Annotated in this window: 37 protein-coding genes (1 of these 37 running past the window's edge); 26 read left to right on the top strand and 11 right to left on the bottom strand. The window is 64.3% G+C overall.

Translation table 11 applies throughout. The annotated features are described in order from the left end of the window. The 4 genes from YH64_RS09855 to YH64_RS09840 form a co-directional block, all read right to left on the bottom strand. A partial coding sequence (locus tag YH64_RS09855) for an efflux RND transporter periplasmic adaptor subunit (protein ID WP_143215315.1) occupies positions 1 to 1181 on the bottom strand: 1181 nt, incomplete at its 3' end. A 22-nt stretch (positions 1182 to 1203) separates the two neighbouring features. Next, a complete protein-coding gene (locus YH64_RS09850; RefSeq protein ID WP_046803729.1) occupies positions 1204 to 2649 on the bottom strand; it encodes an efflux transporter outer membrane subunit in 1446 nt (481 codons plus the stop codon). A gap of 106 nt (positions 2650 to 2755) precedes the next feature. Then, complete coding sequence (locus YH64_RS09845) at positions 2756 to 3262, bottom strand: MarR family winged helix-turn-helix transcriptional regulator (protein WP_082134389.1); 507 nt, start codon at positions 3260 to 3262, stop codon at positions 2756 to 2758. A 31-nt stretch (positions 3263 to 3293) separates the two neighbouring features. Beyond that, the gene (locus YH64_RS09840) at positions 3294 to 4181 is read right to left on the bottom strand and encodes a DMT family transporter (protein WP_046803727.1); all 888 of its coding nucleotides are present in this window, start codon (positions 4179 to 4181) and stop codon (positions 3294 to 3296) included. A gap of 72 nt (positions 4182 to 4253) precedes the next feature. Between YH64_RS09840 and YH64_RS09835 the strand changes: the two genes are divergently transcribed. The 10 genes from YH64_RS09835 (at position 4254) to YH64_RS09790 (ending at position 12741) form a co-directional block, all read left to right on the top strand. Then, positions 4254 to 5237, top strand: coding sequence for a DMT family transporter (locus YH64_RS09835; RefSeq protein ID WP_046803726.1), 984 nt, complete (start codon positions 4254 to 4256; stop codon positions 5235 to 5237). 51 nt (positions 5238 to 5288) lie between these two features. Then, the gene (locus YH64_RS09830; protein WP_046803725.1) at positions 5289 to 6278 is read left to right on the top strand and encodes a quinone oxidoreductase; all 990 of its coding nucleotides are present in this window, start codon (positions 5289 to 5291) and stop codon (positions 6276 to 6278) included. A 208-nt stretch (positions 6279 to 6486) separates the two neighbouring features. After that, positions 6487 to 7998, top strand: a complete 1512-nt coding sequence (gene styD / locus YH64_RS09825; RefSeq protein ID WP_046803724.1) for a phenylacetaldehyde dehydrogenase StyD — start codon at positions 6487 to 6489, stop codon at positions 7996 to 7998. 8 nt (positions 7999 to 8006) lie between these two features. Then, positions 8007 to 8201, top strand: coding sequence for a hypothetical protein (locus YH64_RS09820; RefSeq protein ID WP_046803723.1), 195 nt, complete (start codon positions 8007 to 8009; stop codon positions 8199 to 8201). 16 nt (positions 8202 to 8217) lie between these two features. Next, a complete protein-coding gene (locus YH64_RS09815) occupies positions 8218 to 9411 on the top strand; it encodes an amine dehydrogenase large subunit (RefSeq protein ID WP_046803722.1) in 1194 nt (397 codons plus the stop codon). After that, positions 9408 to 9959 (top strand): MauE/DoxX family redox-associated membrane protein, encoded by a 552-nt coding sequence (locus YH64_RS09810; protein WP_046803721.1) that lies wholly within the window; start codon positions 9408 to 9410, stop codon positions 9957 to 9959. The genes YH64_RS09815 and YH64_RS09810 overlap by 4 nt, the downstream gene beginning before the upstream one ends. Positions 9960 to 9970: 11 nt before the next feature. Beyond that, positions 9971 to 10609 (top strand): methylamine dehydrogenase accessory protein MauD, encoded by a 639-nt coding sequence (mauD, locus tag YH64_RS09805; protein ID WP_046803720.1) that lies wholly within the window; start codon positions 9971 to 9973, stop codon positions 10607 to 10609. Beyond that, the gene (locus YH64_RS09800) at positions 10593 to 11126 is read left to right on the top strand and encodes a methylamine dehydrogenase light chain (protein WP_046803719.1); all 534 of its coding nucleotides are present in this window, start codon (positions 10593 to 10595) and stop codon (positions 11124 to 11126) included. The genes mauD and YH64_RS09800 overlap by 17 nt, the downstream gene beginning before the upstream one ends. A gap of 35 nt (positions 11127 to 11161) precedes the next feature. After that, the gene (locus YH64_RS09795) at positions 11162 to 11635 is read left to right on the top strand and encodes a cytochrome c (protein ID WP_255444265.1); all 474 of its coding nucleotides are present in this window, start codon (positions 11162 to 11164) and stop codon (positions 11633 to 11635) included. A gap of 152 nt (positions 11636 to 11787) precedes the next feature. Further along, positions 11788 to 12741, top strand: a complete 954-nt coding sequence (locus YH64_RS09790; protein WP_046803717.1) for a helix-turn-helix domain-containing protein — start codon at positions 11788 to 11790, stop codon at positions 12739 to 12741. A gap of 55 nt (positions 12742 to 12796) precedes the next feature. On the opposite strand, the gene YH64_RS09785 is transcribed toward YH64_RS09790, so the two are convergent. Continuing rightward, positions 12797 to 13471 (bottom strand): epoxyqueuosine reductase QueH, encoded by a 675-nt coding sequence (locus YH64_RS09785; RefSeq protein ID WP_006218530.1) that lies wholly within the window; start codon positions 13469 to 13471, stop codon positions 12797 to 12799. Between the two features lie 108 nt (positions 13472 to 13579). Beyond that, a complete protein-coding gene (gene glnE / locus YH64_RS09780; protein ID WP_046803716.1) occupies positions 13580 to 16387 on the bottom strand; it encodes a bifunctional [glutamate--ammonia ligase]-adenylyl-L-tyrosine phosphorylase/[glutamate--ammonia-ligase] adenylyltransferase in 2808 nt (935 codons plus the stop codon). Positions 16388 to 16495: 108 nt separating this feature from the next. Between glnE and YH64_RS09775 the strand changes: the two genes are divergently transcribed. Further along, positions 16496 to 20209 (top strand): YhdP family protein, encoded by a 3714-nt coding sequence (locus tag YH64_RS09775; RefSeq protein ID WP_304503170.1) that lies wholly within the window; start codon positions 16496 to 16498, stop codon positions 20207 to 20209. A 110-nt stretch (positions 20210 to 20319) separates the two neighbouring features. Here the strand turns inward: YH64_RS09775 and rho are convergent, their stop codons facing one another. Further along, the gene (gene rho / locus YH64_RS09770) at positions 20320 to 21579 is read right to left on the bottom strand and encodes a transcription termination factor Rho (RefSeq protein WP_006218533.1); all 1260 of its coding nucleotides are present in this window, start codon (positions 21577 to 21579) and stop codon (positions 20320 to 20322) included. A 116-nt stretch (positions 21580 to 21695) separates the two neighbouring features. Beyond that, a complete protein-coding gene (gene trxA / locus YH64_RS09765; protein ID WP_006218534.1) occupies positions 21696 to 22022 on the bottom strand; it encodes a thioredoxin TrxA in 327 nt (108 codons plus the stop codon). Between the two features lie 328 nt (positions 22023 to 22350). Here trxA and parE point away from each other — a divergent pair, with 328 nt between their 5' ends. From parE to YH64_RS09745, 4 genes are read left to right on the top strand one after another with little or no spacing between them, the layout of a single operon-like run. Further along, positions 22351 to 24312, top strand: coding sequence for a DNA topoisomerase IV subunit B (gene parE / locus YH64_RS09760; RefSeq protein WP_046803714.1), 1962 nt, complete (start codon positions 22351 to 22353; stop codon positions 24310 to 24312). Continuing rightward, on the top strand, positions 24312 to 24920 hold the full coding sequence (locus YH64_RS09755; protein WP_046803713.1) for a YcxB family protein: 609 nt from the start codon (positions 24312 to 24314) through the stop codon (positions 24918 to 24920). Before parE ends, YH64_RS09755 begins: the two co-directional genes overlap by 1 nt. 45 nt (positions 24921 to 24965) lie before the next feature. Continuing rightward, entirely contained in the window at positions 24966 to 27296 is a 2331-nt protein-coding gene (gene parC, locus YH64_RS09750) for a DNA topoisomerase IV subunit A (RefSeq protein WP_046803712.1), read from the top strand. Positions 27297 to 27325: 29 nt separating this feature from the next. Further along, positions 27326 to 28537, top strand: coding sequence for a DUF418 domain-containing protein (locus YH64_RS09745; protein WP_046803759.1), 1212 nt, complete (start codon positions 27326 to 27328; stop codon positions 28535 to 28537). Between the two features lie 13 nt (positions 28538 to 28550). Here YH64_RS09745 and YH64_RS09740 read toward each other — a convergent pair whose 3' ends face one another. Both YH64_RS09740 and YH64_RS09735 read right to left on the bottom strand, forming a co-directional pair. After that, positions 28551 to 29897: an aspartate aminotransferase family protein gene (locus YH64_RS09740; RefSeq protein ID WP_046803758.1), complete on the bottom strand. Its 1347-nt coding sequence runs from the start codon at positions 29895 to 29897 to the stop codon at positions 28551 to 28553. A gap of 32 nt (positions 29898 to 29929) precedes the next feature. Then, on the bottom strand, positions 29930 to 30871 hold the full coding sequence (locus YH64_RS09735) for a MurR/RpiR family transcriptional regulator (protein WP_046803711.1): 942 nt from the start codon (positions 30869 to 30871) through the stop codon (positions 29930 to 29932). Positions 30872 to 31159: 288 nt separating this feature from the next. Between YH64_RS09735 and YH64_RS09730 the strand changes: the two genes are divergently transcribed. The 6 genes from YH64_RS09730 to YH64_RS09705 all read left to right on the top strand — a co-directional run bounded on the left by YH64_RS09730 (position 31160) and on the right by YH64_RS09705 (position 36094). Beyond that, a complete protein-coding gene (locus tag YH64_RS09730; protein WP_046803710.1) occupies positions 31160 to 31711 on the top strand; it encodes a MarR family winged helix-turn-helix transcriptional regulator in 552 nt (183 codons plus the stop codon). Beyond that, positions 31708 to 32268: a diaminobutyrate acetyltransferase gene (gene ectA, locus YH64_RS09725; RefSeq protein ID WP_046803709.1), complete on the top strand. Its 561-nt coding sequence runs from the start codon at positions 31708 to 31710 to the stop codon at positions 32266 to 32268. Before YH64_RS09730 ends, ectA begins: the two co-directional genes overlap by 4 nt. Positions 32269 to 32396: 128 nt before the next feature. Further along, on the top strand, positions 32397 to 33704 hold the full coding sequence (ectB, locus tag YH64_RS09720; RefSeq protein WP_046803708.1) for a diaminobutyrate--2-oxoglutarate transaminase: 1308 nt from the start codon (positions 32397 to 32399) through the stop codon (positions 33702 to 33704). Continuing rightward, on the top strand, positions 33701 to 34105 hold the full coding sequence (locus YH64_RS09715; protein ID WP_006218546.1) for an ectoine synthase: 405 nt from the start codon (positions 33701 to 33703) through the stop codon (positions 34103 to 34105). Before ectB ends, YH64_RS09715 begins: the two co-directional genes overlap by 4 nt. 15 nt (positions 34106 to 34120) lie before the next feature. Then, complete coding sequence (gene thpD, locus YH64_RS09710) at positions 34121 to 35047, top strand: ectoine hydroxylase (RefSeq protein ID WP_046803707.1); 927 nt, start codon at positions 34121 to 34123, stop codon at positions 35045 to 35047. A gap of 174 nt (positions 35048 to 35221) precedes the next feature. Further along, positions 35222 to 36094 (top strand): MOSC domain-containing protein, encoded by an 873-nt coding sequence (locus YH64_RS09705; RefSeq protein WP_046803757.1) that lies wholly within the window; start codon positions 35222 to 35224, stop codon positions 36092 to 36094. A gap of 52 nt (positions 36095 to 36146) precedes the next feature. On the opposite strand, the gene sugE is transcribed toward YH64_RS09705, so the two are convergent. Further along, positions 36147 to 36464 (bottom strand): quaternary ammonium compound efflux SMR transporter SugE, encoded by a 318-nt coding sequence (gene sugE / locus YH64_RS09700; protein ID WP_046803706.1) that lies wholly within the window; start codon positions 36462 to 36464, stop codon positions 36147 to 36149. Positions 36465 to 36676: 212 nt separating this feature from the next. Here sugE and panD point away from each other — a divergent pair, with 212 nt between their 5' ends. From panD to YH64_RS09675, 5 genes are all read left to right on the top strand, one after another. After that, positions 36677 to 37045: an aspartate 1-decarboxylase gene (gene panD / locus YH64_RS09695; protein WP_039883066.1), complete on the top strand. Its 369-nt coding sequence runs from the start codon at positions 36677 to 36679 to the stop codon at positions 37043 to 37045. Positions 37046 to 37115: 70 nt separating this feature from the next. Then, the gene (locus YH64_RS09690; protein WP_046803756.1) at positions 37116 to 38162 is read left to right on the top strand and encodes a CDP-6-deoxy-delta-3,4-glucoseen reductase; all 1047 of its coding nucleotides are present in this window, start codon (positions 37116 to 37118) and stop codon (positions 38160 to 38162) included. Positions 38163 to 38339: 177 nt separating this feature from the next. After that, positions 38340 to 39596 carry a D-amino acid dehydrogenase gene (locus tag YH64_RS09685; protein WP_046803705.1) on the top strand — a complete coding sequence of 419 codons (1257 nt, stop codon included), beginning with the start codon at positions 38340 to 38342 and terminating at the stop codon, positions 39594 to 39596. Positions 39597 to 39600: 4 nt separating this feature from the next. After that, positions 39601 to 40941, top strand: coding sequence for an extracellular solute-binding protein (locus YH64_RS09680; protein ID WP_046803704.1), 1341 nt, complete (start codon positions 39601 to 39603; stop codon positions 40939 to 40941). A 215-nt stretch (positions 40942 to 41156) separates the two neighbouring features. Further along, positions 41157 to 41817: the 5' portion of a TcpQ domain-containing protein gene (locus tag YH64_RS09675; protein ID WP_052945961.1), read on the top strand. Its footprint extends 302 nt past the window's final position; 661 of the gene's 963 nt are visible here — the first part of the coding sequence; it begins with the start codon at positions 41157 to 41159; its stop codon lies off the right edge, out of view.

Genomic DNA, 41817 nt, shown 5'->3' with positions numbered 1-41817 from the left:
TTGTCGTCGATGATTTTCTTGATCATGGCGTCGACGTCGTCGTGCGCGGGTTCGAAGGCGCGCGTGGACCAGGCGGGCTCATTGCGCACGGCTTGCGTCAGCGCTTCGCCGTCTTGTTGGCCGACGTCCACTTCCACGTCCATCGACAGGCCGACGCGCAACGGGTGCGTCTTCAGGTCTTCGGGGTCGAGCAGGATGCGCACGGGCACGCGCTGCACGACCTTGATCCAGTTGCCCGTGGCGTTCTGCGCGGGCAAGAGCGCGAAGGCGCTGCCGGTGCCGGCATCCAGGCCGGCGACCTTGCCGTGATAAACGACCGAGCTGCCGTAAAGGTCGGCCACCATCTTGACCGGCTGGCCGATGCGCATCTTGCGCAGCTGGCCTTCCTTGAAGTTGGCTTCCACCCAGACCTGGTCCAGCGGCACCACGGTCATCAGCGCGGTGCCCGGGGCCACGCGCTGGCCCACTTGCGCGCTGCGGCGGGCAATGACGCCACCCACCGGCGCGGGCAGCACCGTACGCGACTGGGCCAGCCACGCGTTGCGCAAGCCCGCGGCGGCTTGCAGCACGTCGGGGTGATTGGCAACGGTCGTGCCTTGCGTCAGCGCCTGGTTGGTGGCCAGCTTGGCGCGCGATGCGGCCAGCGCGGCGCGGGCCTGTGCCAGACCGGACTGCGCCGACTTCAGCGCGGCTTCGGCGTGCAGGATTTCTTCACCGCTGACGCCGCCCGACTTGGCCAGTTGCTGGCGGCGGGTGACGTCGCTTTGCGCGCGGGTCAGCTCGGCCTGGGCGCGCAGGATGTCGGCATTGCGCAGATCGACGTCGGCGGCCAGCGCATCGTTCTGCACGTAGTAGGTGCGAACCTGGCGCACCATCTGCGCCAGCTTGGCCTGCGCCTGTTGCAGGGCCACGTCGGTGTCGGCCGGGTCCAGGCGCACCAGCGGCTGGCCGGCGGCGACGGTTTCGGTATCGTCGGCCTCGATGGCGATCACGGTGCCCGGCACTTGCGGCGTAATCTGCACCAGGTTGCCGTGCACGTAGGCGTCGTCGGTGCTTTCAAAGTGGGCGCCAAACAGGAACCACCAGATGGCGTAGGCGATGGCGATAAGAATGAAGACGCCGGAGGCCAGCAGCAAGAGGCGTTTGCGGGCGGGATTGGCGGTGGGGGTGGCAGCGTTCATGACGTCTGAATCCGAGGATCGTTCAATGAATGGGGTTCGTGGCCGGGGCGGCCTGCGCGGCTTGCGCGGTGTCCGTGGGGACGGGCGGGGTGTAGCCGCCGCCCAGCGCATTGGCAAGATTGGCGTCAAGCTGGTAGGCGCGGATACGCAGATCGGTATCCATGCGCGCCTGCGTCAGCACGCCGGTTTGCGCGATCAGCACGGTGATGTAGTTGCCCAGCCCCGCCTTGTAGCGGTTAACGGCCAGGTCGTACGCGGCCTCGATGGCCTCGCGGGCCTGGCGCTGTTGGGTGCGTTCCTGTTCCAGCAGGCGCAGCCCGTCCAGCGCGTCGGCCACTTGATGCACGGCGTCCAGCACGGCCTGGTTGTAGTCGGACACGGCAAGGTCCGCGTCGGCGCGGCGGCCGGCCAGGTTGGCGTTCAATTCGCCACCGTGGAAGATCGGCAACGTGACGGCCGGGCCGAAGCCGGCAGTGCGGGCGGCAGCGCCAAGCAGGTTGCCCGTGCCCAATGCCTGGAAGCCGGCGAATGCCGTCAAGTTGACGTTGGGATAGAACTCGGCCTTGGCGGTATCGATGGCGCTGCGCGCGGCTTCGGCGCGCCAGCGCGAGGCCACGACGTCGGGCCGGTGGCCCAGCAGGTCCAGCGGGATGGCGGTGGGCACGACGCCCGCGGGGGCGGTCAGGTCCACCGCAACTAGCGACTGCCCGCGCTGCGGGCCCGCGCCGGCCAGCGCCGCAACCTGGTTGCGCAGCTGCGCCAGCGTGGTTTCCGTCTGGGTCAGTTCGACCTTGCCGGCTGCCAACGAGGACTCAGCCTGTTTCACTTCCACCTGCGTGTCCAGCCCGGCGCTATAACGGCCCTGGGTCAGGGACAAGACGTCAGCGCGCTGCGCGATCACGCGCTTGAGCACGTCGCGTTGGGCAAAGGCGTTTTGCAGATTCAGGTAGGCGCGCACGGTGGCGCTGGCGAGCATGTTGCGCGCGGCCTGGGCGTCGGCGGTGGCGGCTTCGCGCTCGGACACGGCCGACTTCAGGCGCGAACGGTTCTTGCCCCAGAAATCCAGTTCATAACTGAAATCGAGCGCCAGCCGGTTGTCGCTGACGACGGTGCCGCCCAGCGGGGCCGGGTAGATGTAGTCGGCCGACAGGTGTTCGCGATTCAGGGAGTAGTTGGCGTCCACGCGGGGCATCAGCGGGGCGCGGGCAGAGCTGACGGCGGCGTTGGCCTTGGCCAGTCGCGCTTGGGCAGCGCTCATTGAGGGGCTGTTGGCCAGCGCTTCGTCCATCAGGGCGTTGAGCTGGCGGTCGCCGTAGCGTTGCCACCATTGCGTGTTGGGCCAGGCCGTGTCGTGAGCCGTCAGCCCCAGTTTGGCCGCATCCAGCGCTACAACGGGTTCGGGCCCGGGTTCCATCAGTGCGCAGCCGCTAAGTGCCAGCACCAATACGGTAGAAAGAAGGCGTTTCATCCTGACTGTTTGCTGAAAGTGATTGATTAATCTGTATTTGCCTAGGCAAACATTATGCCAAATAAAAACCCCGGTTCCGGGGCCAAGCAATGGGGGACTGGCGGCGTCACCGTTCCGGCGCCGTGCCCGAGGCCGAGCCGTTGGCGATCATGCGACGCAGGAAATGCATCAGCTGCGTTACTTCATCGGCCGAAAAACCGCGCAGGTGATGATTGAGCGAACGGGCGATGTTGGGCGCGATTTCGCGGGCCTTGGCTTCGCCCAGTTCCGTCAATTCAATCTTCACGACACGGCGGTCCTGCTGGCTGCGGTTACGCCGCAGCAGGCCTTTTGCCTCTAAGCGGTCAAGCGCGCGGGTCATGGCGCCGGTGTCCATGTCGTTCAGGCGGGCCAGTTCGGCCGGGGTGTCGGCGCGCCCCAGAAAGACCATGGCCAGCGGACGCCATTGCATCGCGGTCAGGTCAAGCGGGGCCATTTCCTGGTCCAGCATTCGGGTCAGCGAGTGATAGACCAGCTTGATGAGGTAGCCGGCGTTCTCTTCCCCCATGCAGCGGTGATCGCTGCGGTAATGGACGGGGGAATCGGCGGCGGGCGGGGCAGTTTCGGCATTCATGGGCCGAATTTTACTGCCTAGTCAGTTATTGTCAAGGCTGTGAATTCGCCGCGTTATGGGCCTCGGGCGCGCCCTTGCGCAGGCCCGACCAGACGATTGCGGCGACGATCAGGGCCGCGCCCGCCATCATGCGCGGCGTGGGTTCCTGGCTGAACAGCGCCCATGCAAAGGCAATGGCATAGACCGGTTCCAGCGCAATCACCAGCCCGGCCGTGCGTGCGTTAAGCCGCGTCAGGCTGGAGACAAACAGGTAGTGCGACAGCCCCGTGCAGAACACGCCCAGCAAGGCCAGCCAGAACCAGTCCACCGCCGGCAGCGCCGGCAGCTGGCCCACCGCAAACGGCACCATCACCAACGCCACGACGACGTTTTGCCAGCAGGCCACCTGCATCGGGTCCATGCCGGACGCAGAGCGGCGGTTGCTCAGGGCAAGCAGTGCAAACGTCAGGCCGGACAACAAGCCCCAGGCCAGGCCGATGGTGCCCTGGTCCGCCAGGTCGAAAGACGGGGTGACCAGGATGAGCCCGGCCGTGACCAGACCCAGCAACATCCATTCGCCGGCGCGGATGCGTTCGCGAAAGAGCAGGCCTTCGAATAGCGTGATGAAGGCCGGGAAGCTGGCGAAGCCCAGCGTGGCAATGGCGATGCCCCCAACCTTGACCGAAATGAAGAACGTGACCCAGTGCGCGGCCAGCAGCGCGCCGGCCAGCACCAGCACGAATAGTTGCGCGGGCGTCAGCACACCCAGCAGCGGCTTGCCGCGCAGCCGGGCAAAGACCCCCAGCGAAATCACCGCGAAGAGGGCGCGGCCCAGCGTGATGACGGCGGCGCCGGCTTGTATCAACTCCCCGAAAACGCCGGTCAGGCCGAAAAGCACGGCGGCAATATGGATATTCGTTAGAGCGCGTTGTCGGGTCATGCCTGGGGTGTCGATGCCAAAAAGCGATGTTGGGGCGTGCAAATCGGCTTGCACTGAATCTAAAATCATCGCATGAATCGTATTGCCAAGCTTTTGCCGCTTTATAGCCCGTCCGGTCGCGTGGCCGGAATCCTCATGGCGATGCTTGGCGCGGTGCTGTTTTCCGCGAAGGCGATTGTCGTCAAGTTCACCTATCGCTATGGGATTGACGCCGTTACGTTGATCGCCTTTCGCATGCTGTTCGCGATGCCGTTCTTCGCGGCGGTGGCCTGGTACCAGTCGCGCCGCGCCGCGCGGGGCGAGATCGTCGTCATGACTCCGAAGGAGCGCGTGCAGGTCATCGTGCTGGGGCTGCTGGGCTATTACCTGTCCAGTTTCCTGGATTTTCTGGGGCTGCGCTATATCACCGCCAGCCTTGAACGCTTGATCCTGTTTCTGTCGCCATCGCTGGTGGTGCTGCTGTCCGCGTTCTGGTTCAAGCGCCCCATCGAGCGCCGGCAGTGGCTGGCCATGGTGCTGTCTTATACGGGCGTGGTGCTGGTGTTTGCCCACGACCTGTCCTTCGGTGCCGGCAACGAGGTGCTGTTAGGGTCTTTGTTCGTTTTTGGCTCGGCGGCAAGCTATTCTGTGTACCTGATTTGTTCGGGCGAACTGATCAAGCGGGTCGGGCCGACGCGCCTGGTGGCCTACGCCATGCTGGTGTCGTGCATCGCCTGCATCATCCAGTTTTTTGTGATCCACCCGCCGTCAATGTTGATCCAGCCGGCGGGTGTGTATGGATATTCCGTTATTCACGCCACCTTGAACACGGTGGTGCCGGTGTTCATGCTGATGTGGGCGGTATCGCTGATCGGCGCGCCGACGGCCTCGTTGCTGGGCATGATGGGGCCGGTGTCGGTGCTGTTCCTGGCGTCGTGGTTCCTGGACGAGCCCATCACGGTATGGCAGATGGCGGGCACGGCCTTGGTGTTGACCGGCGTATTCGCATTGATGGGCGGCGGCGCCGGCAAAGCGGCACCGGTCGCCCCGCGCGAGGCCCCGCTGCCGCCGCGTTGAAATCTGGTTTTCTTGGTTTATTCGCATCACTTTCATTTAAAGGAGGCCAGCATGGCCAGCAATCTCGTCAAGGCAATTCGTATCGAGCAACACGGTGGTCCCGAAGTCCTGAAGCTGGTTGACGTGGAAGTGCCGGCGCCGGCCGCCAATGAAGTCACGATCGAACAGCACGCCGCTGGCCTGAACTTCATCGACATTTATTTCCGCACGGGCCTGTACCCCCATCCGTTGCCGCATGGCCTGGGCTTTGAAGCCGCCGGCGTGGTTACTGCCGTGGGCGCTGACGTCAAGCACCTGAAAAAGGGCGACCGCGTCGCGTACGGCCAAAGCCCCATCGGCGCGTACGCGCAGGCGCGCAATGTGCCCGCCAACCAGGTCGTGAAGGTGCCCAAGGGCATCGGCTTTGACGAGGCCGCCGCGCTGATGCTCAAGGGCTTGACGGTGCAATACCTGTTCCGCCAGACCTATCGCCTGCAAGGCGGTGAAACCATTCTGTTCCACGCGGCTGCTGGCGGCGTGGGCCTGATCGCCTGCCAATGGGCCAAGGCCCTGGGCGTGAAGCTGATCGGCACCGTGTCCAGCCCGGAAAAGGCCGAACTGGCCCGCGCCAACGGCGCCTGGGAAACCATCGACTACTCGCGCGAAAACGTCGCCGAGCGCGTGCTGGAATTGACCAAGGGCAAGAAAGTGCCGGTCGTTTACGACGGCGTGGGCAAGGACACCTGGGAAACCTCGTTGGACTGCATCGAGCCGCGCGGCCTGATGGTCAGCTTTGGCAACGCGTCCGGTCCTGTCGCCGGCGTCAACCTGGCCGTGCTGAACCAAAAGGGCAGCCTGTACGTGACGCGTCCGTCGCTGGGCGTGCATGTGAACACGCTGGAAAAGCTGCAAGCTGCCTCGGAAGAAGTGTTTGACCTGGTCTTGAAGAAGAAGATCAAGGTGCGCATCGACCAGCGCTATTCGCTGGAGCAAGCGGGCGAAGCGCAGACCGCGCTGGCCTCGCGCAAGACCACCGGCGCCACCGTGCTGATGCTGGACTGATCCGCCAGAATCGGCTGCCGGCCCTCGGGCCGGATCATGCCGTAGCCGGCTGAACCAGGGCCGGGCAAGACGCGCAATGCGCGGCTTGCCCGGCCCTTTTTGCTGCCGCGCGCCGTGCGCAGAATGACAAATCCCCATGCACGGCCCGACAAGCCTGCGCGCAATGCCGTTGCTATCCTGGCTCCACACTTTTTGTTGGAGCGTTCAGATGTCTTCAGCACGCAGCAGCGCCACCGACACCGCCGCCAGCGACCGCCCGGAACTGGCCGCCATCCGGGAATTCATGCTGATAGACGGGCAGCCGGTACACGAAGGGCAGGGCCAGCCGATCCCCGTGTACGACCCAGCCACCGGCCGCGTCATCGCCCACCAGCCCGATGCCGGACCCGCCCAGGTGGATCTGGCGGTACAAGCGGCGCGGCGCGCCTTTACCTCGGGCCCGTGGCGCGACATGCTGCCCGCCGGCCGCGAACGGCTGCTGCTGAAGCTGGCCGACCTGCTTGAACAGCACGGTACGGAACTGGCCCGTCTGGAAACGTTGAACAACGGCAAGCTGCTGGGCATTGCGCAGGGGCTGGAAGTGGGCGCGGGGGCACAGTGGCTGCGCTACATGGCCGGATGGGCCACCAAGATCACGGGCGACACACTGTCGCTGTCGATTCCGTTTCCCCCCGGCGTGCAGTACAGCGCCTACACGCTGGCGCAGCCGGTCGGGGTGGTCGGCGCCATCATTCCGTGGAATTTTCCCTTGTTGATGGCGGTGTGGAAGATCGCGCCCGCGCTGGCCACCGGCTGCACCGTTGTCCTCAAGCCCGCCGAAGAAACCCCGCTGACCGCGTTGCGGCTGGCCGAATTGGTGCTTCAGGCGGGCTTTCCACCGGGCGTCGTCAATGTCATCACTGGCCGTGGCGAGACCACCGGCGCGGCGCTGGTCGCGCATCCGGGGATCAACAAAATTGCCTTCACCGGCTCTACCGAGGTCGGCAAGCTGATCGGCCGGGCCGCCATGGACGACATGAAGCGCGTGTCGCTGGAACTGGGCGGCAAATCCCCCGTCATCGTGCTGGATGACTGCGACGTGGACCGCGCCGTGCAAGGCGCCGCCGCCGCCATCTTCTTCAACCAGGGTCAGGTATGCACGGCGGGTTCGCGCCTGTACGTGCAACGTGGCCTGTATGACAAGGTGGTGCAGGGGCTGGCCGACGTGGCCGCCGGCATGACGCTGGGGTCGGGCTTTGATCCCGCCACGCAGATCGGGCCGCTGATTTCGGCGCGCCACAAGCAGCGTGTCATGGACTACATCGGTATCGGCCGCGCCGAAGGCGGGCGGGTACTGGCCGGGGGCGTGGCAGGCGATGGCGATGGCTACTTCGTGCGTCCCACCGTGTTCGCGGATGTACCGCAACAAGCGCGCATCACCCAGGAAGAAATCTTCGGGCCCGTCGTCGTGGCGCAATCGTTCGACACGCTGGATGACGCGGTGCGTCTGGCCAACGACAGCGCGTTCGGACTGGGCGCCAGCATCTGGAGCAACGACCTGACGCGCGTGCAGCGCCTGATCCCGCAAATCGATGCGGGCACGGTGTGGGTCAACACGCACAACATGCTGGACCCCAACATGCCGTTTGGCGGGTTCAAGCAATCGGGCGTCGGCCGCGAACATGGCAGGGCGGTGATTGAGATGTATCTGGAGAAGAAGTCGGTTTGCATCGCGTACTAGCACGCAGGATGCGGGACGCTTCGCCCGACGAAACCGTGGCGATCGCGCGCAGCCACCCACTGGCGCTTGAGCTTACCCACCCGGTCAACGACGCCAACCAGATTCAAATGCAGTACATCCACGACCTCAAGGTCGAGAACGGGCCTGGGATGCACGGCGTGCAGCTGCGCTACGTCTACGCCTTCCAGGGAATCGGATCATGACACCAGGAGAATATCGATGATTGCGCTGCAAGCCAGATCACGGGCGTCGCGGGTGGGACGATGGGCGCTGTGCGCCGCCTTGGTCAGCGCCACGGGCCTAGCCTGGGCCGACCTGCCCATAGAAGAGCTGAAGGGCGGCACCCGCTTGCCCCCGGCCAACGCGCACCGGCTTTACGTCGTGGACGTGGCCTTCAACCATATGGTCGACAGCCGGATCCACGTCTACGACGGTGACACCGGCAAATTCCTCGGCCTGGTGCCCACATCGCTCAACGGCCACATGACGGTATCGGCCAACGGCCAGGACATCTACGTCATGACGTCCTATTACGAGCGGCTCAATCGCGGCAAGCGCACCGACGTCATCGAAGCGTGGGACGCCGAAACGTTGACCCCGAAGTACGAAGTGCCGATTCCGAACAAGCGGGCGCAAGCGCTGAACTATCGCAACTATCTGCGCCAGACCACGGACGGTGAACTGCTGTTGGCGCAGAACGCCACGCCGGCCACGTCAGTCACCGTGGTCGATCTGAAAACGCGTCAGTTCACCGACGAAATCACGGCGACGGCGGGGTGCTGGAGCGTCATCCCGTTGCCGTCCCGCCCGCGCAGCTTCACCACCCTCTGCGGTGATGGCGCGCTGCTAACCATCGACCTGGACGCCGCGGGCAAGCCCGCCGCCCAGCAGCGCAGCAAGCCGATGTTCGACGTGGAAAAAGACCCCGTCTTCACGCACACCGAGAACCTGGGCGACACCTTCTACTTCGTGTCTTTCAACGGCAACGTCTACACCGCCGATTTCAGCGGCAAGGATGTGCAATTTGGCGCGCCATGGTCTTTGCTGGATGCCACCGGCAAAGATCGCGGCTGGCGGCCCGGCGGCTACAACCTGTTGGCCGTCAACCGCGCGTTGAAGCGGCTGTACGTGGGCATGCATCCCAACGGAGCGGAAGGCACGCACAAGAATGCCGCTGCCGAGATCTGGGTCTACGACCTGGAATCCCGCAAGCGCATCGCGCGCGTGCCGGGCAAGGGCGCGGTGTCGATGTCGGTTTCGCAGGACGACCAGCCCCGCCTGTTCACCATCGACGGCAGTAACGTCAGCGTGTTCGACGCCGTGCCGACGGCGCCGGTGTTCAAGACCACCATTCAGGCCGCGGGTGAAACCGCGGTGCAGGTCGAGCCGCAACCCGTCCGGAGCACGCCATGAATGATCCCGTGCTGTTCTACGGCGCCAGCGCCGCGCTGGCATGCGTGCTGCTGTTGGGCGCGCTTGAAAAGATCAAGGACCTGACGGCGTTCACAGCGGCCGTATCCGGTTACGACCTGCTGCCGGCCGGCCTTGTGGGCGTGTTTGCACGAGCCTACGTGCTTGCCGAGATCGCGGCGGGCGCGTTGCTGCTGATCCCGGGGCGCCAGCCGCTTGGCGCCGCGCTGGCCTTGGGCGTGCTGGCCGTGGCAACCCTGGCGCTGGCGATCAACCTGGCGCGCGGGCACCGGGATATCGATTGCGGATGTTCGGGGCCGGTTGCCAAGGCGCCGGGTGCGCCGCATGGCGGCCTGACAGGGTGGCTGGTGCTGCGCAACGGCGCGCTGGCGCTATGGACGCTGCCGGCGCTGGCATCGCTGTCGGGCCATGCGCGCGGCCTGCAATGGGCGGACGCCGCCGCCGTGTTCGGCCTGGCGATGACCGCCGTGGGCCTGTACTTCACCGCCAATCACCTATTGGCCTCGCATCTCAAGCTACGGAACCTTTGAAGGAGTTTCATATGGATGCCTTGATCATTTCCAATTTCCTGTTGTGGGGCGTGGTGCTGTGCCTGGTGCTGGTCATCCTGGCCCTGTCGCGCCAGATCGGCGTGCTGTATGAACGCGTGGCGCCGATGGGGGCGCTGACGATGGACAAGGGCCCCGCCGTGGGCGAGCCCGCGCCGCACTTTGCCTTGCCCGATCTGCTGGGCCGCCGCATCACCATCGGTGAACGCGGCCAACACAGCCAGCTGCTGTTCTTTCTGTCGCCCACCTGCCCGGTGTGCAAGAAGCTGTTGCCCATCCTGAAATCGGTGGCCGCCACGGAAAACGCGTGGTTGCGCATCGTTCTGGCCAGCGATGGCGAGATGCCCGAGCATCTTGCGTTCTACAAGCAGGCTGGCCTGGAAAGATTCCCCTACGTGCTGTCCACCGAACTGGGCATGAAGTTTCAGATCAGCAAGCTGCCTTACGCGGTGCTGCTCGATGAAACCGGCACCCTGCGCGCCAAGGGGCTGATCAACTCCCGCGAGCAACTTGAAAGCCTGTTCACGGCCAAGGAACTTGGCGTGGCGTCGGTACAGGAATTCCTGGCCGCTGGCACGCTGGACGAACCCCAGATTTCCCGCAAGGAGAGCCGCAATGCACTGGCTGGATAAATTGGGAGAGCGCGCCACGCGCTCGGTCGCGCACGCCACGTCGCGGCGCAGCGTGTTGAATCGCATCGGCAAGCTGCTGGTCGGCACCGCGTTTCTGGTGCCGGTGCTGCCGGTGGCCCGCTCGGCGCCTGCCGCCGCGAAGAAGCCGCAAACCGACGACACGGCTTGCGACTACTGGCGCTATTGCGCGGTGGACGGGTTTTTATGTTCGTGCTGCGGCGGCAGCATGACATCGTGCCCGCCCGGCACCTCGCCGTCCGCCGTGTCGTGGGTGGGCACCTGCCATAACCCGCTGGACGGCAAGGACTATCTGATCAGCTACAACGACTGCTGCGGCAAGACGGCTTGCGGCAAGTGCATGTGCGCGGCCGCCGAGCGCGAGCGCCCGGGCTATCAGATGTTCCTGCACAACGACGTGAACTGGTGCATGTCGAATGAGTCCTCGATCTTTCACTGCACAACGTCGGTGATCGTGGGCATGGCCAAACCGCAGCCGAAGGCGCCGGCCAAACCATGAGGCAGGGCGGCAACGCGCGCATGCGACGGCGGTGCTTGGCAACAGCCCTCGCCCTGCTCTTGGCGGGGCAGGCGGCGGCCCAGGGCGATACCGCCCCGACAGACCGCCTGCGGCAGGCCGCCAGGGCCGACTACGTCCTGCAATGCGCGGGTTGCCATCGCGGGGATGGTCGCGGCAGCAACCCGCACGGCATTCCCGATTTTCGGCAGTCGGTGGGAGCATTCGTGCACTTGCCCGCCGGACGTGAATATCTGGTTCGGGTGCCGGGCGCCGCGCACTCGCAGCTGAGTCATGCCGAGCTTGCCGACGTGCTGAATTGGGTGCTGACCGAATTCAGCCCGGCCCAGTTGCCGGCGGATTTTGTTCCCTATGACGAAGCGGAAGTGGCCGCGGCCCGGCCGCGCCGTTATGACGATGTGGTGCCCGTTCGGCATGAATTGGCCAAGGCGTTGGCGGCAATGGGCTTCACCTTGTCTGATTATTCTTACGGTAATGACAGAAAGCCCTAGTCCGGACAATTTTTAGGGGTTGTCACCGATACTCGCCCGCCAGGCGTGGTGCTAGAAAGAGGCAGCATCCATCCACCGAACGCTGTAGCTGTGCCACGGGGCTAGCCGATCCAGGCACAAAAGGCACGCCGTTTCCAGACGCCGGAGTCGCCATGTCATCGTCCTTGTTGCGCAGCACGCCCAGCCATTTTCTGGATTGCGCCAGCTGGCAGGAAAGCATCAGCAGCACCTTCGTACCGTTGGAAGTATCGGCGGTATCTTCCGCACGCTTTCGCAATAGCGTGGCGGTGGATTCGCTGGGTTGGATGCACGTTAGCGAATTGCGCAGCAGCGCGCAGCGCGTGCGCCGCAGCAAGCTGCTGGCGGGCCAGTCCGAGCAGGCGGGCTACAAAGTCACGCTGCAACTGTCGGGCCGCAGCGAAATTCGCCAATCCAGTCGCAGCGCCTTGCTGACGCCGGGCGAATGGAGCATCTACGACACGACGCGTCCCTACGAGGTTGACGTTGACGAGGGTGCGCATTTCCTGGTGATGCAGGTGCCGGGCAAGCATGCCGAGACCTGGCAGCCGCACATGCACAACGCGGTGGCGCGCAGCTTCAGCGCACGGCAAGGCTGCGGCCGCATGGCGATGGATCTGCTGCGGGTGGCGCTGAACGAACACGCCCATCTGTCAGAAAGCGCCGCGCGCGACGCCGCCAACGCGGTGCTGCAAATGATGGGGTTGGATATCAGCGAGCGGACGGGAGGGCAGCTCGAACAAGACCAGATAGGGGTCAAGCAGGCGCAATTGCGGCGCGTGCAGCAGCACATCATGGAAAATCTGCACGATCCGAATCTGTCGCCGGCCTCGACCGCGGCGGTGTTTCGGATGTCGCGCCGCTATCTGTACAACCTGTTTGCGCTGGCATCGACGACGCCGGCCGAATTCATTCTTGGCACCCGGCTGCAACGCAGCCGCGACGTGCTGCGCGATGCCACGCAGTCGGCGCGGCAGATCGGTGATATCGCGTATCGCTTGGGATTTTCAGATGCGGCGCGCTTCAGTCACGCTTTCCGCAAGCGGTTCGGCGCGTCGCCGTCAGAATATCGGCGGCAAGGGCGTTGACGGGCTGAGCCGACGGTAGAAGGCAGGGTCCGACAGCGCAAGTGTCGGCCGGTATTTACAGCTGCTCTTCGTTGATCAGGTCTTCTTTGCCGTAGAACTTCACGCCGATGTGAATGCGGTCGCGACCTTGCGCGCGGCGATGGCGGTTGGTGTCGCGCAGCGAATACACGCAGCCGCAATATTCCTGCTGATAGAAGTTTTCGCGCTTGCTGATTTCGATCATGCGGGCCGAACCGCCGCCTTTGCGCCAGTTGTAGGTCCAGTAAATCAGATCGTCGTAGCGGGCGGCGGCGCGTTCGCCGCAGCCGTTGATCTGGTTCATGTCTTTCCAGCGCGAAATGCCCAACGAGCTGGTGATGGTGTCAAAGCCGTGCTCGTGCGCGTACAGGGCAGTGCGTTCAAAGCGCATGTCGAAGCAGGCGGTGCAGCGTTCGCCGCGCTCGGGGGCGTCTTCCATGCCCTTGACGCGGTCGAACCAGTTGTCCATGTCGTAGTCGGCGTCGATGAATTCGATGCCGTGCTGCTCGGCAAAGCGGATGTTTTCCTGCTTGCGGATCTCGTACTCTTTTACCGGATGAATGTTCGGGTTATAGAAGTAGATCGCGTAGTCGATGCCGGAAGCCGTCATGGCTTCCATGACCTCGCCAGAACAGGGCGCGCAGCACGAGTGCATCAGCACTTTGCTCCGGCCGGCGGGAAGGTCAAGCTTGGGGCGGACGAGTTCGGACATGGCGTGCAAGGAAAAAAGACGAAAAACGCCTTATTTTACCGCGAGTCGCCGCGCCCGGGCCGGCGCTTGGGCGGTGACCCGGGCCACCACTCGGCCCAAGGTCACGTGTCACCCAAGCTGTGCCCCAAGCTGTGACCCCGGCTGCGGCCCCATCACCGAATCCCACAGCTCGCGCACCGCCGTGCGTTCGTCCACCAGCTGATCCGGGCCCACCCGCGCCTTTTCCACGCCCTGCATGCGCAGCTGATGCTGCACGCGGCGCAAGGTGCGGTAGGCGTCGGCGGCGCGTGCCGCGAGCTCGGGCGCGATCAGCCCGGCTTCGCCCGCCAGGCGCAACAGCGTGATGTTGCCCAGGTTCTTCACAAACACGGGGTGCGTGCCCGCATAGCAAAGCACCAGGTACTGCGTCACGAATTCCACGTCGACCATCCCGCCGCGGTCGTGTTTCAAATCAAACTGCTGGCTGGTGTTGGGATGGCCGGCGTTGATCTTTTCGCGCATGGCCAGCACTTCGTTGCGCAGGGCGGCGGGGTCGCGCGGCTGCACCAGGATCGCTTCGCGGATGGCTTCGAAACGGGCGCCCACGTTGGTATCCCCAGCCGCAAAGCGCGCGCGGGTCAGCGCCTGGTGTTCCCAGGCCCAGGCATGCTTGTGCTGGTATTGCTCGAACGCTTCCACGGATACGGCCAGCAGCCCGGCGTCGCCATCGGGCCGCAAGCGCAGGTCCACTTCATACAGCCGGCCCGACGAAGTCATCGTCGACAGCCACGACGTCATGCGACGGCCCAGCTTGGCGTAGACCTCGGCGGCGTCCTCGCGCGCATCGTCGAACAGAAACACCAGGTCCAGGTCGGACGCGTAGCCCAGTTCCTTGCCGCCCAGCTTGCCGTACGCGATGACGGCGAATCGGGGCGGCTCGCCTTCCAGCTTGTTCACCAGCGGCCAGGCGCGGCGAATGGTCTCAGTCAGCAGCAAGTCGGCCAGCGCCGACAATTGGTCGGCCAGCTTTTCAACCGTGAGTTCGCCTTCCAGATCCTGCGCCAGCAGCTGGAAGCTGGCCTGGCGCTGTACGTCGCGCATCAGGTTCATCTGACGCTCGATGTCCGGCGAGCCATCGGGCAGTCGGCAAGCATCCAGGTCGGCGGTCAACTGCCGCGCGATCTGCGCGAAGTCCAGCGGTTGGAACAAGGTGCGCCAGTCGATCAGGCTGTCCAGCAGCAAGGGGTGCTGCGTCAGATACTGCGCGGCCCACGGGCTGGCCGCCACCATGCGCGCCACGCGCGCCAGGGTGTCGGGGTATTCGGCCAACAGCGCCAGGTAGGCGCTGCGTTGGGCAATTTTCTCGATCAGGTCAAACAGGCGGACAGCGGCGTTCAAGGGCGCCGGAGTCTGCCGCGCGGCGCGCAGCGCGGCGGGCAGCAGGGCTTCCATGCGGCGGCGGCTGCTTTCGGGCAGGCTGCGTACGCGATGGCTGCCCAACAGGGTCTCGGTACGCCGCAACAGGTCTTGGGCCTCGTCGCCGAAAGCCTGGCGGATCTGCTCGGCCAATTCGCATTCGTTGTCGGGCTCTTCGGCGTCGTCGGAGGCGTCGCCCGACGCGCCGGTGTCCTCGGCATCGCCCATGCCGACCATGCGGAACACGTTGCGGAACGTTTGCGAGACGAATTTGCGGTGCGCGGCCAGCGTGCTTTCAAAATCGTCATGGCTCATGCCCAGCGCAGCGGCCAGCGCGGCTCGCTGTTCGGCGTCGCCGGGCAACAGATGCGTCTGTTCGTCTTCGCGATACTGCAAGGCGTGTTCGGTGCGGCGCAGGTAGCGATAGGCCTCTTCAAGGCGGCGCGCGTCGTCCTCCGGCACCAGCCCGGCCACGCGCTCGGCGTGCAGCGCTTCCAGAAGGCCGCGTTTTTGCAGGGCGGGCATGCGACCGCCGCGTATCAGTTGTGCCAACTGCACCACGAATTCGATCTCGCGGATGCCGCCGTCACCCAACTTGATATTGTTGGCGCTGTCGATGCCGTTGCGCGCCATGGCGCGACGTTGCCAGTCTTGGCGGATACGTTCGCGCAGCGCGCGCAGCGCGGCCAGCGCATCAAAGTCAAAATACTTGCGATAGACGAATGGCACGCGCAGGCTTTCCAACTGGCGGGCCTGGGCGGCGCTGTCGCTGCCTTCAAACGCCTGGGCGGGCATGAGGCGCGCCTTCAACCAGGCATAACGTTCCCATTCGCGGCCCTGGCCGATCAGATAGTGCTCCAGCGCGTCCAGACTCCAGGCCAGCGGGCCGGCGTCGCCGTCGGGTCGCAGGCGCAGGTCCGTGCGAAATACCTGGCCGTTCGCATCCACTTCCGAAATCACCGGCATCATGCGCCGGGTGAGCCTACCGTAGAACTCGTGGTGGCTGATGCGGCGCGGGCCGTCGGTTTCGCCTTCTTCGCCATACAGCATGATCAGGTCGATGTCCGAGGACACGTTCAGCTCGCACCCGCCCAGCTTGCCCATGCCGACGATCAGCATTTCCTGGGGCTTGCCGGTGGCCGGGTCGCGCGGCACCCCGTGCACGGCCGCCAGGTCGGTGGCCACGCTGCGGTAGGCTTGCGCCACCGCGATGTCCGCCAGTGTGGTCATTGCGCCGACCACTTCTTCCAGATCGGCCTGGCCGGACAAGTCCCGCACGATCAATACGCTGAATACGCGTTCGCGTAATTTGCGCAGCACCATGCGGCAGGTGTCCACGGGCAGGATGTCCGGCGCGTCGGGGCCCGCCAGTTCGGCCTGCCATTGCGCCATGCGAGCGGCCGTGACGGGCTGCTGCACGGCCTCTGCAAGCCAGGCGGCCAGGTCGGGATGGGCGTCCAGTCGGCGGCGCAAATGACCGGACCAGGCAAGGGCGGGGGCAAGCAAAGAGGGCGAGGACATGGCGTGGAGGCGGCAGACGAATGGACGCGTTTCAGGTATAAGTGGGGACGATACCGCAAGACATATTCTCCTGCCCACCGATCCGTGTCTGTTTCAAAAAAAGCCCCCGTGCCGCGCACGCGTAGCGTGCTCTGCTGCCTGTTCTGGGCCGCGCTGATCATCTATGGCGTGGTGGCGGTCGGCTTTCTGAGCGTGCGCTATTGGGTATTGCCCCGTGTGGGCGAATGGCGTCCACAGATCGAAGCGTACGCCAGCGAAGCACTGGGTGCGCGCGTCACCATCGGAGACATCAAGGCCGAGTGGCAGGGCCTGAACCCCCGGCTGGACCTGACCTCGGTTCAAGTCGTGGACGACAGCGCCACGCCAGTTCTGTCCCTGCCTTCCGTATCCGCCGTGCTGGCGTGGCGCAGCGTGCTGACTTTGTCGCCCCGCCTGGTGCGCTTGCAGGTGCGCAAGCCTGAATTGACCCTGCGCCGCGATCCCGATAATCATCTGTGGGTGGCTGGCCAGAACATCGATCTGAATGCCAGCGACCATCGGTCCGACCTGGACCACCCCGCACTGCGCTGGCTGGTGCGCCAGCGCGAATTGGCCATCAATGACGCGACCATCATCTGGCAAGACGATTTACGCCGCGCGCCCGCGCTGCCGTTGACCGGCGTTGACTTCGTCATGCGCAACGGCAGCCTGTCGCATCGCTTCGTGCTGCGCGCCTCGGCCGGTGATGCGTTGGCGCGCAAGGTCGAACTGCGTGGCGAATTCAATCGCAGCCTGTTCGCGGCGAATTCGGCCAATCCCGCCAACTGGAGCGGCCAGCTTTATACAGAGCTTGATGACGTCGAACCGCAAGCGTGGGCGCCGTGGGTACCGGCCCCCGTCATCTCGGGACGCATCGCCGCCCGTGCGTGGCTGCAACTGGAACGCGGCAAGTTCACTGACCTGACGACCGACGTGGCGGTACGCGGCGTGGACTGGGTGGCCGCCACGGACGGTACGGCGGTACGCGGCGCATCGGCGCAATTTCGTTTGCAGGGGCTGCCCGGGGACTTTTTCCAAGTAGAAGGGGTGCCGTTGGCGCGTAGCCCGGGGGCAGCCGATGTATCGCTGAAGGGCGCGGCGCAGCACCTGCAAGTGACGCTTCCGGGCGTGTTCCAGGAGCCGACCCTGATCGCGCGTGAATTGGCCGTGGATGCGCAGGTGAAAGGGCCGGATGCCAAGAACTGGTTTGTCGATGTGGCCCGATTGCACGTGGTGAACGACGATCTGGACGTGCGCTTGCAGGGCCAGTGGAAGCGCGAAGGCAAGACGGCGGCGGGCAGCGTCGACATGCGCGGCACGATGGTGCGTGGCGCCATGTCGGCCATCCATCGTTACCTGCCGCTAGAAGTCAACGCCGACGCTCGCGAATGGCTGGCGGGGGGCTTGCCCGCAGGCGAAATGCGGTCGGCCTCCATCTTGCTCAAGGGCGATCTGGACGATTTTCCATTCGCCGCGCCGAACGCCGTGGGCGAATTCGTCATCGCCGGCGCGTACGCCGGCGCCAAGGTCGATTACGCGCCGCCCGGTCAGCGACGCAAGGGCTGGCCCATGTTGGAGAACCTGTCCGGCAATTTCCGTATCGACAAGGTCAGCCTGACGCTGGATAGCGCCGGGGGCGCCACTGCGAGCACCGGGCCGGGGCAGACGCTGAATATGGGGGCGGTGACAGCCACGATCCCCAACATGGACCAGGGCGCGGAATTGTTGCTCAACGGCGAGACGTACGGTCCGGTGTCGGCCTATCTGGCGATGGCGGCCAATTCCCCGCTTGGCGGGTTGCTGGACGGAGCGCTGGACGAGGCGCGCGGCACCGGCGACTGGCGGGTGCCGCTGAAACTTAAGGTGCCGTTGTTGAACACCGAAGACACGCAGGTGCAGGGTCACATCCTGTTCGCGGACAACAGCTTTACCTTCATGCCGGAAATGCCCTTGCTCAAGGAGATGCACGGCGATCTGGAATTCTCTGAAAAAGGGGTGCAGACCAAAGAGCTGCGCGCGCAGTTCCTGGGCGGGCCCGTAAAGATTTTCGGCACCCTGGCGCAGAACTCGGACGCACTTCAGTTTGAAGGGACCCTGACGGCGGGCGGATTGACGCAACTGGGCAATATGCCCTCGATGTCGCGCTTTTCGGGCAAGACGGCCTACAAGGGGCGGCTGGGCTACCAGAAGGGCGGGTCGGTCGAGATCTCGATGGAATCGAATCTTTCGGGCATGGCCATCGACATGCCGGCGCCGGTGGGCAAAGCGGCTTCGTCATCGCAATTACTGAAATTGCAGTGGGGCGCGGCCCAGGACCGCGGCACGAAAGACCGCCGCTGGCTGACGGCCAGCCTGGGCGAAAACGTCAACGCGCTGTTCGAGCGTGACCCGGCCGACGCGTCTCCGTCTTACTTTGCCCGCGGCGCGTTGGGCATTGGCCGGCCCGCCAGCCTGCCGGACCGCGGAATGAGCCTGAACGCCAGCCTGCCCGAACTGGACATGGACGGCTGGGAAGCCGTAGTGAATGGCTTCGATACGCCGTCGGGCAAAAGCGGCGCCAAAAAAGCCGCTGCGAAGCCGGTCTTTCCGCCGCCCGAACGCATCAGCCTTGCCACCGGCATGTTGCGCGCCAGCGGCTACACGCTTAATGACCTGACGCTGTATGCCATGCGTCCCGGGCCGTCTCAATGGCGGGTGGACATCCAGTCGCGCCAGGCTACCGGGTCATTGGAATGGCAGGAGGCTTCGGGCGCGATTGCGGGCCAGATCAAGGCGCGGATGAAGCACCTGGCGTTCGGTGGCGAGGGCGACTCCAACGAAGCCGATAAGGCCCTGGCGTCAGGCAACGATTTATCCGATATTCCCGCCATCGACCTGCAAGCCAAGGAGTTCTTTCTATATGGCAAGAACGTGGGCGAGCTTCAGGTGGTGGGCACGAACCTGGAACGCGGGCGCCAGTGGCGGCTGGACAAACTGACGATCACCAACGATGCCGCCAATCTGAACGCCACCGGCACGTGGCGGCTGGAAGGGCCGGATCGCGGCTTGAGCGTGGACGCCAACGCCAACTTCGTGGACCTGGGCAAGTTCATGAACCGCATCGGCTTCGAGAACGTCGTCTCCGCTGGCTCGGGCACGGCGCAGGGCAAGGCAACCTGGCGCAATCTGCCGTGGACGCACAACGTGGCGGACGTGTCGGGCGAGGTCGATATCAGCCTGGACAAGGGCCGATTCATGCATGTGAACTCTCGTACGGCGCGGCTGTTGGAGCTGTTGTCGCTGCAATCGCTGCAACGGCTGGCGCGGTTGGACATCAACCCGACCAACCTGCTGCGCGACGGATTTCCGTTCGATACCATCCGGGGCCGCGTGAAGATGGCCGATGGGAAAATGTCCACCGAAGGCTATAAGATCAACGGGCCCGTGGCGGCAATTGTCCTGGCGGGCGGCGTCAACATCATCAGCGAACGCTGGGACTTGAAGGCGGTGGTCATCCCCAATCTGGACGCCAGCGGGGCCGCCATGGTGACGGCACTGGCCGTGAACCCACTGATTGGCCTGGGCGCTTTTGTCACGCAATGGCTGCTGAAGCAACCCCTGGCGCGCGCGATGACGATGGAATATTCCGTGACGGGTAATTGGGACGATCCGCAGATCGAGCCCATCGAGGCGTCGGGCAAGTCGGGCGATAAGTCGGGCGATAAGTCAGGCGATAAGCCGGCAGATAAGCCGGCAGACAAGCAGACGCCGCGTCCCTTCACGGCCCCCGCGCGTGGCGCCATGCCGGAATTCATCGAGCATTAGAGCCGGGCCAGGTAACCAGGCCCATAAAAAAACCGCCTGTATGCAATGCAGGCGGTTTTTCTTTGACGCGAGGCGTCGGCTTACCGAACGTCGGCTTACCGAACGTGGGCTTACTTCTTCTTCATCATGTCGAAGAATTCGGCGTTGGTCTTGGTGGCGCGCATCTTGTCCAGGATGAATTCCATGGATTGCACTTCGTCCATGTCGTGGATGAACTTGCGCAGCACCCACACCTTTTGCAGCAGGTCGGGGGCAATCAGCAGTTCTTCGCGGCGCGTGCCCGACTTGTTCAGGTTGATGGACGGGTAGACGCGCTTTTCAGCCAGACGACGTTCAAGGTGGACTTCGGAGTTACCCGTGCCCTTGAATTCTTCGTAGATGACTTCGTCCATGCGGCTGCCGGTTTCGATCAGCGCCGTACCCAGGATGGTCAGCGAACCGCCTTCTTCCAGGTTACGGGCCGCGCCGAAGAAGCGCTTGGGGCGTTGCAGGGCGTTGGCGTCCACACCGCCGGTCAGCACCTTGCCGGAGGCCGGCACAACGGTGTTGTAGGCGCGGGCCAGACGGGTGATCGAGTCCAGCAGGATCACGACGTCTTTCTTCATTTCGACCAGGCGCTTGGCCTTTTCGATGACCATTTCAGCCACTTGCACGTGGCGCGTGGCGGGTTCGTCGAAGGTCGACGCCACCACTTCGCCGCGCACCGTGCGCTGCATTTCGGTCACTTCTTCCGGGCGCTCGTCCACCAGCAGGACGATCATGACGGCGTCGGGGTAGTTGGTGGTGATGGCATGCGCGATGTGCTGCATCATCACCGTCTTGCCGGACTTCGGGCTGGCGACGATCAAACCGCGCTGGCCCATGCCGATCGGGGCGAACACATCCAGGATGCGGCCCGTCAGGTTTTCTTCGCTCTTGATGTCCCGTTCCAGGCGCATCGTGCGGTTCGGGTGCAGCGGCGTCAGGTTCTCGAACATGATGCGATGCTTGATCGCTTCGGGCGCCACGCCGTTGACCTTGTCCACCTTGACCAGCGCAAAGTAGCGTTCGCCGTCTTTCGGCGTGCGCACTTCACCTTCGATGGAATCGCCGGTGTGCAGGTTGAAACGGCGGATCTGCGAGGGCGAGATGTAGATGTCGTCCGTGCTGGCCAGATACGAGGTCTCGGGCGAGCGCAGGAAACCGAAGCCGTCAGGCAGGACTTCCAGAACGCCGTCGCCGAAGATCTGCTCGCCTTGCTTGGCGCGCCGTTTCATGATGGCGAACATCAATTCCTGCTTGCGCAGGCGGTTGGCGTTCTCGATTTCCAGGCCAGCGGCCATTTCGAGCAGCTGCGAAACGTGCAGCGCCTTCAGTTCGTTGAGGTGCATCGCGGTGAATGTGGGGGAAAAGTAAAGGAGGGTTCTGGCGGCGCGCCACGGACGGGCTCGCGCGGTATTGAATGAGCGCCGCCTCCAGGGCGGCGCCTTCGTTCACAGCACGCGGTTTACAACGCGCCGTCCAGGAATGCGGTGAGTTGCGACTTCGACAGCGCGCCAACTTTGGTGGCGGCGGCTTGGCCGTCTTTAAAGAGCATAAGGGTGGGGATGCCACGGATGCCGTACTTGGTGGCGGTGCCCTGGTTTTCGTCCACGTTCAGCTTCGCGATCGTCAGGCGACCTGCGTACTCGGTGGCGACTTCTTCCAGGATCGGGGCAATCATCTTGCAGGGGCCACACCAGGCAGCCCAGTAGTCCACCAGCACCGGCTGGCCGGATTTCAACACATCGGCATCGAAGCTTGCGTCACTGACGTTCTTGATTTGGTCGCTCATGATGGTGATTCTCGGTTCGGCAGCAAAAGGCGCGTAAAAAGGGACGCGCCTTGCCGTTGTTCTTGTATGTGGAATGGGCTAAAGCATACCACTGTCAATAACAACAGGCATACCACTGTTAATAACAACAGGGTTTGCTGGTTTTGTGTAGGATGTTGCGGCGCAGTCGTTTGCGATTCGGGCCATCAAGCCCTGACGCGCCGGCTGTGACTGTCATCATCCTACCGAATTCGGAGTTGGTCAGGTCGTGCGCAACCCACCGGGAGCCGCGCAGAATCTAGGCTTATCCGTAAAATGTCGGTTTTTTTCCACAGATGTTGGGGATAACTTGGCCACTCCACGTTACACCGAGGCGTCCATTCGCGTCCTGAAGGGGCTGGAGCCCGTGCGCCAGCGCCCGGGCATGTACACCCGCACCGAAAACCCCCTGCACGTTGTGCAGGAGGTCATAGATAACGCCGCAGACGAGGCCTTGGCCGGCTACGGCAAACAGATACAGGTCACGCTGCACAGTGATGGCAGCGTGTCAGTCGAGGATGACGGCCGGGGCATCCCCGTCGGCCTGCATCCCGAAGAAGGCGCGCCCGTCGTCGAATTGGTCTTCACCCGCCTGCACGCGGGCGGCAAGTTCGACAAGGCGGGCGGCGGCGCCTATGCCTTTTCGGGCGGCCTGCACGGGGTGGGCGTTTCCGTCACCAACGCGCTGGCGACCCGGCTTGAAGTCGTGGTCTGGCGCGACGGCGCGGTCAACCGGCTGGTGTTCAAGGGCGGCGACGTTGCCGAACCCCTGGCGCCGTACGACCAGGGCGGCCGCAAGAAGTCGGGCACCCGCGTGCGCGTCTGGCCCGACGCCAAGTACTTTGACAGCCCCAATATTCCGCTGGGCGAACTGACGCACCTGCTGCGCAGCAAGGCCGTGCTGCTACCCGGCGTGAAAGTCACGCTGGTCAACGAGAAAAGCGGCGACACCAAGACGTGGCAATACCAGGATGGCTTGCGCGGCTACCTGGCCGAAGCGCTGACCGGCGCCGAACTGATGGTGCCGTTCTTCGAAGGCCAGCAGTACGCCGGGGCCGACCACGAGAACTTCGCCGAAGGCGAGGGCGCCCAATGGGTCGTGGCCTGGACCGAAGACGGCAACGCCGTGCGCGAGTCCTACGTCAACCTGATCCCGACGCCGGCCGGCGGCACGCACGAATCCGGCCTTCGCGAAGGCCTGTTCGGCGCCGTGAAGGGCTTTGCCGAATTGCACAGCCTGTTGCCCAAGGGCGTGAAGCTGCTGCCCGAAGACGTGTTCGCCCGCGCCAGCTTTGTCTTGTCGGCCAAAGTGCTGGACCCGCAGTTCCAAGGCCAGATCAAGGAACGGCTGAATAGCCGCGATGCTGTGCGTCTGGTGGGCGGCTTTGCCAAGAGCGCGCTGGATCTCTGGCTGCACAGCAACGTCGAATACGGCAAGAAGCTGGCCGAACTGGCAATTCGCCAGGCGCAGGCGCGCCAGCGCTCGGCCCAAAAGGTCGAAAAGCGCAAGAGCTCCGGTGTGGCCGTGCTACCCGGCAAGCTGACCGATTGCGAATCCAGCGATGCCAGCCGCACCGAAGTATTCCTGGTCGAGGGCGACTCCGCGGGCGGGTCCGCCAAGATGGGGCGCGACAAGGAATTCCAGGCCATCCTGCCGCTGCGCGGCAAGGTGCTCAATTCCTGGGAAGTGGACCGCGACCGGCTTTTTGCCAATAACGAAATCCACGACATTTCGGTGGCGATCGGCGTAGACCCCCACGGCCCCAACGACACGCCGGACCTGTCCGGCCTGCGTTATGGCCGCATCTGCATCCTGTCGGACGCAGACGTCGACGGCTCGCATATCCAGGTCTTGCTGCTGACGCTTTTCTACAAGCACTTTCCGAAGCTGGTCGAAGCCGGCAACGTGTTCGTGGCCAAGCCGCCTCTGTTCCGGCTGGATGTGCCCGCGCAGGGCAAGCGCCCGGCCCGCAAGATCTACTGTCTGGACGAAGGCGAGCTTGAAGCCGCGCAAGACAAGCTGCGCAAGGAAGGCGTGCGCGAAGGCGCCTGGTCCGTCAGCCGCTTCAAGGGCCTGGGCGAAATGAACCCGGAACAACTGTGGGAAACCACCATGAATCCGGACACGCGCCGCCTGCTGCCCGTGGGCTACGGCGATCAAACCCCCGAAGACACCACCCGCATGTTCGACATGCTGATGGGCAAGGGTGAATCCTCGCAGCGCCGCGCCTGGATCGAGGAAAAGGGCAACCTGGCAGAGCTGGACATCTGATGACGTCCACCTTGCCCGACCCCGCTTCCGACTCCGCCCGCATGATCGTCGACATGACGGCTGACGACTACGCCGAGTTCGCCGCCTATGTATACCGGCGGCCCGAACTGCGCCGGCGTCGGTATCGTTCGCACCTGCGCTTTGGCGTGCTGATGATCGTGGCGCTTTTTGCCTACCTGGTCTGGCAGACCTGGGACGGCAAGGGGCCCAACTGGTCGCAGATGCTGCCCGTGTATTTCGAAGGGCTGGCGGTCGGCCTGGGCATTTTGGTGCTGTTGGCGCTGGCGTATGAATTCGTCCTGCCGCCGCTGGTCCGGATGAACACGCGCCGCATGCTCAAGAAGCAGCCCGACGACCTTTTCCTGGGACGTCACCAGCTGGACTTTGGCCCCGACGGCATTCTAGATACCACCGGCAGCGCTTCCGGCCGGATGGAATGGTCGGATATCCGCCGCGTCGAGGAAACGCCGCAGCACCTGTACGTCATTCTGGGCACCTTGCAAGGCGTGATCATTCCCAAGCGCGGCCAGGACGCCGCCACGCTGGCAGCGGTGCGCGCCCAACTGCGCGCGCATGTCGCCGACACCCAGCTGGCCCCCTCCGCGTAAGGGCGCATTGACGCCGTTTCGATGAAATTGTCTACCTGAATAACCATGACCGACAGCAATCAACCCGGCCTGTTCGACCCCACCCCGCCCGATGGCGACGGCGATGCCAATGCCGCCATCACGCTGGCGCGCTACGCGGAGCAGGCTTATCTGGACTACGCGGTGTCCGTGGTGCGCGGCCGCGCCTTGCCCGACGTGGGCGACGGGCAAAAGCCCGTGCAACGCCGCATCCTGTTCGCCATGCAGGCGATGGGGCTGGCCGCCGGCGCCAAGCCGGTGAAGTCCGCGCGCGTGGTGGGCGACGTGCTGGGTAAGTACCACCCGCACGGCGACCAGGCGGCCTATGACGCCATGGTGCGCATGGCGCAGGACTTCTCGCTGCGTTATCCGCTGATCGACGGCCAGGGCAACTTCGGTTCGCGCGACGGCGACAACGCCGCCGCCATGCGATACACCGAGGCGCGCCTGACGCCAATCGCCAAGCTGCTGCTTGATGAGCTGGATGAAGGCACGGTCGACTTCGTGCCGAACTACGACGGCAGCCAGCAAGAACCGCAGATGCTGCCCGCGCGGCTGCCCATGATGCTGCTGAACGGCGCATCCGGCATTGCCGTGGGCATGGCCACCGAGGTGCCGCCGCACAACCTGCGCGAAGTGGCGCAGGCCTGCGTGGCGCTGATCAAGCATCCGCAATTGCCGGACGCCGAATTGCACGCCATGATTCCCGGCCCCGACTTTGCCGGTGGCGGCCAGATCATCACGCCGGCCGCCGATATCGCGCAGATCTACGGCGCGGGCCGGGGGTCCCTGAAGGTGCGTGCGCGCTGGCAGTTCGAAGAAATGGCGCGCGGCCAATGGCAACTGGTCATCACCGAATTGCCCCCGGGCACCTCGGGCCAGAAGGTGCTGGAAGAGATCGAGGAAATCACCAATCCCAAGGTCAAGTCCGGCAAGAAGAGCCTGACGCCCGAGCAGACCCAGGCCAAGGCCGTGATGCTGAACCTGCTGGACGCCGTGCGTGACGAGTCCGGCAAGGATGCGGCGGTGCGTCTGGTCTTCGAACCCAAGACCTCGCGCGTGGACCGTGACGAATTCGTCAACACGCTGCTGGCGCAGACCAGCATGGAAAGCAGCTCGTCGATCAACCTGGTGTGTATCGGCACGGACGGCCGGCCGCGCCAGAAGGGCCTGCGCGACATCCTGGTCGAATGGGTGGCGTTCCGCACCAACACCGTGGTGCGCCGCACGCGTTTCCGCCTGGACAAGGTCACCGACCGCATCCACGTGCTGGAAGGCCGCATGCTGGTCTACCTGAACGTGGACGAAGTCATCCAGACGATCCGCGAATCCGACGAGCCGCGCGCGGCGCTGATGGAACGCTTCAAGCTGTCCGAGCGCCAGGCCGAAGACATTCTGGAAATGCGCTTGCGCCAGCTGGCTCGCCTTGAAGGTTTCAAGATCGAGCAGGAACTGGCCGACAAGCGCAAGGACCAGATTTCGTTGCAGGAACTGCTGGACAATCCGACGACGCTCAAGCGCCTGCTGATCAAGGAAATCGAGGCCGACGCCAAGCAGTATGGCGACGACCGCCGCACGCTGATCGAAACGGCCGAACGCGCCGTGCTCGAAACCAAGGTGCTGGACGAACCGGTGACGGTGATCGTGTCGCAAAAGGGTTGGCTGCGTGCACGTCAGGGCCACGGCCACGATGCCGCGCAGTTCACCTTCAAGCAGGGCGACGACCTGTACGGCGCCTTCGAATGCCGCACCACCGATACGCTGATCGCCATGGGCGACAACGGTCGGGTGTATTCGGTGCCGGTCGCGGGCTTGCCCTCGGCGCGGGGTGACGGCCAGCCGGTCACGACGATGATCGATCTGGAATCCGGCACGCGCATCGTGCACACGATCGCGGCCGCGCCCGAATCGCGTTGGCTGTTGGCTACGCGCGGCGGCTATGGCTTTGCGGCCAAGCTGTCCGACATGGTCAGCCGCCAGCGCGCCGGCAAGCAGTTCATCACGCTGGAAACCGGCGATGAAATGCTGCGTCCGGTGCCCTTGTTCGACGGCGCCACGCAACTGGCGCTGCTGTCGGCCAAGGGCAAGTTCCTGGTGTTTGGGCTGGACGAATGCAAGTCCTTGTCGGGCGGGGGCCGTGGCACCATCCTGATGGGCCTGGACGCGTCCGACAAGCTGGACCAGACCGTGCCGATTGGCGCTCGCGGCCTGCGCGCCACGGGCATCTATCGCAACAAGCTGACCGAAGACATCCTGGTGGGTGACGCGCTGGCGCCGTATGTGGGCAAGCGCGCGCGCAAGGGCCGTCAGCTGGACGTGCGTCCCAAGCAGCCGGTCTTGTCGCCCGTGCTGGGGTAAGGCCACAGGCCATGCCCGGGCGCGCGCCCATGACTCACGCCGCCGCGCATGCCATGCCCGCCAGCCGCCTGGCGCACGTGGATGCGCTGCGCGGCTTTGCGCTTTTCGGCATCCTGGTCGTGAACATCGGCGTTTTCTCGTCGCCGTTCTACGGCGCGGGCATGGCCGATCCGACCTACTCCCGCCCGCTGGACTTGGTGGTGCGCTGGCTGATTGCCTGCCTGTTCGAAACCAAGTTTTACCTGCTGTTTTCCTTTCTGTTCGGCTACAGCTTCACGTTGCAGATGGCGGCGGCTGAACGCAGCCAGGCGGCCTTCGCCCCGCGCTTTGTGCGTCGACTGGCAGGACTGGCCGTGCTGGGCGCACTGCACGCCGTGCTGTTCTACCAAGGCGACATCCTGCTGACCTACGCCTTGTTAGGCCTGGGCTTGCTGGCGTGCCGCCGGATCGCACCCCGGCATGCGCTGCACACCGCGCTGTGGCTGATCGTGCTGGCCGCAACGGCGTGGGGGGTGCTGGGCCTGCTCAGTTTCCTGGACCCCGTGCCCGCCGGCTACGAGGCGCAGTACTGGGCCGACGCGCTGGCGTCCATCGAGGCGTATCGCGGCACGATTGGCACAACCATCTCGCAGCACATCAAGGAATTGACGACCTCGGTGTGGTTCATGGTGTTGTTCGTGCAAGGGCCGTTCGTCTTCGCGATGTTCCTCGCCGGTTACGCGCTGGGCCGGCGCCAAGCGCTGGCCGACCCGTGGCGGCAACCACGCGCGCTGTGGCTGCTTTGCGCGTTCGGCTTGCTGCCCGGCCTGGCGGGGTCGGCGTTGTATGCGACCTCGTCCCTGCCGTTTGCCGGTGCCGCCTGGGAATTGCCCGGGCTGGCGGTGGACTTGCTGACGGCGCCGCTGTTAAGCATGTCGTACGCCGCCGCGTTTCTGCTGGCGTTCCGTACCCGCGCGTTGGGCGGTTTGGCGGCGTGGCTGGCGCCGGCAGGGCGGATGGCGTTAAGCAACTACCTGATGCAGTCGGTCATTTGCGCGTTCCTGTTCACCGGCTGGGGGCTGCGCCTGTTTGCGTCGGTGTCGCCGCTGGCAACCGTGGGCATCGCGGTCGCCATATTCGCCGCGCAGCTGCCGTGGTCCGCATGGTGGTTAAAGCATCACGCATACGGCCCCGTAGAGTGGTTTTTGCGCGCGCTGACCATCGGGGCGTTGCCGCCTTGGCGGCGCGCGCGAGCGGGCTGATCGGCATACCGGATCACACGTCGCGGCGGACCGCGTTCAGCGCCGTGTCGATGGCGCCAACCAGTCGTTCGGTCAGTTGGTCCAGCTCGTCATCGGAAATGATGAACGGCGGGGCCAGCAACACGTGGTCGCCCTGGCGCCCGTCGATGGTGCCGCCCATCGGGTACACCATCAGCCCCTGCGCCATGGCTTCGCGCTTGATGCGCGCGTGTAGCGCCAACGCGGGGTCGAAGGTCTGCTTGGTGGCGCGGTCTTGCACCAGCTCAATCCCCATGAACAGACCTCGGCCGCGGATGTCGCCCACCTGCGGATGCTGGCCCAGCGCCTGCTCCAGCCGCTGTCGCAGACCCGCGCCTTGTTCGCGCACGCGTTGCAGCAGGTTGTCGCGGCGGATCACGTCTTGTACGGCAAGCGAGGCCGCGCAGGCGATGGCGTGGCCCAGATAAGTGTGCCCGTGTTGGAAGAAGCCGCTGCCTTGCTGCATGGCGTCCACGATGCGCTGCTGGACCATCACGGCGCCAATGGGCTGATAGCCGCCACCCAGCCCCTTGGCGATGGTGATGAGGTCAGGCACGATGCCTTCCTGTTCCACCGCGTACAGCGTGCCCGTGCGGCCCATGCCGCACATCACTTCGTCGGCAATCAGCAGCACGCCGTGGCGGTCGCAGACCTCGCGCACGCGCTTGAAGTAGCCGGGCACGGCGGTGACGGCGCCGCTGGTCGCACCCACCACCGGCTCGGCCACGAACGCCATTACGGTGTCGGGGCCCAGCTTCTCAAAGGTCTGTTCCAGTTCCCGCGCCAGGCGTTCGCCGTACTGCTCGGCGCTTTCGCCGCTTTGCTGGTCGCGATACGCGTAGCAGGGCGACACGTGCTCCACGTCTATCAGCAGCGGCGCGAATTGCGCGCGGCGCCACGCGTTGCCGCCTACCGCCAGCGCGCCCAGCGTGTTGCCGTGGTAGCTCTGGCGGCGCGCCACGATATGGCGCCGTTGCGGTTGGCCGATTTCCACAAAGTACTGCCGCGCCATCTTCAGCGCGGCCTCGACCGCCTCGGACCCGCCCGACACGAAGTACGCGTGCGAAATGCCCTGCGGCGCGTCCTCCACCAACCGTGCGGCCAGCTGTTCGGCGACGTCGGTCGTGAAGAAGCTGGTGTGGGCATAGGCCAGCGCGTCGATCTGGGCGTGCATGGCGGCCTGGACGTCGGGATGGTTATGCCCAAGACAGGACACGGCGGCGCCGCCGGAACCGTCCAGGTACGCGCGGCCGGCGCTGTCGTGGATCCACACGCCTTGGCCTTTGACGGCGACAGGGGGCGTCTGGCGTAGGGAACGATGCAGAACGTGGGAGTGGCTCATGGCAATCCGTTTGGCAAAGGTGAGGGTTGAAGTCAGCCGGGGCGGCGGGACGTTGGGGCGGTCCAATAGACGTTGTCGGCGCGCAGGCGCTGTTCCACTTCGGTCAGGCGGTTCAGGACGTCCGCGCCGCCGCGAGCCGTCAACCTGGCGATCAGATGTTCGGCCAAGCCGAGCAAGCCGGCGGTGGTGTGAAAGAACGAGCCGGGGCCTCGGCGGGCCGGGTTCGCCTGCACGCCGTCGCGGTCGGGCGGGGCGAAGCGCAGCGTGTGGCGTGCGTCCACGGCCAGCGGCGACAAGGGGTCGTCGGTCAGGGCGATCAGCGCCACGCCCCGCTGCGCCGCTTGGCGTGCCAGTTGCACGGTGGCGGTGGGGTAGGGCGCTTGCGAGATCACGATGAGCGCGTCGCCAGCGTCCAAGCCGTCGGCCTGTTCGGCTGGCGCCCCGCCCAGGCCGTCGATCAGCACGCTGTTACGGCGCACCAACTGATAGGCGTAGCGCATCTGGAACGCGATGCCGAAGGCGGAACGCGTGCCCAGAAAGCCCACCTGCCGCGCGTTCAGCAAAGTCTGGACGGCAGCGTCGAATGCGGACGCCTGGTTCAGGGCCCACACTGACGTCACCGCCTGGACCTGGTAGTCGGTCAAGACATCGTGGCCCGGCGTGGCGGCATCGCCGGCCGCTGCTTGCAGCGCGGCGGCGCGATCACGCAGGCCGGGCTGGGCTTGCCCGCTATTGTCGGCAAGCGCTTGTTGGAAAGGTTGTCTAAATGCTTCGTAGCTGGAATATCCCAGCGCCCGCGCCAGCCGCAGCATGGTGGCCGGCGCCACGCCGAGCGCCTGGGCTTGACGCCGCATCGACCACAACCCCACTTGCGCCGGATGCGCCGCCACCCAATGCGCCGCGCGTTGCAGCTCCGGTGGCAGTCCTTCCATTTTTTGCTGCAAGGTCGGGATGAGGTCAGGGGGCAATGACATGTGGGTAAGGTCGGGATGTACCGGTTAAAAACAAATGATATATCTATGGATTTAAATAAAACAATTGTTTTTTTTCTCGGCATTTCTCGTGCGGCGATGCTGTTCTAGCCCACGCGGCGGCGCCTTGAGCACGCCACTTGCTCCTCTCGCAAGTCCGGGAAATTTGCTTATATCTTCTGCAAATCCGTGTTCATTTATTTACATCGTGCGCGGGATTTTTGTTTGACGCGAATACATCGGGCGCATATCATTCGTGTAGAAATGAATTTGACCGAACCTTTCTCTTCCATGACCAGCCCCGCGAACACTGATCCCTCCCAGCAGTACGACCTGCGCATTTTGCGAGCCCTGCGCCGCATCACGCGTTCGATCGCATTGCACTCGCGACAGTTGTCCGCGGTCAGCCATATCACTGCTCCGCAGTTGATGTGTCTGCGCACGGTAATGGCCAATGGCCCGATGACGGCCACGGCCATCAGCCGTGAAATGCATGTCAGCCCCAGCACGGTGGTGGGCATCCTGGACCGCCTGGAAGACAAGGGTTTGATCCGCCGTGAACGCGGCCGCGAAGATCGCCGCATTGTTTTCGTTACTGCCACGGACGCCGGCCGCGAATTGGCCCAAGGCGCCCCGTCTCCCCTGCAAAAGCATCTGGCCGACGCATTGAACGCGTTGCCCGAGCTTGAGCAAGCCACCATCACGCTATCGCTGGAACGCATCGTGGCGCTGATGGAGCAGGAAGGGCAGGCAGTCGCAGCGGAACCGCACGGCGATGTATCGTCGCCCATCCTTGAAGTGCCCACGGGCGGGGCACCCCCAGAATCGGGAATCGTTGCATGAAGAAAAACGAACTGGACACCCCCCATCTCTCAAGTGCCGTGGCGCCGGCGGTTCGCGCGCAGACCCATACGATGCGTCTGCCCACCCGCAAAGACGGCGCCGCCATTCACCAGCTCATTTCCGAGTGCCCGCCGCTCGACCTGAATTCCCTCTACGCCTACTTGCTCCTTGGTGAGCATTTCAGCGACACCTGCGTCATCGCCGAAAGTGCCGGCGGACGTATCGACGGTTTTATCTCCGCTTATGTGATCCCGACCCGCCCCGACGTGTTGTTCGTCTGGCAGGTTGCGGTGCACACCCGCGCACGCGGCCATCGGTTGGGCCGCGCCATGCTTCGCGAACTCTTGCAACGCAAGGGGCTCGAGCATGTTCGATATCTTGAAACCACGGTGGGGCCTGACAACCAGGCATCGCGTCGCAGCTTTACCGGCTTGGCCGGCGAGCTTGGCGCCCACGTTTCCGAACAGCCGTTCTTCGACCGGCAATTGTTTGGTGGCGCGGACCATGACGACGAGATGTTGTTGAGGATAGGCCCGTTCGCATTGCCTGCCCCGTAGGGCAGCGCAACCCCAGCGGACTTATCGAAATTACCGGGATGGCAATGCCTGTCCGAATGCGTTCACCGCATCCGGAGGGATCGTGCCGTCTATTCAACTTATGAGATGAAAAAGGGAGGATTGATCATATGGACTTGAAAATCTTTGACCGGATGGAATCCGAAGTGCGGGGCTACATTCGGTCGTTCCCCGTGATATTCAGCCAGGCCCGAGGCTCGACGCTGATCGACGAAGGCGGCACCGAGTACATCGATTTCTTCAGCGGCGCAGGCACGCTGAACTACGGCCACAACAATCCTGTTCTCAAGGAAAAACTGCTGGAGTATGTGCAGGCGGACGGCGTCGTCCACGGCCTGGACATGGCGACCAGCGCGAAGAAGCGTTTCCTGGAGACGGTGGATCGCGTGCTGCTCAAGCCGCGCAACTGGCAATACACGCTGCAATTCACCGGCCCCACCGGCACCAATGCCGTGGAAGCCGCGCTGAAGATCGCGCGCCAGGTCAAGGGCCGTTCGAATGTGATTTCGTTCACGCATGGCTTTCACGGCGTCAGCGGCGGTTCGCTGGCCGTGACGGCCAACATGAAGTTCCGCGAAGCGTCCGGCTATGCGCTGGGCAACACCACGTTCATGCCCTATGACGGCTACTTCGGCCCCGACGTGGACACGATGGCCTACCTGGAACGCATGCTGGAAGATCCCAGCAGCGGCATGGACAAGCCCGCCGCCGTCATCGTTGAAACCGTGCAGGGCGAAGGCGGCGTCAACGTTGCCACGCTACGCTGGCTGAAAGAGCTGGAAAAGCTGTGCAAGCGCCACGACATGCTGCTGATCGTGGACGACATCCAGGTGGGCTGCGGCCGTACCGGCACCTTCTTCAGCTTTGAAGCCGCCGGCATCCGCCCGGACATCATCACGCTGTCCAAGTCGCTGTCTGGTTTCGGCCTGCCGATGTCCTTGGTGCTGATGAAGCCCGAGCTGGACATCTGGAAGCCGGGCGCCCACAGCGGCACGTTCCGCGGCAACAACCTGGCGTTCGTCACCGCCACCCAGGCCTTGGAAACCTATTGGGCCAACACCGCCTTCACGGCCGACATCCAGCGCAAGGAACGCACGGTGCGTGACTGGCTGGAAAACCTGGTCCACAGCTATCCCAACGCGGGCCTGTCGGTGCGCGGCCGTGGCCTGATCCAGGGCCTGGTGTGCAACACCACGCCCGCGCTGGCCAACCGCATCGCGCAGCAGGCATTCAAGAAGGGCGTCGTCATCGAGACCTCGGGCGCGCATGACGAAGTGCTCAAGCTGCTGCCGGCGCTGACGATTGAAGAAGATTTGTTGAGCAAGGGCCTGGACATCATCGAGGCCAGCGTGGCCGACGCGCTGGCAGAAGAAGGCCAGTCCGCCCGCATTCTTAAATTTGGAGGAAAACGTCAATGATCGTACGCAATGTCAAAGATGTGATCGGCACCGCCGACGAAGTCCGTACCGACACCTGGGTCAGCCGCCGCGTGCTGCTCAAGAAGGACGGTATGGGCTTTTCCTTCCACGAGACCACCATCTTTCCCGGCGGCCGCACGCACATCCACTACAAGAACCATCTTGAAGCGGTGTGGTGCATTGAAGGCGACGGTTCCATCGAGACCATCGCCGACGGCAAGAAGTATGACCTGGGCCCCGGCGTGGTCTACGCGCTGAACGAACACGACGAGCACTGGCTGTGCGGCGGCAAAGAGCCGCTGCGCGTCATCTGCGTCTTCAACCCCCCGCTGACCGGCCAGGAAGTGCACGACAAAGAAGGCGTCTACGCCTTGCCTGAAGCCGAAGCCAAAGCGGCTTGATACAAGGAGGTTCGCATGATCTCACCTGCAAAGGATCCGTACGCCTCCCGTACGGACCGGGGCTCAGCCATCATTGCCCGCCAGGACCCGGTGGTCTATGGCGACGGCAAGTACGCCAACGCCTTGTCCGGCGAACAGGTCGGGCAATATGAGCGCGACGGCTTTCTCTTGTTGGAAAACCTGTTTTCCGAAGAAGAGATCCGCGCGCTGTCCGCCGAGGTCGAGCGCATGACGCGCGACCCGTCGATCATCCGGCGTGAGGAATCCATCACTGAACCCGGCAGCAATGCCGTGCGCTCCATCTTCATGGTGCATGTGTTGAACCCCGTGCTGTCGCGCCTGGTGCGCGACCCGCGCCTGGTCAACGTGGCGCGGCAGATCCTGGGCTCCGAGGTATACATTCACCAGTCGCGCGCCAACATGAAGCCCGGCTTCAAGGGCAAAGAGTTCTACTGGCACTCGGACTTCGAGACGTGGCACGTGGAAGACGGCATGCCGTCGATGCGCGCGCTGAGCTGCTCGGTGCTGCTGACCGACAACAACGAGTGCAACGGCCCGTTGATGCTGGTGCCCGGCTCGCACCGCCAGTTCATCTCGTGCGTGGGCGAAACCCCGAACGAGCACTACAAGCAATCGCTGAAAAAGCAGGAATACGGGGTGCCGGACCCGGTCAGCCTGCAATTGCTGGTAGAGCAGGGCGGCATCCGCTCGATGACCGCCAAGGCGGGTTCGGTGGTGTTTTTCGACTGCAACACCATGCACGGCTCGAACAGCAATATCTCGCCGTGGCCGCGCGCCAATGTCTTCATGGTCTACAACAGCATGGAGAACACCTTGAACCCGCCCAAGTACGGCCTGACGCCGCGCCCCGAACATATCGCGACGCGCAAGGGCTTCAAGGCGGTGACGCCGCTGGATACGCTGAAGCTGGTGGGCGGCTGATCCGCCGCGTTCAGCCCGCCGCGTCGGACCTTGGCGGGTTGTACCTCCCACACCGAAACCCGGGCCTTGCCCGGTTTTTTTCATGCGCGGTGCGGCGCCTGAAATTCGACCGATGCCGGCGTCCGCTCTCTGCTATTCTTGCGCGGATTCCCCTCACGCCAAAGCGATGCCGCCATGTCCGCCCGTATCCTGAGCTTGCACATTTACCCGATCAAATCCTGCGCCGGCATCGATCTGGCGGAGTCGCCCATCGACCGGGCCGGCCTGGCTTACGACCGCCGCTGGATGCTGATCGGCGCCGATGGGCAGTTCATGACGCAGCGCCAATGGCCGGCGATGGCCCTGATCCGCACGGCGCTGACCGCCGATGCGCTTCGCATCAGCGCGCCCGGCATGCCCGATCTGGACGTGCCCCTGGATGAATCCGGCATCGAGCCCGGCGCGCAAACCGTGGCGGTCTGGGCCGACACGATATCGGCGCGCCACGAAAGCGCCGCCACGGGCCAATGGTTTTCTGAATTCCTGAAAACGCCGTGCCGCTTGCTGAAGGTGGACAGCGCTGCCGCGCGCAACGCCAAGCCCGACTGGGTATCGCGCTGGGTGGATGCGCATCCCGATCTGGCGGACGCCTTCGTGGGCGACCACCACTTCGGCTTTGCCGATGGTTTCCCGCTGCTGATCGCCAACCAGGCCTCGCTGGATGACCTGAACGCGCGCCTGCAAGCCAAGGGCGTGGCGCCGGTGCCCATGGACCGTTTCCGGCCCAACATCGTGGTCGAGGGCGAATGGGAACCCTTCGAAGAAGACCATACCGCCATGATCACGGCAGCGGGCGTTCGGATGGCGTTCGTCAAGCCGTGCACCCGTTGCTCGATTCCCGACATCGACCAGCGCACCGCCCAGCAGCACGACGAGCCCGGCCGTACGCTGGCGGGCTATCGCAATCTGGATATCGGGGTGGTGTTTGGCCAGAATGCCATTCTGGACGCGCCGGCCGGCGCGCGCTTGAAAGTCGGCGACGCGGTCGAGATCGAACTGGATTTCTGACCGGTCGTCGGGCCGGGGGTGTCTTCGGTCACGCCGAAGGCACCTGTGCGGATTACGCCGAAGACAACTTCAGGCCGATCAGACCCAGCACAATCAGGGCCACGCTGACGATGCGCATCCAACTCGTGGACTCGCCGAACAGCACGATACCGGCCACGAAGGCGCCCACGGTGCCGATGCCCACCCACACGGCGTAGGCGGTGCCCAGCGGCAGCGTTTTCATGGCGACAGCCAGCAGCCACACGCTGATGGCCATGCCGCCCGCGGTAATCAGGGACGGCCAGAGGCGGGTGAAGCCATGGGTGTATTTCAGGCCTACGGCCCAGACGATTTCAAACAGGCCCGCTAGCACCAGGATGATCCAGGTCATTGACGACTCCTTCTGTTGCGCTGCCGGCGTTGCGCCGGCAATAAGGGGTCGTCCCCGGATAAAAAAAACACCGGTCGTTTGACCGTGCGCAGCAACGGGCCGTCCCGCTGCGGCAAAAATTATAGAATACCGGCTTCCAACGGCAAAACCGGATGCCGGGCATCACTTAAGCAACACGTCGCGGACCGGACCGCGAACCAGGAATTTCCATCATGCAACGCATCATGCTGCGGGCAAAGCTACACCGCGTCACGGTCACCGAAGCCGATCTTCACTACGAAGGCTCATGCGGCATCGACGAAGACCTGCTGGACGCTGCCGGCATGCGCGAGTTCGAACGCATCGAACTCTACAACGTCACCAATGGCGAACGCTTCGACACCTACATCATCAAGGCGGCCCGCGGCAGCGGCGCCATCTCGCTGAACGGCGCGGCCGCGCGCCGGGCCCAGGTGGGCGATCTGTTGATCATCTGCACCTACGGGCCGATGTCCGAAGAAGACTCCGCCAAGCACAAGCCGCAGGTCGTGCTGGTGGACGACGCGAATCGCGTCAAGGAAATTCGCAAGTTCCCGGCCTGAGGCCGGGCCGGGCAACGCGCCATTTCGGCTTGGCCGGATGGCGCTTTCGTCAACCCTGAACCATTTCATCATGAGCTTCCAGGTCATCATCCAACCCAGCAAGCATCAATTCCCGGTTGAGCCCGGCCAGACCGTGCTCGACGGCGCCTTGGCCGCCGGCATCGTGCTGCCCTACAGCTGTCGCAACGGCGCGTGCTCCACCTGCAAGGGCAAAGTGGTGTCCGGGGAGTTCGACGCCGGGCAATATCCCGCCCAGATCCTGTCGCCGGAAGAACTGGCCAACGGCTACACGCTGTTTTGCCAGGCCCGGCCCGCGTCCGACATGGTGGTTGAATCCACCGAAGTCCGGCTGGCCAGCGACATCCAGATTCGCAAGCTGCCGTCGCGCGTGCAGACGCTGGAACGCGTGGCGCCCGATGTCACCGTGCTTAAGTTGCAACTGCCTGCTTCCGAGCAGTTCCGCTATTACGCGGGGCAGTACATCGAAGTCATCCTGAAAGACGGGCGTCGTCGCAGCTACTCGATGGCTGGTGCGCCGCATACCGGCAGCCCGCTTGAACTGCACATCCGGCACATGCCGGGCGGGCTTTTCACGGACCATGTATTCGGCGCCGGCACCACGCAGATGAAGGAACGCGAGATCCTGCGGCTGGAAGGGCCGTTCGGCTCTTTCTTCCTGCGCGAAGACAGCAACAAGCCCATCGTGCTGCTGGCTAGCGGCACGGGCTTTGCGCCTGTGAAGGCCATCGTCGAGCACATGATCCACAAGAGCATTGCGCGCCCGGTCACGCTGTACTGGGGCGGCCGCCGTCCCCAGGACTTGTACATGGACGCACTGGCGCAGTCCTGGTCTGGCCTGCTGCCGAACTTCAAGTACGTACCGGTGGTGTCCAATGCGCTGCCCGAAGACGGCTGGTCGGGGCGCACCGGCTTCGTCCATGAAGCCGTCATGCAAGACATCGCGGACCTGTCCGGCCATCAAGTCTATGCCTGCGGCTCGCCGCTGATGGTGGATGCCGCGCGTCGCGAATTCAGCGTGCAGAACGGGCTGCCGCCGGAAGAGTTCTACGCGGATGCCTTCACGTCCGAGGCCGACCTGGCGAAAGCCGCGTCGTAAATCGGACCACGGGAATCATCGGGGGGGAATTCACAGGCTGAAAAGCTTCGTGACTTCCGCCCCTTTTTTATACGTAGGCGAAGGCAAATCGGCGGGGTAAACTGCCTTCGCAGCGGCTTGCCAAAGGGGCGGACATCGGGTCCGTGGCCGACTTGGCATGCAAGGAGCAATGCGGGCATGAAAGTAGCGGTATTGGGTAGCGGCATTATCGGAATCTCCAGCGCCTGGTGGCTGAACCAGGCCGGCCACGACGTTGTGGTCATTGATCGCTGCACCGGTCCCGCCCAGGAAACCAGCCTTGCCAATGGCGCGCAGATTTCGGTTTCCTATGCCGAACCCTGGGCCAATCCGCAGGCGCCGCTCAAGCTGCTCAAATGGATGTTCCAGGACAACGCGCCCTTGCTGTTCCGGCCGCAGCTGGACTGGCGTCAATGGATGTGGGGCCTGGCCTTCCTGCGTGAGTGCCTGCCCGGCCGGCTGGCTCCGAATATTCGGGCCATGGTCCGCATGGCCGAATACAGCCGCGCCACGCTGCGCAGCATGCGCGCGGAACTGGGCATCGAATACGACCACCTTGAACGCGGCATCCTGAACTTCTACCGCGATCCCCACGAATTCGAAAACTCGCAACGGGCCGCCGGCCTGATGCGCGATTTCGGCGTCGAGCGCCGCGTGGTCACGGCAGACGAGGTCATCGCCATCGAACCGGCCCTGGCCCCGCACCGCCAGACCATCGTGGGCGGTGATTACACGCCTGAAGACGAAAGCGGCGACGTCCACTTGTTCTCGGTCGCGCTGGCCGAACGCTGCGCCCGCGCCGGCGTCGAATTTCGCTACAACACGCGAGTCACGCGTTTGCTGACGCAAGGCGGCGCCGTGCAGGGCATGGAAATCATTGAACCCGATGGCCGCTACGGCACCCTCTCGGCAGACGCGTATGTCGTGGCGATGGGCAGCTTCAGCCCCAATCTGCTGCGTCCCTTGGGCATCCCGTGCAACGTGTATCCCGCCAAGGGCTACTCGGCGACCTTCCCGGTGCTCAAGCCGGAAGCCACGCCTACGGTCAGCCTGACCGACAGCAGCCATAAAATTGTGTTTTCGCGCCTGGGCGACCGTCTTCGCATGGCCGGCACCGCCGAGCTTTCGGGATATTCGCGCAGTCTGAACACCGGCCGTTGCGAAGCCATGACGCGCCTGGCGCAAGAACTTTTTCCCGACGCGCTCGATTTCGAACGCGTCAGTTATTGGTCGGGCCTGCGCCCGTCCACTCCCTCGAACGTGCCCATCATCGGCCGTAGCCGCATCCCCAACCTGTATATCAACACGGGTCACGGGACGCTCGGCTGGACGATGGGCGTTGGCTCGGGCCGGGCTTTGGCCGATCTGCTCAGCGGACGGCGGCCGGAACCGGAATTTCCTTTTCTTGGTCTGTGAACCTATGAAGAATCTGCAATTGGCGGGCGTTGCCCGCGCGATGTTCGCCAGCCGGCGTGCATGGGTCTTCGGCGCCGCGATGGCGCTGGCGGGGGTGGCTAACGCCGCACCCGTGGAAATCCAGGTCTGGCACACACTGTCGGACGCCAACAAGGCCGAGTTCGAAAAACTGGCCAAGCAGTACAACAAAGAGCAGGACCAGGTCAGCGTCAAGCTGCGTGGTTTCGCCTCGCAAGAGGCGCTGGAACAGGAAGCCGCATCGGCCGCCAAGGCCAAAAAGGCGCCCAACCTGGTCCAGCTGACGGATAACCATTCACCGGAAGTCGTGGCGCAGCACAAAGCCATCATGCCGATGTACGAACTGCTGGCCAAGTACCCGATCAAGGACCTGAACTGGTTCGTGCCGGCCACCAGCAGCTTCACGCGCGACAGCAAGGGCCGCCTGCTGGCGTTCCCGTGGATGGCCGAAGTGCCGGTGATGTTCTACAACACCGCCGCCTACAAGAAGGCCGGCTTGGATCCCAACAACCCCGCGCGCACCTGGAACGGCCTGCAAGCCGAACTGCTGAAGCTGCGCGACGTGGCCGACATCGATTGCCCCTACGCGTCCAGCGACCAGGTCACCGTGCACCTGGAGAACCTGGCCCCGATCAACGGTCAGCAATTCACCAGCAACAACAACGGCCTGGACGCGATCACGAAGAAAAGCGCCGCGCCCGCGATGCAGTTCGACACGCTCTACATGCGCCACATCTCCCTGATGGTCAGCTGGAAGCGTTCGTTGCTGTTCATGGCGCACACGGGCGACGCGTCGGCCGACAAGTTGTTCGCCAAGGGTGAATGCGCGGTGCTGACCGCCAATTCCGGCGCATTCGGCACGTTCCTGAACACCAAGTCGCTGTCGTTCGGCGTGGCGCCGGTGCCTTACTACGACCAGGCCACCAAGGCTGCCGGCCAACCGTTTGTCAGCGGCTCGGCTTTGTGGGCGCTGGAAGGCCGCCCGCAATCCGAAGAAAAGGCAACGGCACAGTTCCTGGCCTGGCTGTCCAAGCCGGTCGTGGCCGCCGAATGGCATCAGCGCACGGGCTTCCTGCCCCTGACCGAAGCCGCGTTCCGCGCGTCTGACGTGTCGTTCTACAAGAGCATCCCGGGCGCACAGGCCGTGATCGCGTCGATGAGCAACCGTCCGGCCAGCAACAGCCGCGGCTTCCGCATGGCCAACTACGCGCGCATCGAACCCGTTCTGAATCAGCAACTGAACGACGCCTTCGACGGCAAGGTTCCGCCCGTGTCGGCATTGAACAATGCGGCCTCGCAGGCGCGCAGCATCGCCGCCCAGCGTTAATCCATGCGCTAGGCCTGGGCAGCGTGTAGCTGCCTGCCGCCACCGCAAAAACCCGGTCTTTCAGACCGGGTTTTTTTTTGCCTTCGGCACGCCTGTCCGGGAGGGGTGGATCAATTCATCCATGCGTACATGCCAGTCTGGCGGCCCGCTTTGCCCTCGTCCACCATGCCGTTCATGCGTACCGATTCCGGTGCGCCTTCAGCTTGCGGTGAGGCATGGTTCGAATCATTTTCCTGGTGGCAGGCGTGTCCTGCCTGGGGGCTTGCACTGGCTGGCCCGCCAATGATGGCGCCGGTGTGGGGTGGCAGGCTGCCGGGTCCGCTGCGCACGCGTTTCGTTTTGATTGGCGCTTGTCCGGCGACCCGGCGGTTGCGCCCATGCAGGTGTTCGACGACGGCAAGGACGTCTGGCTGCAATTCGCGCCGGGGCAACCCTTGCCCGCTATCTTCGGTGTGCGAGCAAATGTTGAACACGCGCTGCCCTATACGCGGCGCGACCCTTATGCGGTGGTGACGGGGGCGTGGGAGGCGCTGCGGTTTCGCGGCGGGCGCTTGATGGCGCGCGCTGAACGCGAAGCCCGACGCGACACCGAACGCGCAGCCGATGTTGCGGCCGCGCCAGGCGCACCGGTTTCGATGTCGGCAGAAGCCGCCGTCGCCGTCCCGCTTGCGGGCGTAGGGCAACTGGCGGGTAAAGGGCCATTGGGCACGCGCGATGCGCCTGTGCTGGCGGCTTCTTTGCCCGGCGATTCCAAGGCAGACATTTCAACGGCGGGCGCTTTAACGGCAGCTGTTTCAAGCGGAGCCGCTTCAACGTCAGACACTTCAATTTCAGGCGTATCCCTATCCGCCATTCCAAGCCCAAACGCGGCTGCCG

Source organism: Achromobacter sp. LC458 (assembly GCF_001005835.2).
Taxonomy (GTDB): domain Bacteria; phylum Pseudomonadota; class Gammaproteobacteria; order Burkholderiales; family Burkholderiaceae_B; genus Achromobacter; species Achromobacter spanius_B.
The sequence above is the reverse complement of the archived record's forward strand: the minus strand, read 5'-3'. Positions and strand labels throughout refer to the sequence as shown.

Excerpts from the sequence above, each read along its gene's own strand:
- YH64_RS09735 (WP_046803711.1), bottom strand. The coding sequence starts at position 30,871 with ATGTCATTGCCCCCTGACCTCATCCCGACCTTGCAGCAAAAAATGGAA.
- YH64_RS09835 (WP_046803726.1), top strand. The coding sequence starts at position 4,254 with ATGAATCGTATTGCCAAGCTTTTGCCGCTTTATAGCCCGTCCGGTCGC.
- YH64_RS09815 (WP_046803722.1), top strand. The coding sequence starts at position 8,218 with ATGATTGCGCTGCAAGCCAGATCACGGGCGTCGCGGGTGGGACGATGG.
- styD (WP_046803724.1), top strand. The coding sequence starts at position 6,487 with ATGTCTTCAGCACGCAGCAGCGCCACCGACACCGCCGCCAGCGACCGC.
- rho (WP_006218533.1), bottom strand. The coding sequence starts at position 21,579 with ATGCACCTCAACGAACTGAAGGCGCTGCACGTTTCGCAGCTGCTCGAA.
- YH64_RS09830 (WP_046803725.1), top strand. The coding sequence starts at position 5,289 with ATGGCCAGCAATCTCGTCAAGGCAATTCGTATCGAGCAACACGGTGGT.
- sugE (WP_046803706.1), bottom strand. The coding sequence starts at position 36,464 with ATGACCTGGATCATCCTGGTGCTAGCGGGCCTGTTTGAAATCGTCTGG.
- YH64_RS09810 (WP_046803721.1), top strand. The coding sequence starts at position 9,408 with ATGAATGATCCCGTGCTGTTCTACGGCGCCAGCGCCGCGCTGGCATGC.
- glnE (WP_046803716.1), bottom strand. The coding sequence starts at position 16,387 with ATGTCCTCGCCCTCTTTGCTTGCCCCCGCCCTTGCCTGGTCCGGTCAT.
- YH64_RS09745 (WP_046803759.1), top strand. The coding sequence starts at position 27,326 with ATGACTCACGCCGCCGCGCATGCCATGCCCGCCAGCCGCCTGGCGCAC.
- YH64_RS09785 (WP_006218530.1), bottom strand. The coding sequence starts at position 13,471 with ATGTCCGAACTCGTCCGCCCCAAGCTTGACCTTCCCGCCGGCCGGAGC.
- parC (WP_046803712.1), top strand. The coding sequence starts at position 24,966 with ATGACCGACAGCAATCAACCCGGCCTGTTCGACCCCACCCCGCCCGAT.
- YH64_RS09820 (WP_046803723.1), top strand. The coding sequence starts at position 8,007 with ATGCGGGACGCTTCGCCCGACGAAACCGTGGCGATCGCGCGCAGCCAC.
- YH64_RS09850 (WP_046803729.1), bottom strand. The coding sequence starts at position 2,649 with ATGAAACGCCTTCTTTCTACCGTATTGGTGCTGGCACTTAGCGGCTGC.
- YH64_RS09790 (WP_046803717.1), top strand. The coding sequence starts at position 11,788 with ATGTCATCGTCCTTGTTGCGCAGCACGCCCAGCCATTTTCTGGATTGC.
- YH64_RS09690 (WP_046803756.1), top strand. The coding sequence starts at position 37,116 with ATGAGCTTCCAGGTCATCATCCAACCCAGCAAGCATCAATTCCCGGTT.
- panD (WP_039883066.1), top strand. The coding sequence starts at position 36,677 with ATGCAACGCATCATGCTGCGGGCAAAGCTACACCGCGTCACGGTCACC.
- YH64_RS09755 (WP_046803713.1), top strand. The coding sequence starts at position 24,312 with ATGACGTCCACCTTGCCCGACCCCGCTTCCGACTCCGCCCGCATGATC.
- YH64_RS09800 (WP_046803719.1), top strand. The coding sequence starts at position 10,593 with ATGCACTGGCTGGATAAATTGGGAGAGCGCGCCACGCGCTCGGTCGCG.
- YH64_RS09715 (WP_006218546.1), top strand. The coding sequence starts at position 33,701 with ATGATCGTACGCAATGTCAAAGATGTGATCGGCACCGCCGACGAAGTC.
- ectB (WP_046803708.1), top strand. The coding sequence starts at position 32,397 with ATGGACTTGAAAATCTTTGACCGGATGGAATCCGAAGTGCGGGGCTAC.
- ectA (WP_046803709.1), top strand. The coding sequence starts at position 31,708 with ATGAAGAAAAACGAACTGGACACCCCCCATCTCTCAAGTGCCGTGGCG.
- trxA (WP_006218534.1), bottom strand. The coding sequence starts at position 22,022 with ATGAGCGACCAAATCAAGAACGTCAGTGACGCAAGCTTCGATGCCGAT.
- YH64_RS09685 (WP_046803705.1), top strand. The coding sequence starts at position 38,340 with ATGAAAGTAGCGGTATTGGGTAGCGGCATTATCGGAATCTCCAGCGCC.
- YH64_RS09845 (WP_082134389.1), bottom strand. The coding sequence starts at position 3,262 with ATGAATGCCGAAACTGCCCCGCCCGCCGCCGATTCCCCCGTCCATTAC.
- mauD (WP_046803720.1), top strand. The coding sequence starts at position 9,971 with ATGGATGCCTTGATCATTTCCAATTTCCTGTTGTGGGGCGTGGTGCTG.
- YH64_RS09705 (WP_046803757.1), top strand. The coding sequence starts at position 35,222 with ATGTCCGCCCGTATCCTGAGCTTGCACATTTACCCGATCAAATCCTGC.
- thpD (WP_046803707.1), top strand. The coding sequence starts at position 34,121 with ATGATCTCACCTGCAAAGGATCCGTACGCCTCCCGTACGGACCGGGGC.
- YH64_RS09740 (WP_046803758.1), bottom strand. The coding sequence starts at position 29,897 with ATGAGCCACTCCCACGTTCTGCATCGTTCCCTACGCCAGACGCCCCCT.
- YH64_RS09730 (WP_046803710.1), top strand. The coding sequence starts at position 31,160 with ATGACCAGCCCCGCGAACACTGATCCCTCCCAGCAGTACGACCTGCGC.
- YH64_RS09840 (WP_046803727.1), bottom strand. The coding sequence starts at position 4,181 with ATGACCCGACAACGCGCTCTAACGAATATCCATATTGCCGCCGTGCTT.
- YH64_RS09680 (WP_046803704.1), top strand. The coding sequence starts at position 39,601 with ATGAAGAATCTGCAATTGGCGGGCGTTGCCCGCGCGATGTTCGCCAGC.